The sequence below is a fragment of the Pleurocapsa sp. PCC 7319 genome, assembly GCF_000332195.1.
Taxonomy (GTDB): Bacteria; Cyanobacteriota; Cyanobacteriia; order Cyanobacteriales; family Xenococcaceae; genus Waterburya.
The window spans coordinates 2163911-2221581 of the sequence record NZ_KB235922.1 but is presented as its reverse complement, the minus strand read 5'-3'; the positions used below and the strand labels follow the sequence as shown (position 1 = coordinate 2221581).

Below are 57671 nucleotides of genomic sequence, written 5' to 3'. Positions count from 1 at the left end.
AATTTTAGTAATTATACCGGCTCTTGGAGTCACCATGAAGGTACATTAGAGCAAGTGTATTATATCTGGAAAGAAAAAATACAACTTTCCGAGCCTAACTATAATCCTACTGCTGATGAAATACTAGATGCGATTAATGAATAATAGACTAAGCTTTGACGCATTCAAACTGCATCCCCAGATTTTGGGAAAGGGAATAGGGAATAGGCAACAGAATATATGCAACCTAGGTGAGTCTAAGCTTACTGACACACATGAATTATGGAACATTAATTTACTTGGTCTCTGACAAAAAACTATATTTTTACAGATAATTTAAATTTCACAGATAAAATTTAAAATTTACTTGGTAAGCTTGATAAAATAAACTCTATCTACAAAGCGATCGCATTTAATATATGATTATTCTCCCTGGTGCAACTGTTAAAGTTACAAATTCTGATGACATTTACTACAACTTTCAAGGTTTAGTACAACGTATAGATGATGGTAGAGTTGCCGTATTATTTGAAGGGGGTAACTGGGATAAACTAGTCACTTTTAATTTATCTGAACTTGAAGCTGTAGATTTAACCAAGAAGAAAAAGTAGCAGTTTTGGCTCAAAGAAAAGTCTTTATAAATATGGCGTGACTCTGCTATCAAGATCATAATCATATTTGATTACTTGCTTAAATATAATCACTACTAACTGCTAATTAGGAGTTGACAATATCAACTCCTAACCAAAGATAGAAATTATTAGCGAATTAGTAAATTCTGGTTTTTCCTGTCGCACCCTTCATCCGTATAGAATATGCGTCTTCCTCTTCCTCAGTTGACAGTTGACAGTCGTAACCCCAAGCATATCGGGGAGGTAATCGAAACTTCCACCACCGAGTTTTTGGCTCAGTGCCTAGAACCAGAAGACTTAAAATTTCCCGTGATGCCACCTTTCGGTAGTTGGATTAAATCCTTTGATGAAGAATCAGGTAATAAAATTCTGGCGATCGTCACTTATGTTACGACTAGTCCGATTGATTCAGTTCATCGTGCTAGGGCTTTAGGCTTATCTCTAGAAGAATTACGAGAGCAACAGCCTCAAATATTTGCGATGCTCAAAACTGAATTTAAAGCAGCAATTGTTGGTTTTGAAATGCCCAGTGATGAAAATGGAAATAGCGCTAATTTAGGTCGAGTGTATCAATATCTACCTCCTCGCCCTCCCCAAATTCATCAATCTGTTTATCATTGCGATGCGGAAGAAGTGATTCGCTTTACTGAAAATTTAGACTTTCTCAGAACTCTTTTACAAGTCAAAGACATTCCCGTAGAGTCTTTAGTTGCTGCTGCTGTGCGAGATGTTTATCGTCTGCGACAGGCTAATCGAGATTGGCTAGTTAATGTCGGTCGAACTCTTAGTACTCTTTTAAAGGATGATTACGATCGCCTACGTTATATTCTCAGTCAAATTCACTGGTAACAATAAACATAGATATTCTTCTATTCATAAAGTATAAAATTGATGGCTGCTAGATTAAATTTTACCGAGGAGTGCTGAATCAACCGAAGGTTCAGTAATTAGTAATCAGTAATTAGTAATCATCAGACTATCTGTAAAAGCTATCAAAGTTATCAAAGCTGTCATAAAATTGTAATCTTCCTGGCCCTAGATACATGCCACGAGATTTCTTGCCTGTAGGAAACGCTGTTACGCCAAATAGGTATACTCCAGCCCAATCAGGATTTCTTTTGGGCTTTAAGCCAATGGTTATTCGGTTGCCAGGAGGAATTGGTTGGTCAAATATAACGGTAATTTCTCCTGTGGTTTCATCATGAAAAGTAGCAATATCGAGTTCCTCTTGTTTCTGATGACGATCTCCCAGATAGGATTGAGTTTTATCTAGTCTGAATTTAATCTTATCCCCACCCGTTCGCTGTTTAAACACCACTTTTTGTAAGGATTCACCGACATCATTTGGTAATTCTAAGTCAAAATAATAAATTGCTTGTCTTACCCTAATTCCATTGAAGGTAGTACTGCTCTTTACTAATAAGACAGCTGATTCAAACGCCACTGTACCATCGGGAGCTTGCACGGCATAAGATTGAATACAAATTGAACCAATGATAGTAATTAAAGCGGTAAACCAAGCCAAATTCAATTGAGGGCGACCCAGATTAACTGTAATTATTTTGGAGAGAATTTTGCTTATGGATATCTTAGAAGAAAGGGAATGCTTATACATAACTTAACTAACTCTTTAAAACTAAAGTGGGAACTGTTTTCGATAAAGGTGTTAGTATAATGCTGGAGAATAAAGATATAAAGATAGAATTTATTTTCAGTATTACAGGGTTTAGCCACAAAGTATTGATTTAGCTTTTTTCTAATAATATCGTCTCTCTCAACGCAATACTTATCAAGGAGACAATCGATTTATGTCAATTTATGTAGGCAACTTATCCTACGATGTCAATCAAGAAGACTTAAATGAAGTCTTTGCCGAATATGGCACTGTCAAACGAGTTCATATCCCTACCGATCGTGAAACGGGACGTGTTCGTGGTTTTGCATTTGTAGAAATGGAATCGGAAACAGAAGAAGATACCGCTATTCAAGCCTTAGATGGAGCTGAATGGATGGATCGGAGCATGAAAGTCAATAAAGCTAGACCCAGGGAAAACAGAAATTCTTTTGGTGGTGGTCGTCGAAATAATCGCTTCTAAGCTTCAAACTTTAATTTAATGACGCTTCTGGGAATCAAAGGGATTAATTCCATAGGCATTTCCCTAGAAGCGTTTTGTTGTTTCAATGGAGATCGATTGACAGATGGCGAAACGTCGCAACGCTAAAAAAGAAAAAGCAGCTCGGAACAAAATTAATGCTCGAAAATTCCGCAAACCATCATCACGTTATTCCAAAAGAGGTAAAAGATGGTCTAACTACAATAACAACAATAATGAGAGTGGAGATAATAAGCCTGCTGAAACTAAGTCTAATCAATCTACATCGTCTGAATCTACTTCTACTGCTGACAAAATAGATCATCAGGATTGAAACTACGGATTAAAGTTAAATACGCTGGGTTAAAAATGTAAAATATCTATAGTTTTGGTGATTTGTAAAACCCAGCATTTAAGTATAGATTTAAAGATATCAACGATGACTAAAGCTTTGATAAAATTCTCTTCCGAAGACTGTGGTGTATGCCATAAAATGTCTTTTTACGATGCCAAAGTTGCCAAGGAACTAGATTTGGAATTTATCGATGTCAAGATGCAAGATACTGCTACTTATCGCAAGTATCGCCAGATTTTGATGGCACAATATCCCGATAAAAAGGATATGGGATGGCCTACCTATCTTGTTTGTGAATCACCTGAAGGAGATTTTCAAATTGTCGGTGAAGTTAAGGGTGGTCATCCTAAAGGAGAATTTCGTAGCCGTTTACAAGCTATTTTGCAAGGATAAAAGAATAAAGTAGCAACAATTGAGAGTGATCTTAGCCTTTATTCTTTAAAATTCCTCATCCTTCATCGTTTATCTATTCTCCTTTTTAATATGAGTCAATCAATTATTGAACTAGTCGATAATCTCCCAACCGACAACATCACTGTCAAAGTCCTGAGAACAATTAGCACCTTTGTTCCTGGTAAATGGGAAAATTTAGTCGGATTTGACCAGACAATTACAGCTATTACTGGAGTAACTAGTCCTCAAGAAATAGCCAAAATTCGCGATCGCGCCCTAGCTTTGTATGAAGAAAAGAAAAGAGGCTATCAAACTGCTATCTGGCTATATCGTACTGTAGACAATACCGATAAAGCGATCGCGGCAGCCGCGATTGCCGATAAACTGGGGGATACTTTTCGTTTTATTCCCTTACTGGACAAAATAACCCCCAAAGCCGATTCAATTCAAAGTGTCGATCTCAGAATCAAATTAGTAGCTGAATTAATTGTTTTTAGTAAGCTTAATGGTTTGACTCTTAACCCGGTTCAGTTTGCAACTGCCCTGAAAGATAACTATCAAAACGAAGCTTTCTTACGTATGGTTGCCTTAGTATGTATTGATGGCATTCTACCACTAGGGGTTAACTTTGTTGATCGCATTAAAAACGACTTGGAACAAAGAGATAATCTTCAAAGTAATCCTGCTTATGATGCAGTAGGAGATTTAATTCCTGGAGAAAACAAACAAGACTTTATTGATCGCAGCTTTAATGCTGCCGGAGATTGGATGGATAATCTTAGCCAAAAACTGGGGATGACTCCCGAAACTTTATCTCAAAAACTAGGGGGATTTATCGAACTGGCTGATGGTAAATTAGACTATCTAGCAGCATTTTTAGATGGTTCGACTAATTTCTTTGAACATACGGGAATTCAAACCGTTGCTCGTAGGTTAATCATCCAAGCAGCTAAAGAAGTTTAATTGGGATTTTGTTGTTTAACTTTTATTTAGATCGAGTCAAATAACTATACATTTTTTAAATTACATTAAGCTAAAAAAAATATGGCTGATATTGTTGATATTGCAGTAGAGACAGAAGGCTTCAGCACATTAGTAACTGCGGTTAAAGCGGCTAACCTAGTAGAAACTTTGAAAACTCCAGGTCCATTTACTGTTTTTGCCCCTAATGATGCTGCATTTGCCAAACTTCCTCCAGGGACGATTCAAACATTAGTACAGAACCCTCCACAATTAGCCCGAATTCTTACTTATCACGTCGTAGCAGGTAAATTAACTAAAGCTGATTTAAACAAGGTTGATTCAGTTCCTTCAGTGGAAGGTTCACCTATACCCATTGATTGTTCTAGCAATTTTGAAGTTAAAAATGCCACAGTAATTCAAGCAGATATTGAAGCTGATAATGGAATCATTCACGTTATTGATAATGTTATTTTGATGGGATAGAGCAAATTTTTGATTAACTTATTTACTCATAACTTTTAGCAATCATCAATTATTAAAATGTTAGGACATTAAAATTGATTGATTCGGAAGTGATGAGTAATGAGTAAAAATTTTTTGATTGATACTTTTAGAAAAATGTCCTAACTTTAGTGCGTAATGCTAAACTAACGTGAGTTCGGAATTCGGAATTCGGAATTCGGAGTTCAAAGTTACAATTCTTCCCACGAAATCATAGGGAATACAAGCATCTCTCAAGTGATGAATTATGGAATTTATCGTTTCATCAAACTGACGTTAAACTAAGCAAGTGAGTTATTTTCTGAGTTTAATAGTTGGTTTTTTCCATTTATAAGATTGGACTACATCGTCTAAAGGCGTACCGGTAATCGAGTTTGTATAATTGCTCATGGTTTTGATTGCTATTCCTAAAATCACTTCTAGAGCTTGTTGAGCTGTATATCCTGCTTGATAGAAAGTATCTAAATCTGATTGAACTACTTTACCTTTAGAACTAATTAGGGATTGTGTGAAACGTCTTAATTCTTCATGACGAGTATTAGATAATTTAGCACCAGTTCGGAGAGCTTCAATATCCTCTTGGGCCATTCTGGCTTGTTTAGAAAGTAGTGTATGCCAGGGAACACAGTAATCACATTCGTTTTCAAAATTAGCAGTCTGATAAACTATTTGACGCTCAACTGGAGATAAGGATGTATTCTGAAATAAACTCCAGCAAGTAGCATAGGATTCTAATAAAGTTGGTGCTAAAGCCATTGTTTTTTCTAAGTTAGGAATCATCTTAAATTCCTCTTTAATTTTGGCTAATATGGGGCGTGCTGTTTCAGGTGCTGTAGTTTCATCAAAAAGGGGAAACATAGTGAATGCTTGTCCAAACTAGTTAATCAACGATTAATCATGGTAGTGATTTGTTTGAGCATCGTCTAGTAAGTACTTTTGGGTAAGGTAGATACTTATTGGTTGTAATTTATGGCTACAGTAGAAGAAATTAATTATCGAGATGACGCGGCGCGGACTAGCCAAGCCCCTCGTACCAGTTTTAACTCTATGATTGCAGACTGTTTGGGTTGTAAATGGACAGTATTATTGATGGAACATATTATCCAAGGAATTAATCGTCCTGGAAAACTGGTAAAAGTAACAGATGGATTAACTACTAAAGTACTTAATCAATGTCTGAATCGAATGATAGACTACGGTATTTTAGAAAAAAAATCTTTTGCAGAGATTCCACCTAAAGTTGAGTATTATTTAACCCCTTTTGGCTCGGAGTTATTTCAATTACTCCGAGAAATAAAATTGTTACAAATTAAATATTTTGGTGATTAGATAAAGCACAATTATTTAACTGATGTTACGCACTAATTAATCTGTTGAGGCGGGGAAAAGGTTAAGGGTTAAAGGGAACATTGTTCTGTTTTATCGATTATTAAAATCATTGATTTCTCGTTGTACTGTCTAACGTCAGTTATTTAAGAAGTTATGATCCTTGATATCAAGATTTGTCGCTTTATCAATTATTAAACAAAGAGCGTTAGTGATGTAAAGTTATAGAAAATCAAATTACTTAATATTGCTTAATCATGACTTACTCTGCGACCACAAATCAATCAATACTGGATGCATTGCAACGTTTGATTGAAGTAGTTGCTCAATTGCGATCGCCTGAGGGGGGATGTCCTTGGGATTTGGCACAGACCCCAGAAACTTTGATCCCCTATGTAATTGAAGAAGCCTATGAAGTAGTAAATGCGATCCAAAGTGGCGATCAACAAGCGATCGCCGAGGAGTTAGGTGATTTGTTGTTACAGGTAGTATTGCAGACTCAGATCGCCAGTGAAGCTGAAGATTTTACTTTAGAGGAGGTTGCTGCTGGTATTACCGAAAAACTGATTCGTCGTCATCCTCACGTTTTTGGCAATCTAGAAGTTAACAGTGCAGCAGAAGTTAAGCAAAATTGGGAACAAATTAAGGCGGTTGAAAAAGGTGAAACTCCAGAACAGGCTCAGTTACTCAGTCGTAAACTCAAGCGTTATGCTCGCAGCTTACCACCTTTAATGGCAGGGATGAAAATCTCGAAAAAAGCAGCCGCAGCAGGTTTTGAATGGGAAAATGCGGCAGGAGTCTGGGAGAAGTTTGAGGAAGAGCTGGCAGAATTTAAAGCAGCTCTCAAAACAGAGGATAAAGCTCATCAGCAAGCGGAATTGGGTGATTTATTATTTACCATTATCAATATTGCTCGTTGGTACGATTTAGATCCCTTTGATGGCTTACAGGGAACTAACAGTCGCTTTATTAAACGCCTTTCCATGATGGAAAAGTTCGCCTCGCGTCCCCTAACAGATTACGATCTCAATGAGTTGGAGTCTCTGTGGCAGAAGGCTAAAACACAATTAAAAAGCGAGAAGTAACAAGTTTAATAAGAAGAAATGAGGACATACGATTGGATTGTAATTGGCGCGGGTATAACAGGTGCCTGTCTTGCTTACGAGCTTGGCAAACAAGGTTTTAAGGTCTTGTTGCTAGAGAAGGATACTAGTCCCGATAATGCTACTGTTTATAGTTATGGTGGCTTGGCTTATTGGTCGGGGACAGATGAATTAACTCGTACTTTAGGTCAAGAGGGAATTGAGCTACATCGAAATCTAAGTGAGGAGTTGGAGGGAGAAACTGAATTTAGAGAAGTTGATTTAGTTTTAACTATCAATCGCCAAGACGATCCCGAAATGGTCAGTCAAAATTATAATCATTTTGCCATCACTCCAGAGTTGTTAAGTGTCAATGATGCCTGTGCCTTAGAACCGTTACTCAATCCCAATGCGATCGCCGGAGTACTGAAATTACCTCACGGTCATATCCATCCTCAAAAAACTACTAATGCTTATCTCCAGGCTTTTGAGCGTAAAGGAGGCACCATAATTTGTGAACAGGTAACAGATTTTTTACGTCAGGGAGATGATGTAATTGGAGTGAAAACTGAACATAATCAATATCACAGTATTAATACAATAGTCTGTGCTGGAGGGCTATCGCGATCGCTGCTGCAACAAGCCGGTATCAACGTCAGCAACTTTTTTACTCATTCTCAATTAATTGTTACTCCTCCTTTAGATTTGGAATTGGGCACTATAGTAATGCCAGCAGTACAGCAAAGATTTATGCTGGAAGCTAAAGCCAAAGAATTAGAGGGAACATCTGCTTGGAATCCGCCTTATGATGAACCTACAAGAATAATCCTCGACCCTGGCGCAGTACAATTTAGGGACGGTAGTTTGTGTCTCGGTCAAATTAGTGCGATCGCACCTAACCCAGAAGCCAAACTAAATCCTTTTGCGGCCGAAGCCCAAATTCGCCAACAAGTAAGCAATATTTTACCCCTGTTGGAAGATGTACCTGGTACTTGCCATAGCTGTCTCGTGGCTTTTAACAATCAAGCGATCGCTCTGCTCGGCAATCTGGCAAATATTAAAGGAGTTTACTTATTTTCCGGCTTTACCAGTACCTTAGTGTTTGCTCCTGTGTTAGCCAGACGTTTTGCTGATTGGCTTGTAGGCAAAGAAGACAAGATAATTGAACAATTACAGTCAGTAATTAAAAATTAATTTTCTTATAAATACTTTTCAGTCTATTCGTCGATCACTTGTATCCTAAAAAAAGTGACTAATATGTGCCAAATATGTGACTAATGATCTATGATGTATAGTCAACATAACTTGTTTGCCCGCCTCATTACAAGGTGGGTTTTTATTTAAGTTTTATTAGACTTAGGGAGGTAGTTTTTACAATCCAATATAAATTATATTAACCTTTCAATATGAATTGTAAAAATAGAGTTTAACAGAGTTATGATTTAATAATCAACAAACAAAACAGAAGACAGTGCAAGTATAAATTACTAAGACAATATTAAAGATTAATTTAGATACAATTGCATAAAAAAACTGACCTAACGTAATTAATAAATGTAAGAAACACACATGATTCTTGGGTACTCAAGTTGAAAGATATCATTCTGATCCAAAATGAAGGTGATTCTGGGAAATGTTCGACAAGTATCGTCTCTAGTTAAAAATCAACAGTATGACAATATTTGATAACTTTTGAGGGAATAGGTATTTATTTTCTCAAAAGTTGTTAGTTAGTTTTCAATCGTGATTTAATTTTGTTTAATTGTACATAGTTATTCACTGGCGATCGCGGCGCTGGTATTTCTAAATTTGGCCAATTATCCAAATCACTACAAGCGCAGTCTAGAGGTTGAGTACCAATTTCAATCATCGGCACCGGCATGGCACATCTAGCACATTCATCAATATCCCAAGCAGGAGAAAGTAACTCTTCAATAGTCTCTCTACTTCCTTCGAGATAGCAATCCTTGCCACTAATGCTCATAATCTTCTGCCAGCACGCTTCGAATTCTGATGAAAAGCGATCTCTATCGATAACTGGCTGAGGTGATAATTCAACTTCCCCATTACGCCACATCAGCTTTTTGCCTAACTGAAACCAGTAAGCCAAATAAGTCCTAACTTGTGTTGCTGATGCCATAAAATTTAGTCTCCATTGTTTAAAATGTCTAAAACGTAGGTTACTAAAGAAAAGACCTTAAATTAAAAGTTAAGATATTTAATCAAATAAGCTCGTTATTGTCATAATGCTTGTCTGATTGATATACAAATAAAGGCAAGCATTTTCCGAAATATTTTAATCTTTATACTTACGATCTTAGCTGCCAATCGAGCTAAGAGAAGGATCTGTAATCTAGATTTCATAATTACTTAAGGGTTCACCCAAAAGGCTCAAATTGAGAATATGCCCACCCACCACTAGATAAGCAGTTGTATCGGCAAGGTTGCTAATTTTCCTGGATAAAAACCCCAAGCGATCGCGAAAAAGCCGCCCCATTGGATAAGCAGGTACCACTCCCCATCCTGTCTCTTCAGATACCAAGATAACTGTAGCTTTAGTCATTTTGAGGCTCTCCAAAAGGCGATCGCTCATAATTTTCCAGTCTAATGACTCTAAAATTAAAAAATTTGCCACCCAAGTGCCCAAAGAATCAATTAATAAACATTCTGAACTTAAAGCTCGATCAATAGCTGAGGATAACTGGTTAGATACTTCTAAAGTTTGCCAACTTCTTGGTCTTCTTCGCTGGTGTTGCCTAATTTTAGTTTGCCATTCTCGATCATTAGCATCCACTTTGGCAGTAGCAACATAAATCACTGTTTTATTGGTTTTTGCTGCTAGCACTTCGGCGAATTCACTTTTTCCTGAACTAGACGCACCAGTAACTAAAGTGATTTTTTTACTATTTAACATCTGACTCACTAAAGTTCATCAACTCATTCTGGATAAAACTGAAAAATAAATAATGACATTACAAGCATATTAAAAGCAGAAAAATTGTGGATGACTGTCAACTTAATAAAATTACAAAAAAATAATCAAGGCGAAGTCAAAATCTGAATAGCATTTATGAAGAACCAAAGTCAAGATTATTAATTGGTCATCTTCATTAAATTATTATTTAAAATAACTCTCGTGTTGGACTTTTAGGGAAAGTAAAAAAAAAGATAATCTCAAAATTAAGAAAGAAATTGTGACCTTGGACTAAAATAATTTAAAATAAATAAGGTAACATTCTTAAAAAAAACTAATTATCAAAAAAAAATTGTGACAACCGAGAGAATTAACGGTATATTTCTTATAATGTCAAATAAGTCTAAATAATTCTATTTTTTATTTGACAGAAATCGGAGGAAAATTTCAATCAATATGAGTGAAACTGCTACAGCCCCATTAACAGGAAAAGCTTTACTTCAAAAAGTAAAAGAGCTATCTCATTTACCCAGACGTGAAACAGCAAAAAAGTGTGGCTATTATACTACCACTAAAGACAAGCAAACACGCGTAAACCTAACTGATTTTTATGATGCAGTGCTTGCTGCTAAGGGAGTTCCCCTTGATCCCGAAGGAACAAAAGATGGTCGTGGACGTGAACCTACTTATCGAGTAAGTGTTCATAAAAATGGTCAAATTGTCATTGGTTCTACCTATACCCAAGCTATGGGATTGAAGGAAGGAGACAAATTTGAAATAAAATTAGGTTATAAACATATTCACCTCAAACAAATTGATGGTGATGAAAATGGTGCAGCAGAAAATTAGTTATTTAAAAAATAAATTTTCTGATTTAAATCGTCTTTGATAACGAGGGCGATATGCTGTTATCCACAAATACTCAAGATGTTCGATACATCCTGGTTTAAAGTATTAACCTTTTTTGGAGTATGGGCTGCTATCTGGTTGCCAATTGCGTTTACTGTATCTCGATTAATCGGCTGGCAACCAAATCAAATCTTAACACCAAAGCAAAAGTTAATTTTCTTAGCATCTCTATACGTTCTAACTCCGCTAATTATGGAGTGGAAAATTAAAGTAGAAAATTTATCTTTAGCCGAACTTGGTTTAAGACTACAGCCCAGTATTCTGCTTTCGATATTAATAGGGCTATTTGTTAGTCTAGTTAGTCTAACGCTTATTTTTACCCTAGAATCTATCTTTAAATCGGTAAGTTGGTATTGGCAAAATGGCAAAAATTTATTGCCTTTGCTTTTTCCTATTTTGTGCTTGAGTTTACTAATTAGTCTCATCGAAGAATTAATATTTCGTGGTTATACATTCAATACATTGCTAATTGATTATCCTTACTGGTTTGCTGCTGCTATTTCTAGTATTATTTTTGCTTTCTTACACTTAATTTGGGAGAGAAAAGAAACACTTCCCCAAATTCCTGGGTTATGGCTGATGGGAATAGTATTAATCGGAGCTAGACTAGTAGATGAAGGTAGTCTGGGTTTAGCTATAGGACTTCATGCAGGATGGATCTGGGGTTTGACTTGCATCGACTCGGCACAGTTAGTTACCTATACACAAAAAGACAATTGGTTCACTGGAATAAATCAACAACCTCTAGCAGGAATAGCTGGTATTTTGTGTTTAATTTTAACGGCTGTTACTCTATGGTTGCTCGGCAATGCAACACATATAGCGGATCTTAGATACTAGCTTGTTATGGTTCGGAATTAGGAGTTAAAAACTATATAAGTAGGTGGGTGTAATTAAATATAAAATGCCTACGGCAAGAGAATAGGAAAAAGGGAACAGGGAACAGGGAACAGGGAACAGGGAACAGGGAACAGCTTAATAGTATGGTTTTATAAATTATTCTGCCTACCTACTTAATATCAACTCAGTTTTTAATTAAGACATGATGATCTGTAAAGGCAAACAGCAGTTTGCCCTTGAGAAAGATAATGCTATTGATTTAATTAATTTAATAATGATGTTGAATCAGCTAGTTGTGGTAAGACAATGGGACAAGGTTCGTCTATTCCTTTAGGTGATTTGCCTTTAAGAACTTTGTTAACATCTCCATGAGTAATCAGAGATTCTTTCCCTAGTAAACCGTAATAAAGCATATAAAAAGCTAATTTTTTAGTTTCTCTAAATACTTGCTTCCGAGCATCTGGGTATTTCCACCACTGTTGAGCTGCTATCTCAGGTGAACTAGGAGTCGAATAGGCAGCAATTTTCATGTCGTTCCCCAATACTTGTTGAAAACTCCATATTCCTCTTCGCAAATGATAGCGATCTGAAACTAAGACGATTTTTTCAACAGGACGTTCAACTTCTTTAAGTTTGCGTTGAAATGCCTGTGCTTCATTAAAGGTACTTCTAACTAACTCACCACAGTACAAACTATCATTGGGGATATCATACTTAGAAAATATACTTCGATATGATTCGAGATCAGATAAGGTTTCATCAACTCCTGCTGCATAGTAAATAGCGTTAACATTACCTGTTTCAAATAGTTTGATTAAAGTTTCCAAACGTTCTTCACTTCCTGACAACAAGACAGACATATCCCCTGTGGGATTACTCTCTCCCGCTGCCAGCCAATTACCATAACTAATAGCGAGGGGTTTCCAGGAAACACTAGCAAGAGAAAGTAAGCCAACCAGAGAAAAAATCGGTATTTTATATTTCTGGGGTATTTTGGTAAAAAAGTTTTTCATCGGACAATTTTTAGACAGTGTGGGCTGCTGAAAATTTTTACAGCTTAAAAATGTACTTAAGTTATAAAAATGCTCAATTTACCAATACTATAAATGGAATCGGTTATGTGATTAATTAAATTTATAAAATTTTTCCGAGCGTTGAACTACGGACAATAAGTCAGCACAGTCATAGGTTTCTTTAAAAAATTGGTCACATTACAACTACGTAATTATTAAATATTTGGCTCAAGCCAATTGCTTAAACTAAAATTTCTGCTAACTGCTGTGAGAGCTTGATGATTCTGCCACAACTTTCAGCGTGCCAGACTTTTAGTTTATTGTTGATGTTGCCTGCTACAAGTGGACCCATTAAATAGAAATTCTCATTAGCCTCAAAATTTTCATTCATTTCAAAACCACACTTAGAATTATTGGGAATGCAAATTTTTTGTTGAACTAAATTCTTGATTAAGGGGGAAGATGATCTGGTTAAATCTTGAAAGCCGGCACAATTGATCACCACAGCAATTGGACTAGTATACTTTTGTTTGGATTCACCATTGGAAATTGTAAATTCAAAACCTGTTCCCCCTGATGCCAAAGAAATAGTCCTGACAAACTTACCTTTGAGAAATTCTAATTTACCCTCAAAGATTAGTTTTTCAACTACGTCTAGATAATCGGAGCCAGCACGTCTTTGATATTTACCGATTTCAACTCCATATTTAGTCACAAACAGTTTTTGTTCGGCAAAACTAAGTTTATTCAGAGCATCAATTACACTTTTGGAGATAATCGTGTAAGTACTATTGACGGTTTCATTGTTTTCTAGAGCAAAATTTACATCTTGTTTAACTGCTTCTAATATCTGTTCCGCTGTAAAATTCTGACCTTTTACTAAGGATGTTAAGTGATAGGGAATAAATGTTGTCGAAACAGGCTTGTTGTCAATGCGATGGGGGAACTGAGCATTGGGGGAGAGCACTATAAATTTGCTAATTAAGTCTTGTGCTTCAGGAACATCATTAAGGCTATAAAGGGTTTCTAGAGCACTAGCATTAGAACCGATGATCAATACTCGATTGTCGCGATTATCATCAGATTGTTTCAAATACTTAAAAATACGCTCAACATTATCATCTTGAGAAGACTCATACATATTTGCTACAAAGCAAAAATTATTGTTGGTACGGTTAGATTGTTCTGAAACATCAAATTGATCGAGAAAACCAATTTTATTGGGTGGACTCCCAATAGCCAAGATCACTTTTTGCCCTAGGATATGGGATTCATCTTTTACTTGATCGGAATATTCAATTTGATAGATATCATCTAATTTTTGGATATTAGTTACATCTGCAGCAAAAAGATTGCATTGAAGATATGCTTCTTCTTGAGCTTCTTCAAGCAGTTTTTCAACACGGTCTTTTATGTATAAGCCAAAAATATATCTTGGTATAAACAATTCATCCCAATCACCTTGAAGCATTGACTTTTCATAAGATAGCAACCATTCTCTAGAAAGTATTCCAGGTCTCTGTTCTAAAGTGTGAAATATCAAAGTATAGTTTGCAGCTAACCAACTGATAAACACTTCGCGCTCGGGTTGTGGCAAAAACTCTTTCAGAGCAGTAATGATTAAAGATTGTCTGCCAGATCTACTACCATAGGGAATTCCACTCCAAAATTCACCATATTTATCTAGTACTGCGATCTTGATTGTCTTTGCAGGCAGGTGGCTTTTTAATCGCTCAATATAGTTTATTATAGTATAGGAACAGGCTATACCCGAGCCAACAACGATAATATCGTAAACTTTTGGCTTGGAACTAGAAAGCTTATTCTGTTTCTTGAACACAGTATTATTTCCCAAGTAACTCTAATATAGAAATTAGTTCATAAATGGGATTAAATAAAGCGTTTAAGAAAAATATTTAAAATCAACAGTAGTGACTAAAATTAGTTTTAAATTGGCGATCGCTATATAACAATTTGAATCTGTTCACTCCCTTGCTCCAAAAACTTTAAAATTATTAAAAAAATGCGAGTTTAATATACCTTTAACTTAAACTGCTAATATTTTTATTTGTTATTGTTCAGTTGGTTATATGTACTTGTACGGAGCAGGTGGTCATTCCAAGGTTATTACAGATATTCTCAATAGCCTCGGTGTCGAAGTGAAAGGGGTATTTGACGATAAACCCTCTGGAGCTAAGCTGAAGACGATGGAAATTGATTCAGGTATTCGAGTTCAGGGAGAAAGTTTTCCTAAGTTGGATGCGCCATTAATCATAAGTGTGGGAGACAATTTACGACGAGCGGAATTGGATGCAATGCTCCGAAGTAATGCGGAATATGGCCAAGCAATTCATGGCACAGCGATCATTTCCGCCAAAGCTTCTATTGGTGTGGGCACAGTGATCTTACAAGGAGCGATTGTACAATCTGCAGCGAAAGTTGGCCGACACGTTTTAATTAATACAGCGGCAAGTATTGACCATGATAATGAGATTGGGGATTACGCTCATATTTCTCCCCACGCTACTTTATGTGGTCATGTAAAAATAGGAGAAGGAACTCATATTGGTGCTGGTGCGGTGGTTATACCTTCAATACGTATTGGCAAGTGGTGTACTATTGGTGCGGGGACGGTAGTAATTCGAGATATTCCTGATTACGCGACTGCGGTGGGTAATCCAGCCAGGATTATCAAGTTTAAAAAACCACCTTTTTAAAAGTCTTGGCTCTAAGCTCTAAGCTTTAAGCTTTAGAGTTTACCTAAGTAAATAGCTTATAGTTGTGAAACTGATTCTTGAACCCATTGCAAATGTTGAGGTAATAGCTTAGCTAGATCATAGTGTTCTAAAATAGTTTCTCTGGCTTTAGTGCGAATTGCTGCCATTTTCTCAGGGTTGTCTAGAGCTTCAATTACGCGATCGCCAATTTGTTGAGGAGAAAAGAAATCGACTAATAAACCATTAATTCCATCTGTAATTACCTCGGTAACGGGAGCCGTATCAGAAGCAACGATTAAACAGCCTGTAGATAAAGCTTCCAGCATTGACCAAGAAAGCACAAAAGGACGAGTAAGGTAGATGTGAACCGAAGAAGCCTGCAATACTTGAAGATATTCACTATAAGGCAGTAAATCAGTAAAATGAACCCGATTTAGGTCTAAAGGAAACTTCTCCAGCATAGCTTCTTTGTAAGTTTTCCCGTCGGGGAGATTCTTGCCATAGGCGACACGATTTTTGCCCACAATCACAAAGTGACATTCAGGTCTTTTCTGTTGCAGGAGGGAAATCGTCTCTATTAGTTGGGGAAAACCGCGATAGGGTTCCATCCCTCTGGCGACGTAAGTGATAATTTCTGGAACATGAGACAGATCGAGGTTAATCCGGGGGAGAAATAACTTAGCATCTGGTAGTGGTTGAAAATAATTAGTATCTATGCCATCGTGGTGGACTTTAATTTTGCTGTGGAATTCCTGGGGAAATTGCGATCGCTGCCAGTTGGTGGGAGATAGTCCGCGATCGCAAGTAGCTAAATCTAGTAAAATTGGTGCATTTTTGATTCTAATTCTGGCTTCATCATCAGCAGTTATCGGATCGCTGGGGTCAAAGCTAGCATCTGAGCCATAAGCCTTATAAAACCATTCAAAATAACATAGCAAAGTGGCTTTTGGAAAAATATCTTTCATGAACAAAGTTGGACCCCAACCAGAATGACCATAAACTAAGTCAGGATAAAAACCTTGGTCTTTTAATTGCTGGGCGACGCGATACACCGCTTGAGCTTCTAAAACTGCATTTTCTAATGGTCTAACGTAATGGTGAGTTTCGGGACGAGCGGGACGAGATTTTTCATAAATCACTTTTTTAACCCCTGCGATCTGACCTTCGTGACGATTGGTAGCATAAACAACTGTATTTTGCGGATCTTGTCCTAATACTGTGGCTAAATGGCGGAATTGAGCAGGAAAATTAGGGTGTAAAAATAAAATTTTCATACTTTGATACGCGGTAAAATTACTAGCTAATTTATTCGACCTAATTTTAGCTTTTGACGAGTAAACAATAGTAATAATGGTAAGTTAATAAATAACCTTAAGCTTTACTGACTATGACTTCCTGGCGCGATCGCATTTCCAAGTTTAGTGGCAAAACCCGCTTTGTAGTTTCTCGTATTTTTATTCATCTGGCAGGCGAAGAAATTGCTCCTATGTTAGGAGTGCTTAACCGTGTGGCAAGAGAAGCAATCGAAGCCGAGGGAGATCTAGAAGTCTTGGGGGAAGGATTAGTTGCTGTCTGTCAAAATCTCTTACAGATGAGTAATTACTGGCAATCGGCTGCTAATGAAGGAGATGTCTTGTGGGACGAAGGAGAAGCAGGAGACTACGTCAATGAATTATTTACCGACTCCGCCCAAAGATATCTCAGTGAAATTGATCCCACTCAAGATATTGACGATGACCAGCCTTTATCTTTACCGATAACTAGCAACTTGGTGATCATTTTAACCGTTGCTTTCGAGGGCGAATCCCCCGATCTGGAGAATAATTTAGCAGATATAGAAGCTTTAGAATATGGACTCAAAGCCCTGATCAATCTTCACTATCAAGAACAGCTAAGAGCAATTCAAATTCATTTTTCGCCTGCTAAGTTAGGAGATGAACTTGACAGTGAACAATTATTACTTAACTTTCCGGAGTTGATTCCACTTTAAAAAATGGCATTACTAATAGGGAATCTTTTAAAGGGAACAGGGAATAGGGAATAGTGACAAGAATGGTGCGAGGATTTAAACCTCTCCCAAACTCCTTCCGTCTTGAAAGACAGGGCTTCAGACCAAGGGAACAGCGCGTGGGCTACGCTGAGTCGCACGTAGCTAGTAGAACCACGTAAGACGGGAACAGAAAAGCACTGTTGCCCGTTACCTATTCCCTATTCCCTCCAAGGCAACAGCCTTGGTGAAATTTAAGGAACAGATGATTTTAAAATTTACGAAATGTTATTTTAGATAATGCTTTTGGGAACCTTATAAGTATTAATTCTCCAATATTTTTGCTTTGATGATTCCCAACATTGATGAATAAGTTGCAACCCAAAAAGCATTTCTTAATAATTGAAGAGCAGAATGAACAACGTACCATTAACCTGGAATCAAAAACTTGTTCCATTGGTCGTGCTGCTCATAATCAAATCGTATTGAATTCATCTCAAATTTCCCGTTATCATGCAACCCTACTGAGGATTACAATACCTGGAACTGAAAGTCATCAGTTCCGTCTGATTGATGGAGATCTCAATGGTCGGCGTAGCAGAAATGGCATCAAAGTGAACGGCAATGTTTGTTTTTCTTTTGATTTACAACATGGAGATGTAATCACATTCTGTGAAGATATTATCGCCACATATCATGCAATAGCCGAACCATCAGCAACCAATCCATTACAGCCTTCACTCTTTTTGGAAGATGAGCAAGACTTGATGATCCCTTCTGGTTTTTTTGGTGATCTAGACAATTCTCGTCGAACTGATTACCGTAAGACCTTAACCAGTAATCCTGATCAAGCTGAAGAACGAACAACTTTATCTAAGCAAAAGGAAGAACAACAAGCATCAATTCAACATTCATTAGAACGGTTAGCTTCTTTTCCCGAACTATTTTCCGATCCGATTGTAGAAATCGATCTTAAAGGGAATATTACCTATCTAAATCCAGCTGCTATCAAAAGTTTTCCTAGTCTTAAGCAAGATAAATTGCAACATCCTATTTTAAGGGGAATAATTCCTTTAGTTAAAGCTAAAGAACAAACTGCACTGGTACGCGAAGTTGCCATAGAAGAAAAAATTTTTGAACAGTCCATCCATCTAATTTCTACCAGTAAATTAGTTAGATGCTATATCTCAGATATTACCAAACGTAAACGAGCGGAAATATTACTCAAAAAAGCACACCAAGAGTTAGAAGATCGAGTTGAAAGGCGCACCATAGAATTAGCTGAGAGTAACGAAACCTTAAAAGCTGAAATTGCAGAACGGGAGCGCGTAGAACAAGAAATTCGTCTATTGCAAACTATTACTCAAGCCATTACTGAAGCATTTAATTTCGATGGTGCGATCGCCATTACTTTACGTAAGGTTTGTGAAACTGTGGGCTGGAGTTATGGCGAAGCTTGGCTTCCTAATGAGGTAGATAATATTCTCACTCTAAGTCCGTCTTGTTACAGTAATACAGGAAAACTAAAATCTTTTCGCGAAGCTAGCTTAGAATTCAATTTTGCTAGTGGTGTTGGTATAGCTGGAAGAGTATGGTCTAAAAAGAACTTCGAGTGGATTGAAGACGTTACTCAACAGACTGAAGCATCTGTTGTTAGAGGCAAAATTGCTCAAGAATCAGGATTACAAACTGCTTTAGGAGTGCCAATTATTGCCGATGAAAAAGTAATTGCTGTATTTGTCTTTTTTGATTTTTCGACTCGTACAGAAAATAAGGGAACAGTAGAATTAGTCAGCTCAGTTGCTTCTCAGTTAGGTCTGATTATGGAGCGCAAAAGAGCTGAAGATGCTTTACGCTCAAGCATGGCAACTAATCGAGCAATTCTTAATGCGATTCCCGATTTAATCTTTCGTATTAGTAGAGAAGGTGTTTTTGTTAATTACAAAGCTGCTACGGCTGAAAATTTGCTTACCCCTAAGAAACAATTTCTGGGCAAACACATTAAGGAAGTATTTCCCGAAGAAATAGCATTGCCAACCTTAAACTGTATTGAACGGGCTTTTATTACTGGAGAGTTGCAGATTTTAGAATGTCAACTTCCCACTGAGGATAAAATTCACAGTTATGAAGTTCGGATTGCCATCAGTGAGGTTAATGAAGTAATGGCTATTATTCGCGATATTACGGAACGCAAACAAGCAGAAGAGGATATCCGGAGAACTTTAGTCCAAGAGAAAAAACTCAACGAACTTAAAAGCCGATTTGTGACTATGGCTTCCCATGAATTTCGGACTCCTCTAGCTTCGATCCTATCTTCTGCCGAGCTATTAGAACATTACAGTCATAAATGGAGCGAAGCCAAAAAACTGAATCACTTACAGCGTATTCAAGCTTCAGTCAAACACATGACGGAGTTATTAAATGATGTTCTCCTACTTGGTAAATCCGATGCCGGCAAGTTAGAGTTAAACCCGTCTCTAATTAATCTCCCTCAATTCTGTCAAGATATAGTCGAAGAAATACAGCTTACTACACAGACTCATCAAATTCTTTTTCAAAGTAAGTCTAGTTTAGAGGCTGAAAATAGTTGTAATCAGCAATCAGATTTTAGTGAGAATGATATTGTCAAGGTCTATATGGACGAAAAAATGTTGAGGCATATTTTAACTAATCTGCTGTCAAATGGAATTAAATATTCTCCAGATAGTGATCGAGTCATTTTTAATTTGAGTTGCCAATCGAAACAAGCCATTTTCCAAATTCAGGATTTTGGCATTGGAATTCCTCCCGCAGATCAAGATCAATTGTTTGATTTTTTTCATCGAGCTAATAACGTAGGTACAATTCCAGGTACTGGTTTAGGATTGCCCATTGTCAAAAGATCCGTAGATTTACATCAAGGAACAGTTACCATGAACAGCGAAGAGGGAGTTGGTTCAACTTTTACTGTTACTTTGCCTTATCTAGTTGTCGAATAAAGGTTATAAATTAAGCAAGACCTTAAGAGGTCGATTTTATATTAATTGACAAATTAATTATTAATTTCTCTTATTCAAAGTAAACACTATGACTAAAATTTTAGTAATTGAAGACGAATTATTTGTTCGAGAGAATATTGTCGAACTTCTAGAAGCCGAAGATTTTGCAGTTTTTAGCACTGAAAATGGCATTTTAGGTATCTTATGGGCTCAAGAAAATATACCCGATCTCGTTATTTGTGATGTCATGATGCCCGAAATGAACGGATATGAAGTACTATCCGAAATGCGAGAATTGCCCATGACTTCTCTAACTCCTTTTATTTTTCTGACAGCTATGTCTGACAAAGGAGATATTAGACAAGGCATGGAATTAGGGGCAGATGATTATCTGACTAAGCCATTTACCAGAGAAGAGTTATTGGGTGCAATTCATACTCGTTTAGCAAAACAGGAAAAATTAAGACAACAATATGATCGAGAACACCAAAGGGCTGAGATCCTAGAACAAAGGGTTAAAGAACTAGAACAATTGCAAATTAAAGAGGAGATATCCCATGAATATCACGAAGCTTTGCTAAAGATTAATACAGCAGTTAATTTAATTAAAAAAATTCAACCAGGACAAAAACGCGATCGCAATCTCAGAATTATTCAAGAAACTTGCGCTAAAGAAATTAGTTTACTTAAGCAAATCCCTAATTTAGACTCTGAAAACCCTGCACTTTCCTTGATTTTGCAAAATTAATTGTTTGGTTTTGATTACATGATTAGTATAGAATTTTAGAATTTTAAGACGTTGGGAAGCTAATATCTTAAAAAGAAGTATCACTAATGTATTCATCAAGTGGCAATCAAAACCAGGTCAATTAAATTTAATTATCGATATTTTGGTTTATTCATAATTAGCATTCTGTTGTTTGTTGTTATTGAACCAGCATTAGCTCAAGAAACAATAGCCGTCAATCTAGAGTTTCTAGATACACTCTGGTTGGTTATTGCTGGCAGCTTAGTATTTTTTATGAACGCTGGCTTTGCCATGTTAGAGGCAGGTTCGTGTCAAACTAGAAACTCAACCAATATATTGGCTAAGAACTTGATTGTTTTTTGTATTACAATTTTGGCTTTTTGGTTACTTGGTTTTGGTTTAATGTTTGGTAATGGCAATGCTTGGTTAGGGAAAACAGGCTTTTTCTTTCTGGCTTTTGAACCACCATTTAGTGATAGCAACAGTTTTGCTAGCCTGCAAACACTCTATCCACTACAGCCTATGGTGGTAGCATTTTTCTTTCAGCTAGTTTTTGCAGGAACTGCTGCCACTATTGTTTCCGGTGCCACAGCAGAAAGAGTCAAGTTTTGGGCTTTTTTCTGGTTTAGCTTTTGTTTAGTGGCGATCGCTTATCCTCTAACTGGTCGTTGGGTATGGAATCCTAATGGCTGGTTGGCAGTTAACTTTAATTTTCTTGATTTTGCTGGTTCAACAGTGGTGCATTCTGTTGGCGGGATGGCCGGTTTGGTCGGAGCAATTTTAATTGGACCTCGCAGAGGTTGGCAAGGTTATAATCCCGATGAAGTCCCAGGAAATAAATTTACTAGTCATCCTCAAACATTCAGTTACTATAGTTTGTCTCTGTCAACCTTAGGTTGTCTAATTCTTTGGTTAGGTTGGTTGGGGTTTAATGGCGGTGCAACTCGTTCTATTACCGATCTTCCCCATATCATAACCACCACTATGATGGCGGGTGCATCAGGAGGGATTTTTGTATTGTTTTTAAGAGGTTTACGTCGTCAAAAGGCAACATTATCTTTAGTAATTAATGGTATTTTGGGAGGGTTAGTAGGTATTACAGCTTCTTCTGCTTACGTTAGTTTAGGGGTTGCTCTCTTTATTGGGATGGTTAGCAGTTTGTGGATTATATTAATTGAGCAACTGCTAGATGTTTTGAAGATCGATGACCCCGTTGGCGCAATTCCCGTCCACTTGGGTTGTGGTATCTGGGGTACTATAGCTGCAGGTTTATTTGCCAACCAGTTACCACCTTATATTAATGATCCTGTAATCCGAATTGAGCAGATAGTCAGTCAACTTGTGGGCATTTTATCAGTTAATCTAACTATTCTAATTTTGAGTTTAATCTTTTGGTTGGGGATTGGTTTGGCAATTTATGGAATTGAATCTCTCAATCGCAACTTAAGATCTTCTCTTGGTTATAAACCAGCTTTTAAATATGAAACTTTCTCGCAGACTGACTACTCAGAAAATAAATTACAAAAATATGATTTTTCTCGAAACAAAAAAAACTTATATTACTATCTACGTTGTGGGAGAAAAGCATTAAGAGTATCTCTTCAAGAAGAAATTCAAGGCAGTGATGGAACTTTTTTGTAAACGAGCCTCACTCGTAGCCATAAGCTATAGGCCATAAGCTTTTTTAAATTTCTTTGACCCGAACTGAGGTCAAATAGGAAAACGTTTCATCATGATGCTAGCTTCCCTAGCTTTATCAGAAAAAGTGGCAGAAATATTAGGAATTTGGGGTATCTGGGATAAGACATCAACGGTACGCCGTAACATTCTCACAACATCTCCTTCTGCCAAGCTTACACTTTCACATAAGTCATTCCATTCCATTCCTAAGGCCCATTGTTCACACAAACCGACCAGCTCATATTCTCGCCATACGGGCAAACCAACTCCATGTCGGCGTTGTACTTGGAAGAGGCGAGTTCGTATTTCTCGCAAAGCTGAATTTGAGGTGTCAATTTCTGAGGTATCATCAGTTTCTCGCTTCTTAACACCTAAAGCTTCTAACACTTCTCTAGGAGGAGGAAAGTCACACCAGACATCGGCTCGGGGAGTTTCCGTGATTAAAGCACAGACTGTAGCTGCTAAATGATGAGGTTCAAGATGCTCCAGCTCACCAGAAACAAATACTAAAGCTAACCAGAGTTCATTATCACCTCGAATAGTTGCTGCTGCTTGACCTAAAAAAGTTGGGGTAAATTCGTCTAAAGCTGCAAATTCTTGCAGAACTTTGATCAAATTAAGAAATTCTTCCCAATAGTAAGATTGATTAGATTTTTGCTTTTGATACTTAATTTGGGTTTTATGGAGTTTTTCTCGTAGTTGCAGTCGTTTATTGTGTTTTTTCAATAAACGATGGGGTTGAGGGACTTTTTGTACGGGGTGTTGCTCAATTTGTTGCTGGACAGTGTCTAATCTTTTTTGCTGTTCTAGTACTTCAGGGACTGGAGCTGTTGGGATTAAATAATTAGCAATTTGTTTAACCGCGATCGCTGTATACTCATCTCCTTTACGCCACTTGCCTAGTTGAAGATTATCCAAAGCTGGTATGGGTATTTTGGCGATTTCTGTCTCAGTAAAAGTTCCCTCGTTAATTGCAGTGACATCAGCATTAGCTGCGATATACCAATAATTATCTGACCCCAAGCACAGTAAATTTGACGCTTTACCAGAACCAGGAATCTTGTCGATCAACACTGCTGCCAGAGGGGAGTTTACTCTGATATGTTTTCCTTTTAAACCAATAATTCTGCCTGGTTCTAATTGGGCAATTAACGGCTTGATTTCGTTTTTGCGAGTTGCTTCAGCCTGTTGTTGTAAAATTTCTAACAGTCGTTTTTCTTCCCTGGCTCGCTCTTTTAGTTTCTGATAACTGGCTAATTGTCCAGGGGCAATGGAGGCGAGAGCGATGTCTAGCTTAGCTAACTCTGTCGTGATTTCAGCGATCGCTACTTGCTCTGGAGCTAGCTTTTTCTGAGACAGGTATTCGGCAAAACTTCTCTCTAAAAGTTCTTTAACTTCAGCCAAAGTATGCTTTTGCAGTAAGTTAAGTACCATGCCATAGGAAGGTGTAAACCAACTTCTAAGAGGTTCAGATTGGGAGGTAGCTAAAAAAGCCGCTTCTTTTGCACCCTCAAAAGGAGTTTGTAAAGTTACTACATGACCAACTTTATCTTTGCCTCGTCTTCCCGCTCTACCTGAGATCTGCAAAAATTCCGAAGGACTAAGCATACTATGTCCTCCGTCAGTGCGTTTAGACAGAGCAGACATCACCGTAGTACGGGCAGGCATATTAATTCCTGCGGCTAAGGTTGCAGTGGCGAACACAATCTTAACCAGCCCCAATTCAAATAACCTTTCGACCAACTCTTTCCAAGCTGGTAATAGTCCTGCGTGGTGAGAAGCAATGCCGCGCATCAAAGGTTCAATCTGATCAATTCTGGCGATCTGGGAACTTTCACATAGAAATTGCCATAGTTGATATTTCTGATTGGGATTGGCTCCCAGATATTGAGCTAAATTAAACTCCGCATTGTCATTAGCCGCTAGATATGCGCGTAATAAGTCGACTAACTCGGCATCAGATTCGGCAAAATATTTTAACAAAGCTGTTTGCAACTCAATATTTTCCGCCAAAAAGAAATAAAGTAGAATGTTCTCAATTTGCTGCCCTTCTTCGGTAGTTAATAGATTCAAGACATCTAAATGATCTACTGCCTGATCGCAACCTCGGCGACTAAAAATAATGTAAATCGCAGGGAGCATATCTTTGGCTTGAAGTTGCTGTACCACTTGATAAATTTTGGGGCAATCTTTCAGCTTCAGCCTTTTCGATTTCTGACCTTTTCGAGGAGCAGACGCTTTGAGCTGGGGATTGATCTGAGTCCCATTTTGATTTAATAATCGATGAATACCACGGCGATCGCAAAAATAATATCTTAAGGGAACAGGACGAAAATCTGAATTAATCAGCTCACATTCGTAAGTATCTTCATGGTCTAAATGAGAATTTCGGACTTTAACAATCCAGTCGGTTAGTTCTTGAGGATTACCGATTGTAGCAGACAGAGCTACTAGCTGAATCTGAGGGGGACAATAAATAATCGACTCTTCCCACACCGTACCCCGAAAACGGTCACTGATGTAATGGCACTCATCCAACACAACCGCTTCCACGTCTTCTAGAGTAGTACCAAGCTGACCAATAGGTGTTTCATAGAGCATATTGCGGAAAATTTCTGTAGTCATTACTACTACCGCCGCGTTGGGGTTGATGATGATATCTCCAGTCAACAATCCAATTCTCTTGGGATCGTCGGCACCAAATTGCTCCTGAAAATCGCGAAATTTTTGATTGGAAAGAGCTTTGAGGGGTGTAGTGTAAAAAACTCGTTTACCATGTTCTAATGCTCTGTGGATAGCATACTCACCAATTAATGTCTTACCCGAACCCGTAGGAGCGCAGATGACTACTGATTTTCCTGCTGCCAAAGCTGCGATCGCATCTTTTTGGAATTTATCGAGTTCAAAGGGAAATAATTCTGGCAAATTTAACTTAGAAGTGGGAGCGATTAGATTCACAGGCGGTTCTATTGAATCGGACTATAGATCACAATTTTTAACCTTGATGATTTATATCTAGATTGTGACATTTCTATATTGTGACATCTTTGCCAATTTTATGGCTTCTACAAGAGTTATTCTCCTAGTATCAGCTTATCAACGATAAGTAGGTAGGCAGAATAATTTATAAAACCGTACTATTAAGCTGTTTCTCTATTCCCTGTTCTCTGTTCCCTTCTTACGAAGTTTGCTTATGCTTGCGGTATCCCTTTGGGACAAGCGGGGTTCCCCCGCCACCGCAACTTCGCGCTGTTCCCTATTCTCCTGCCGTAGGCATTTTATATTTAATTACACCCACCTACTTACTTCAAGAATTACCAATATTTATAGGCAGACGGATGGTAAAACAAGTTCTGCCTGGTTCTGATAGTAGTGAAATTGAACCACGATGACGATTTTCCACAATGCGTCTCACGCTATCTAAGCCTAAGCCCGATCCTTTACCTATTGATTTGGTAGTAAAAAACGGTTCAAAAATACGGGATTGAATTTCTGGAGGAATACCTATTCCAGAGTCAACAATTTTTACTTCAATGAAGTCAACTAAAACAGTGGTAATAATCTCAATTATCCCTTTACCCTCAATTGCATCAATTCCATTATCAATGAGATTGGTCCAAACTTGATTGAGCTCACTACCGTAGGCTTGTATTTTGGGCAGTGAGCGATCATAGATACGTTTTATTTCTACTCCTTGCTTTAGTTTGTGGGATAACAGTTGAATGGTATCTTCTAAACCTTGATGAACATCAATTAGCTGTTTAGCACCTCGATCTAAGTAAGAATAAGAGCGCATTGACTGAACCAATTCCGAAACTCTTTCTGCACCTCGCAACCCAGACTGAATCATCGTCATGACCTCAAAAGACAAGGCCAGCCAACGTAATCCCATATCCTTAAATTCCGTAGTTTCGTTGCGCCAGCGTGCAGTTAGCTCCTCCAATATTTGTATTTGGATATTTCCTGCTGCTAAAGGTTCAGCTAGCTTCCAAGCATCTTCAATTCCATAGTCTTCTAGCCAATCTAAAATTTCGTCTTCCAGATCCATCATCTGCAAAGGTTGAGAGGGACTATTAACAATAAAATCATAGCCATCATCCCTGGCTTTGAGCCATTTAGCTGTGTGTTCTGCTTCTACATTGCGCTGACCATAAACTAAATTCATGCGTTGTAGTTCCAACAGGGCAGGGGTAATGTCTTTGAGGGCGCGAACCACCGCTGCGGAGGGATTATTAAGTTCATGAGCCAAGCCTGCGGCTAGAGTTCCTAATGCAGCCATCTTCTCGCGGTTTTGAATAAATGACTGCAATCCTTGTACTCGGCGCTGCACAGTTTTGAAGACAGTTCTTTCAAAGTCACGACATTGATGTACCAGTTGTAGAAAGTCCTCGGCAGTAATTTCGTAAGCGAGACAGTCTGTTAAAGCTATTAGCGTTACTGGGACTGTATCATCTGTCATAATTTGGATTTCACCAAAAAATGAAGGGGCTTGATGTTGCCCAATTGACATTTGTACCCCCTCACTTAAACGATTGATGCTAATAGTACCTGAAGTTAAAACAAAAAAACCCCGATGAGGATCTCCCTCTCTAACTAAAATTTCTCCTCTGACCAATTTGGTTTCTGTAGCGCGATCGCAAACCCACTCTAGGCGATCGCTTTCTAAATGTTGAAACAATTCTAAGCACAGAAGTTCTTGGGCACACAGCATAGTTAATAATCTTTGACTAAATGCAGATTAGAACGATTCATCCATTTGATTTTAAAGCACCATTGAGATAAATTTTCGCGGTAAGGGTTGAAATTGCGGAGACTATTAGCTGTAACCTGAGACTAGTTATTAATTGGTTAGGGACAAAACAGAGTATCTCTAGTATCTCTTCCTGTGGTGGGATTGGTACCACTAGCAACTTTACATAGCTGTTTTTCTGTTATCGGACTCATTAAAACTCCAGTAAAGTCAGCTCCGGTAATAGTCGCCTCCTGTAACATGGCATTAGTCAAGTATGCTCCTGACAAAATTGCATTGGTCAGATTAGATCGAGTTAGACGAGCAGATTCCAAACTAGCGTTGCTTAAATCCGCTCCCTCCAAATTAGCCCTGGATAAATTAGCCCCAAAAAGACGGACCCCCGATAAATTAGAAAAGCTAAAATCGCTGCCTCTCAAATTTGTGTGGTCAAAGCTGGCATCAGTTAAATCTTGATGGGAAAAATCTGTATCGGTTAACACCTGTTTATTGTAGTCCGCACTCCAAGCAGGTGAGACATACAGAGATACTGCCAAAATCAGAGCAACAGTAAAAGTTGCACCGCAAGCCACAATAGCCAATAGTGACTGCCAAATAGTTTTGAAATTCATTTTTCTTAGCTAAATTTTGTTAGTTAAAACAATATTATGAGGAAAATTAGGTCTAAATGGAATCGTCGTTAAGTAAATATATCTTTTCAAGTATCGGTTAGTGGTTAATAATTAACCGTTCAACAACTCTTCACCTAAAAACTCTCTAATTTCCTTATCTCGCAATAAGCAGCTATTTTTGACTACTTCGCAATTTTGGGATTCATTAGACTCTGATAATACCGCTGCCATCAAGGACTTACTTTGAGATTCAGAGTGTCTAAGTTGCTTGACCTCTTGCTCCAAAGATTCAATACGATCAACTAAAGTACGGATAACTGCTGCTTCAGAGTCAGGTAAATTACCATGTTCTAAAGGTTCTACCTTAACTCCTGAGCGGTAAACCACTCTCCCAGGAATACCTACTACAGTGCAATTGGAAGGTACATCTCTTAAGACTACTGAGCCAGCACCAATGCGAACATTATTACCAATTTGAATATTACCTAAAACCTTGGCACCACCACCAATAACCACATTTTCTCCTAAAGTAGGGTGGCGTTTACCTGTTTCTTTGCCTGTACCTCCTAAAGTAACTCCTTGATAAATCAAAGAATAATCGCCAATGATTGCTGTCTCTCCGATGACAACTCCCATACCATGATCGATAAATACTCCTTGTCCAATCTGTGCCCCTGGATGAATCTCAATACCTGTAAAGAAGCGAGCAAGATGAGAAATCAATCGCGGAAAGAATGGAATCCCAACTTTATACAGCCAATGAGCGAAGCGATGACAAAAAAGAGCCTGTAAGCCAGGATAACAGACTAAAACCTCTAGCCAATTGCGGGCGGCTGGGTCGCGTTCAAAGATGATGCGAAAGTCAGCAATTAGAGAGGAAAGCATTAGGTATTATCCTTTGTTAATTAATTTTTTGACAGTGACAAAACTATTTTATCGTCTTCGAGTCATTTCTATACTCTATAATTTGGCGTAAAAACCTAACTTACTACTTTTTTAATGGGAAAAGGATTGCCTTAATTAAAAATGACGTAAAAGAGACTAAGGCTGATCTAAGAAAAATTAAACAAAAGACCATAACTTAATTATCCTCAGGGTTAGCTATTAGCCAATCTTTTTTTATATTTAGAGGACTTTCTTTAAATCCTCTATGGAGGTATTTAGTTAGTATTTCTGCTTCAATACCTGGCAGGACAAAACTTGCGGTTATTTGTCGATAGCTACCATCGTCTAAATAATAAAATTTAATCTCTAGATCTTGCCACAGCCAAACTTCTTTAATTTTTAGATACCTGTATTTAGTTAGATCGTTAATACTCCCGCTAGTAAAATTTACCTCTACCGCTAAATCTGGATGTTCTTTATCAACTTCAAACGCATAACCTGTATCTGGTTCTTTTCCTACTTGCTCTCCTTCTTTAAGCCTGGTGCTCCCAAAAGGGAAATAGAGAAGATCTATTTTTTCACAATAAGCCTCAATCAAAATACCAATTAATTCAGCGATTCTCTCATGGTTTCTCCCTGGCGACATAATTGTTATTTGATTGTCAAAATAAGAAATTAAATATTGACTATATTCAGGAGATTCTAGTTTTTCATAGTCTGACCAACTCGCACCAGACAAATGTAACACTTGGTCTTCTTGAGCAAATTTGGCTAAATCTAATGGTAATTTTTCGTTAATCAGCATGGCTATGTTACGGCTCTTCAAAGAAGCGATCGCACTTCTATAGCGTTTCTCGTATTAATGAGATACACCTTGGTGGAGTCAGGGAATAGGAAATAGGGAATAGGGAATAGGGAATAGGGGTTTTCAGGTTTTTGACTAAGTTTATATTTGTACCTCACTTATTTGAGAAACGCTATATTTTTAGTTTAATTGGCAACACCTCAAATTCTTGAAGATCGTACATACTTTTCTTAACTTCAGGTTAGTAGGTTGGTAGAAAATTCAAGTGACTCTATAAAGTTTTTAATACCTCAGAATCTTGGATTAACCATTTTTCCCCTTGACGTACTAATTGATAACGTACCAATAAGTTATCGTTATAGGATTGAGTCTGATCCAATTGTCCCGATTGATAATGTTTAGCAACCTCTTGTACTTCTGCTTCTACAGTTGCTTGATTAGGATCATTCTGACTAATAGTTGCTGAGCGCATCTTGAGCTTGTGTTCGTATTCGCGATAAAAATCGCCCTGCTTATATGCTACAGCACGATTACGCCAAGTACCTAATAGTGGTTCTGCCAGAATATTATTGAGCTTTTCAATCTGATATTCCTTACCAAAGGCAGCAGACTTACTCGTTAACCATTGTTGAATTACCTGTTGGGATTGTTGGTCAAAAGTTAATTTCGGTTTAGTGGGAACGGGTTTTACTGAAACTGAAGATAACTCTACAGCCGGTTGACCAATCGCGATCGCTAACTGTGCTTTATTAGCGGTTCTGGGTTCAGGATTGAGAAATAGCCTCATCGCCATAAATCCAGTTGTGCCCACACCTAAAACCAAGCCAATAATAAATAACCAGCCTTTTACTAGAGTAGCTTTAGACCGTTTTTTACGCCGACGAGAAATTTGCCGTTGCTTGACTTTTTGACTCTGATATTGCTGAATTACCGAACTGGGAACAGCTCTCCTAGTTGCTCGTGGCTGCAAAGGCAAAGAAGGAGATTGAGGCGGCAGGTTAGGAGAAGACCTTTTCTGGGTAGAACGGTTTTGGGTCAACGCTTGGCGAGACTTGGGCTTAGTCTGACGAGAAAAATTATTGTCGTTATAACTGCGCTTTGCGGTGGTAGTTTTTTGACTGTTTCCGCCTACTCCTACCCCAACTAGCTCTCTTTCAGGTTGGGCAGCGTGCTCAGATGTGTTAGCTTTAGCTGAAAATACTTTTTCGGTCGAAAATAGATTTCGCCAACGGGAGAAAATTCCTGTTGCATTAGTTGCAGATTGCTTACTTTTACTAATGGGAGCTTGGCGCTTATCAGAGACAACAGCAGGAGTTGCAGGAATTAATTCTTCTAAATAAGCTTGAACTTCACGATCCGCAAAATATTCTTTAAGAGTAATTATAGAGGCACTTAAATCAGGGAATTGAGCCACAACATCTTCTTGCAGCCATTGTTCACTGTAAAAACAAAGAGAGGGTAACAGATCGTTATTGTTTAAATAATTTTGCTTAAATAACTCTAACTTAGTTGGGTCTTGAATATCTTGTAATTTTCTGATGGCTTTGTCTGTATGACCTAAAAGCAAAGCACATACAGATTGTTCCCAGGCAACATCTTGACGTTCACTCAATAGATTTAGCATTCGTTGAGCACGCAGGATTAATTCTGGTTGTTTAAGGCTAAATCCTCGTCCCAAGAGAGCGTAGACCGCTAGATAGTTGGCGATCGCGGAATTACTTTGAGCTTCGGCTTCAAATAACTGTTGTTGTTCTGCAGAAGTCAAATAGGTTCTAAGCTGCTGAATAAAACATAAGAACTGATCGAAACTTAAACCTGAGCGATCTTCTCCTTTCCCTTCTATTCCCTGGCGTTGTTGGAGCATCTCTCTGAGGAGCTTAAATGCTCGTACTCTTTCCGGAGAATCGGCTGGATTCTGGGAAATTAATTCTAAAACTCGATATGGTCTCAGTTTATATAAATCTAGCTCTAATTCTTCTTGTACCTGAGAAAATAAATTTTCTTTAATTAATAAATCTAACCCCATTTGGTCGGCTAAAGCTGCATTTTCATATTCTCGTCGATGCCACTGCTCCCGACCTAACTCCAGATAAGCTAATGCCATAGAAAGAATCATATTTTTTCTAGTAGCAATCTTGATGGCTTTTTCCTGCCGTCGAAGATGTTCATTAAACTCTCGGCTATTTAATGACTCAATTCCTAGCTTAAGTAGCAATTCGTATTCTCCTAATTCATGAAGAATCAATAATGCTCCCACTAACTGTGATGCAGGAATTTCAATGCTGGGATTAACTGTCGAGGGTTCGCTCGGTTTTGGATTGTCGGCAACTGCTGGATCTGCCGTTTCTACTTGCTCTGCTATCTCTAATGTTTCTAAAGGTTGCAAATTAACCAGAAATTGCGCATCGTATGCTGCTCTCTGTTCTGAATGTGTGAGAATTTGATAAGCCTGTTGAATCAACTCCTGGCGAGCCAAAATTGCTTGCTCATTATATTCACGGCGAGGCTTTTGTAGCAAGCGATCACTATAAGCCTGTTCTAATTGTTCGGCACTAGCTTGAATTGGTACACTCAGAATTCGGTAATAGTCGAGGGGTATACGCACGATAATAAGTTCCTCTGGACGGCTTTAACGTCCTGGTAATTGACTAGTAAGTGATAAGTGAGAAATTAAATTATGGATCTAAATTCTGTATGTGGAAACTTTTTGATGACACCTGAATGATATACGTCTTAAGTAATTAAACGGATTTCAAAGACTTGAAATTACATTTTTGCCAGCATTCTAACGTGGTTTTAGCAAACTACAGAAAATATTTAGAATTATTGAGCAAAAAAACAAAGAAATGTAAATTTTGTTAAAAATTATGAATTTATCACAGCCCAAAATTATAGTTATCGATGACGATCCTACTGGTTCACAGACGGTACACAGTTGTTTACTACTGATGCATTGGGATGTAGAGACTCTCAAACAAGGCTTAGAAGATGATGTACCTATTATGTTTATCTTAAGCAATACTAGGGCGATGAGTCCTGAGCAAGCAGCAGACTGCACCAAAGAAGTTTGTCAGAATCTGAAAATCGCGATCGCAGAATTGAAGATCGAAGAATTTTTGGTAGTAAGTCGTTCTGACTCTACGTTAAGAGGACACTATCCTATTGAAACGGACGTAATAGCTCATGAATTAGGTGGTTTTGATGCTCATTTTCTGACCCCTGCTTTTTTTGAAGGGGGAAGAATTACTGTTGACAGTACCCATTATCTATTAATCGACGGAGTTAAAACTCCTGTGTCGGAAACTGAATTTGCTCAGGATTCAGTATTTGGCTATAGCTATAGTTATCTACCTAATTATGTGGCGGAAAAAACCCAAGGGAAAATTTCAGCTGAGGAAGTAATTAAATTCTCTCTAGCAGATATCAGGAGTGGTCAAATTCGTCAACGCCTGTTACAACTTACAGGTAATCAATGTGTTGTTGTCGATGGAGAAACCCAAGCTGATTATGATTTATTAGCTCAATCAATCTTACAAACATCAGCAGAGGGTAAACGCTTTTTATTTCGTTCTGCTGCCAGTTTATTAACCTCTTTGGCGCAGTTAGGAGAACAGCCCGTACCACCAACAAAAATGGCAGACTATAAACCCACTGACAAAACTGGTGTAATCTTGGTGGGGTCTCATGTTCAAAAAACTACTCAACAGTTAAATCAACTGTTAACAGAAGATGGAATTGTGGGTATTGAAGTAGATGTAGCGCGTTTACGCCCTGATCCCGAAGAGCGGACTGCTATTTTACGAGAAACTCTCGAGTCGGTGAAGCGAGTATTTACCCAGGGGCAAACTCCAGTAGTTTATACCAGTCGCGAGGAGTTGAGTTTCCCTGATATTCAACAACGCTTGCAGTTTGGTATATTAGTCTCTGCTCTATTGATGGATGTAGTCAAAGGTCTGCCACCAGAAATTGGTTTTTTAATTAGTAAAGGAGGTATTACTTCTAACGATGTACTCAGTATCGGGCTAAACTTAAGAGCAGCCAGACTAGTGGGACAGATTTTACCAGGCTGTTCGGTGATTCGTACAGAGCCAACCCATCCTCAATTTCCTAACTTACCGGTAGTTTTGTTTCCTGGTAACGTGGGAAATCAAGATAGTCTAGTTGCTGCTTGGCATCGCTTAAGGAACTCCTAAGCTTTGATCGATAGGAATTTACGCTAGTATGTGAAGCGAGAAAACATACCTAACCAGAAAGTGGGTATTAAGGATGATCAGGATAGTTGCATGACTTTTGAGCCTACTATCTCCCTAGATAAAATGGACGATTTAATTGATCCGTCTCCCTTAGTAAATCGTTATTCCCAAATCTGCCTCAAAAATGATGGCGATCGACTTTTGTTGGTTCTGCCCACTCAGGCGGAAATTAATTCTGATTTACCGTGGTCAGAAACGTGGCAAGAACTAAAACATCTCTTACAGACCAAAGAGCAGTCTTGGCAAGTAGGAACAAAAGTGTGTTTGATTGCTAAGGATCGGCTGCTGGACGCTAGACAATTACAAACCATTGATGAAACTCTCAATGACGTAAAACTCTGTCTCGAGACAGTTAATACTAATCGGCGACAAACAGCAGTGGCCGCAGCTACTAGTGGCTATTCTGTGCAGCAAACTCCTCTTAGCCAACCTTTAGGAGATGACCTGGAAGAACTTACTACTGAGCCTTCTATTTTAGCAGAGCCATTGTACATCCAAAGTACGGTACGCTCTGGTATAGAAATACGCCATCCAGGGACAATTGTCATTTGCGGCGATTTAAATCCCGGAGGAAAAGCGATCGCCGCCGGGGACATTTTAGTCTGGGGACGTTTAAGAGGTATTGCTCATGCAGGAGCCCAGGGTAATCGTCAATCTAGAATTGCAGCATTACAAATGGAGTTTACTCAACTGCGTATTGCCGATGTTGTAGCGAGACCACCTAAATTGAGACCAAGTAGTTTTTCACCAGAGTTAGCTTTCATGACTACCGAAGGAATTCGTTTGGCAAATACCCTGGATTTTGCTAAAACTTATGTTTTTTCGGCGTCAAAGAAGGCATGGGTCGATAACAATCAAGCAAAATAGATACAGCAACCAACTAAATTGTAAGCAAACAGTATGAGTCGTATAATTGTTGTTACTTCTGGCAAAGGAGGAGTGGGTAAAACCACCACCACATCAAACTTAGGAGCGGCATTAGCCCAGCAAAATCGCTCTGTAGCCCTCATTGATGCTGACTTTGGACTAAGAAACTTGGATTTGTTGCTAGGACTAGAAGAGCGAGTAGTCTATACTGCTATAGACGTACTTGCTGGAGAATGTCGGCTAGCTCAAGCCTTGGTAAAAGATAAACGTCTTAAAGGTTTAGTTTTACTACCTGCGGCACAAAACCGAAATAAAGAATCAGTTCAGCCAGAACAAATGAAGAAAATAGCTACTGCCTTAGCTAAAGGCTATGACTATATTCTCATTGATTGCCCCGCAGGTATAGAATTAGGTTTTCGTAATGCCATTGCCGCCGCTCAAGAAGCCTTGATTGTGACTACTCCTGAAGTTGCTGCGGTACGAGATGCAGATCGCGTGATCGGACTTTTGGAAGCAGAAGGAGTTAACAAAATTGGTCTAATTATCAATCGGGTTAAGCCCTTGATGGTTGAAGAAAATAAGATGATGGGGGTCGAGGATGTTTTAGAATTATTGGGCGTGCCTTTGATTGGCGTTATTCCTGATGATGAAAAAGTAATTGAGGCTACCAACCGAGGCGAACCTCTAGTGTTGGCAGAATATAATTCTGTTCCGGCTATGGCATATGTTAATATAGCTCGGCGTTTAGAAGGAGAAAAAGTGCCATACCTCGATTTAATGGCAAATCAAGGTAATTTTTTGTTTCGTCTGCGTCGGATGTTTGGTGGCTAATTGGCACAATTAATTTTGGTTGAGACAACACTAATCTTAAATCCTCTTTGTAAACAACACTTATAGATTATGTTCGTGTTATCCAATGCAGACAATCTTAAACATGATTAAAAGGTTTCTGGAAATGCTTTTTCCCTGGAATAAAAATGCTAATAGCCGAGATCGCGCTAAAAGTCGTCTAAAACTGATTATTGCTCATGATCGAGCTATGATCAACCCAGATATGTTGACAGCAATGCGCGAAGAGATTTTGGATGTGGTTGCTCGCTATGTTGAAGTGGATCGAGACGAAATGGAATTTTCTCTTTCTAACGATCATCGTATGACAGCTCTAACCGCTAATTTACCAATTCGCCAAATCAAAAGATTAGGTGTTGAACTTCAAGAAAGATTACCAGAAAATACTTCGATCGATATACAAGATATACAAGATCTAGAGGTACTGGAAGTTGAGCAGAGCGGTAATGAAGCGAAATCTCAATCAGAATAAATATCAATAAAAGCTGTTGTACTAGGCTATCCGCTGGCGTACATACTCCTGTTTTATGGACTAGATTCTTGCGTCTGCGGAATATTCTGGTGAAAAATTTTCTACCAATAAAACTATTGATTTCTAAATATAGCAATACGAACTTTTATTAGGACACTCATTACTCGTTACTCGTTACTCGTTACTCACCCTTCGGGAGGTGCCCTAAAGGACTTCCTTCGGTCGCGCATTCCCTTGCCCAGATAACGCTCCTGGGTAAACGCCTTACGTCGCCCTAAAGGATACCGCTCCGCATAACGCGGGGTCGCACCTTTACTTACGAGCAATCAAATAAACTTGTCCTAACGTAACTTTGTACGGCTATATCTACTCAGAAAACTGTAATCACGAAATTACAGCAATACATTCGATTTCTACCAAAACGTCTTTGGGTAAGCGAGAAACCTCTACGCAAGCACGAGCGGGAGCTGTATCTTCAGCAAAATATTGAGCATAAACCTGATTCATAGAGGCAAAATTGGCTAAATCAGAGAGAAAAACACTAGTTTTGACGACATTATCCCAATTAGTTCCTGCCTCTGTCAGTATTGCTTCAATGTTAGTCATTACCTGCTTAGTTTGAGCAGTGATATCGCTCTCACCGACAATATTACCCGACTGGGGATCGAGGGGAATTTGTCCGGCAATAAAAAGCATCTCACCACTAGTAGCGATCGCTTGATTATAAGGACCGACGGGAGCAGGAGCCAGCTTCGTACGAATAACTTTTTTAGACATAGGGACTAATAATCAATCCTAAAATCAGTAACAGTGAACTAGAAAGATATAAATTAACGGCAATAAACTTGCTGTTGCTTACTTTTTGGGGGGAGTCATGATTTCGCAAAACATGACTAACGAGCTGATAGGCAAAAGGTAAGCTGCCAAAAATAATTAAGCTCAAAGAAGGCAAAACACTTAAAACAACCAAAATTACCGCCAAGAAATAAATACTAGCGGTTAACCAGGTCAATATCTGGGCACCCTTACTTGTTCCCAAGCGCACGATTGGCGATCGCTTACCAGCAGCCAAATCATCTTCTACCTGATGAAAATGGGAACAAAACAGAATAATTGAGGTGCTGATCCCAATGATGCTGGAGATAGCTAAACTAGCACCTGAAAATGACTGAGTTTGAGAATAGTAAGCAGCTGAAACTGCACCAGGACCAAAAGTAACAAAACAAATTATCTCTCCTAAACCCAAGTAGCCCAAACGAAAAGGGGGACCTTGGTAAGTATATCCCAGTAGACAGCAGAGCAATACAAGCCCTAACACAGTCCAATCTTTTTGCCACCAACACAAAGCAAAAATTCCTGCCAGACCAAGACCAAGACAGCAATTAGCAATCCAGAAAACTAAAAATTTGTTACCTGTCAAATTAACGACTGAATGATCTTTGTGAATATCAATACCGGTCTCGGAGTCGAAGACATCGTTGCTTAGATTTAACCAGGCAATAATCAAAATTGCCGACCCTAAGAAAGTAAAAAATATCTGGGAATCAAAAAGACCAGTTTGAGCAAAAGCAATTGCTGTACCCACTGCAATTGGTATGACCGCCACACTGTAAATTGGTGGTTTGATAGCTGCTAGCCACAGTTGAGGATTTATTCTGCTGATTTGCTTGGTTGTCATTGAGATTGTACAAGCGGGAGGTAACAACGGTCGTTTCACCAATTGATACGACCTTTAGTACCCTATCAGGTATGACCCTCAAGTGTTGATGATGTTTCACGAAAATTCACTTTAGACAGTAATTTTCTGGAGACACAAGATGATAAAAATTCTTAATCTCAGTTAATTCTCAGTTAAGTTAGTGTTAGGACTATTGCAGTAGGTAGCCTATAATGTATATCATAAATTTACTTTTTTTTATTAGTTATTCGCTAATAAACATCTGATTTAGATTTTTTTTATAATCTTCGTGCCGAAACTTTATTGGGAATGACACAATCTAAAAGCTCTATGTCCTTTGCAACTCAATCTAGTAATTTAGTTTTAGATAATAATACAGAATTAGATAGTTTTTGGCACAATAATCAGTTTGATTTTACCGTAACAAAAGATACAAAAATTATTAGTTTTGCTTGTCAAATTCCGACTGTAGATCCCCTGGCTTGTTTACAACAATTCGGCCATACTAATACACTTTATTTTTATTGGGAAAATCGTAGTAAGCAAGAATCTGTTACGGCTTGGGGAGTTACTAGAAGTAATTATACTAAATCTAACTCCAGGTTTAGTCTGGCTCAAGATTTTGTAAAAAATTGTTTTCAACAAACTATTAGAGAAGGAGATGATACTCTAGCAATTGGTAAACCAGGGGTATTTTGTAGCTTTACTTTTTTTGCTGATCCTCAAAAAACTGAACCCTTTAAGTCGGGAACTTTATTTTTACCACGTTTTCAAATAGTAAAAAAGAATAAAAACTGCTGTTTAATTGTCAACTTTCCCTTGAAAAAAGAACAAGAAAAGGAAGTAATTGTCAAGCAAATTAAACAAAAAGTAAATAACATTAACTGGTCAGCTTTAGGAAGTCTAAATACTAATGAAGAAGATAGCTTATTACCTATAGATAGGGCTCAATCCCAAGACACAAAGTATTTTAGATCCGTTGTCACATCTGCTCTTGATGCTATTGCCATTGACGAGATGAGCAAAATTGTCATTGCCCACACTACCGACATTCAGTCTGCTGCTTCATTTAAAGTTATCAAATCCCTCAACAATTTGCGTGAGCTTCATCCAGACTGTTATATTTTTGCTACTAGTAATGGTGAGGGACAACACTTCATTGGGGCAAGTCCTGAACGTTTAATCAGTGTACAAAATCAGCAGCTAGTGACCGATGCTTTAGCTGGCTCGGCACCCCGAGGGACAAATAATAATGAAGATTTGCACCTAGCTAATATGCTGCTCAAGAATAGAAAAGAGAAGCGAGAACATAAAGCTGTTAGCGATTTTATCATGCAGCGTCTGCGGAGTGTTGGTTTAAAACCTCATCAGCTTCCCCTGCAACTACTAAAGCTGTCTAATATTCAACATTTATGGACACCGATTTATGCACATTTACCAGCAGACATAGAACCATTAGAAATTGTCGCTCTATTACATCCAACTCCTGCGGTAGCTGGTGTGTCCACCGAAATTGCTTGTGAAAAAATTCGTCATTATGAAAAATTTGATCGCTCTTTATATGCTGCGCCCTTAGGTTGGGTAGATTATGAAGGGAATTGTGAATTTATCGTTGGCATTCGATCCGCATTGATTGATGGCGATCACGCTAGGCTATATGCTGGAGCAGGAATAGTTTCTGGTTCTAACCCCACTAAGGAATTTGCTGAGGTGCAATTAAAATTACAGTCTCTCTTGAAGGCTCTGGTTTAACTGCTAGATGATCGATTTTCGTAATGTCAATACACTGTGGGCATCGATTTTAGTCGAGACACTATACCGTTGTGGTTTGACTATGGCAGTAATTTGCCCTGGTTCCCGTTCTAGCCCTTTAACAGTTACCTTTGCCAATCATCCTCACATTGAAACGATTCCTATTTTAGATGAACGTTCAGCCGCCTTTTTCGCTTTGGGCAGAGCTAAAAAAACGGGATTACCGACAACCTTAGTTTGTACTTCCGGTACTGCTGGCGCAAATTTTTATCCCGCAGTAATTGAAGCCAAAGAAAGCTGTATCCCCCTAATCATTTTCACTGCCGATCGCCCTCCAGAATTACGAAACTGCCATGCAGGACAGACTATTGACCAAGTAAAGCTCTATGGTAATTTACCTAACTGGCAATGTGAACTGGCTCTTCCAGAAGCCGGGCTGGAAATGCTACGCTATCTACGTCAAAATATGGTTCAAGCTTGGACACAGTCGCTGTTTCCTGTTCCAGGCATTGTCCATATCAATGTGCCATTTCGGGAGCCTTTAGCACCTACTTTACAACCCGAACTAGCAGAGTTAGCAACTAAGTTTGATGTTCAAGATTTTTTTAACGCTGTTGCTTCCTCGCCACCTATTAAACCCCCTTACTTTTCTTTGCCCCTTGCTACTTGGCAGAATCAGCGAGGTATTATTATTGCAGGCTTAGCCCAACCCCAAAATCCCCAGAACTATTGTCAGGCGATCGCCAGTTTAGCCAAATTACTATCATTTCCTGTATTAGCCGAAGCATTATCCCCGGTCAGAAACTATGCTCCGTTGAACCCCTATTTAATTTCTACCTATGATGCAATTCTGCGCCAAGATAATCTAGCCAAACAGTTGCTTCCCGAAATAGTGATTCAAATCGGAGAACTTCCTACTAGCAAACAGCTAAGAAACTGGCTCCACAATATTAATGTTCAGCGTTGGATTATTGATTCCAGAGTAGAAAACTTCGATCCGCTCCACGGAAAAACAATTCATATTAATAGCTCAGTTGAACAGCTTGCCCAAAACATAGATTCTAATCAAGAAAAATTTAATCAAGAAAAAATTCAACCATCGAGTTATTGTCAACAATGGTGTCAACTAGAAGCCGAAACCAGAAAAAAATTAGATAGTACTTTAGAATCAATCGCAGAAATATATGAGGGCAAAGCATCTTGGTTATTATCTCGAAGCTTACCCACTGCTACGCCAATTTATATTGCCAATAGTATGTCCGTTCGCAATGCCGAATATTTTTGGCAACCGAGTAACAGCAAAGTTACTCCTTACTTTAGTCGTGGGGCAAATGGTATTGACGGCACACTTTCAACTGCTTTAGGCATAGCTTACGGTGATGCTGGAGTTTTGCTAACAGGAGATTTGGCACTACTACACGATACCAATGGCTTTCTAATTCACCAAAAGTTTCAGGGTCACTTAACTATTATCCTCATAAATAACAACGGTGGCGGTATTTTTGAAATGTTGCCCATTGCTAATTTTGCTTCAGAATTTGAAGAATATTTTGCTACTCCTCAGTCCGTTAACTTTGCCCAACTTTGTGCTACCTATAATGTTGAACATCGACTGATTCAAAACTGGCAAGAGTTTGAACAGCTACTTAATAATCTACCAACAACAGGAATCAGAGTATTAGAGTTGATTTGCGATCGCCAGAAAGATGCAGCTTGGTTAAAAAGCAACTTAGCTCAATTTAGTTAACCAAATAGATTGAAACAGAAATTATTCTTCTGCATTTGTTTCTTCATCTTCGTCTAGAATATCTTCTAGTTCATCTGTCCCCTTATCATCATGAAACCGATCTGGTTGATGAGGCATAAATCGACCAGTACTTTTAATCCATCTAAAAAGAGATTCATTTTCTCTGGGGGAAATAATCGATGCAGGTTCGCCTATCGGTTCTTGTTGAAGTGCAGGATTTTTGTATTTTTTATTCATGTTTGTAGTTACTTCAAGTCTCATGTAATAAATTGCTTTTTAATAAAAGGTGAAGTCATTGCCGTTAAAAGACCGCCATAATCTAGGTTGAAATTTACTCCTACTCCGACTTTTAAATCAGAATTTTTGCAGTCGAGAACCACATGATCGCTACTAGCTCCTAATATTTCCAGATCTTGATTCGGACTTAAACCAGATATCAGAGTATCCTGCTTTCCTAAAGCAATAATTGCTCTTCTGTGCCTACCGCGATCGCGGAAAATGGGAATATTACCGAAAGCATCCTGACAAATTTCTCCAAAGGGCAGAGAAGGCTTTACTTTTGATTCGATAACTTCGGCAATCAATTTAAAAGCATTGGTATGTAATTCTGGAATAGTTTGACCGTTGACAGTTTCACAGCCTAAAAGAATTGATTCTCCCAAACGCAGATTATTAATTCGTCCAACTTCCTTTGTAGATTGGTACCATTTATAGTTAGCCGAGTTCCCCCCAGAAATTAGGGACAAGTTAATTTGAAATTTCTTTTCGATCGCGTCGGTTAATTCCGACAATTGCAGCATTTTTTGATTGTCAGGCTTAATACCCCCATAACAAGCCAAATTACAACCGAGTCCGATAATTTTGAGATGAGGTAAGTTAAGAACTTTTTTAATGAAGAGGAAAATATCATGGGGCAGTATCCCCTCTCGCAAGTCACCCATTTCCACCATTAAAATTATCTGATGAATTTTATTTTGCGAAGATGCATAATAGTTAAGCTTTTCAAGGGTATCAATTTCTGTATTGAGGCTAATATCTACATTTTCAACAATCGATTCTGCTTGACTTGGGGCAGTGCGGAGTAATACAAACTGAGTTGATACTCTCGCATTGATCATCCTTTGAATATTTTCCAAACGAGAGTCGGCAATAAACTTGACTCCTCCTCGAATCATTGCTTCGGCAATTAAAGGTTCTCCCAAGACTGCTTTAGAGACTCCCATTATGGAAATACCCTGTTCTCCGTAAAGTTCGCACAACATCCGAGTATTATGCTGTATTTGAGATAGGATAATTTCTATTCTAGGCATAAACGCTTTCATAGGTTTATGGCAATGTTTAGCATCTACCCTGTCCTTAATAAAGGAGGTATCTGAGAATTTCGTTGGTTTTGCTGAACGAGAGAAGGGAAAAGACTATATAAAGCACGTATCAGTTTTGTACAACCATAAGTCAAAACATCTGTAGTTGGTAACAAAAGACGGTCTTCATAGCTTTTAATCGTTCTCTGAACTTCTGTCTCGGTTAAATTTTCATGGCTTAAAGCGATCGCAATTACCTGAGTTTGGGCAATTGCTTTAATTAGAAGAATTTCACTGACAATACTGGGCATTGGTAAGAGAGGAAAATCGCAGCGAAATTTCCTGCTAGGAGGATGTTGTAGAATAATTCCATCAGGCATACATCCTTTTAAAATGCCTACAGAACTCATAAAAGCGGGATGAGAGACGGAACTTTGCCCCTCTACCAAAATAATGTCGGGACTTTCTTGTTGAAAGGCTTGAACAACGGCATTTTCTATTTCTCCAATCACAAATTGAGAGACCAGGGCATCGATGGATACACCATAGGTTGCCCCTTGCATTAAGCCTGTTTGTCCTGTTGCCACCAACACTGATTTAATACCCGAATTGTTTAAAGCTTTATTTAATTCCACTGCGGTAGTCATTTTGCCACAGGCGCAATCTGTGCCTAAAATGGCAACTACAGGAATATTAACTTTAGCAATTTCTCCCGTGAAGACATGGAGGTCTTTTAATTTTGGCGGTTTTCTGATGTCTTTAATTTCAATCCCCCACCTAGCAGCCATTTCGATGAATTCAGGATCTTCAGAAAAGAACTCATGAAGACCATTAATGATATCCATTCCATTAGTCATTGCTTCCAAGATTAAGGATCTTTCGGCAATAGATATGGAAGCGTCTAAAGGAGCTTTGCCATAAATATAGCAATCGGGAATGTCTGGTAACTGATCTAAAGCTGACTGTAAGTTAGCAAAGATGGGAATATAGTTTTTCTGATTATCTAATTCTTCTCCTGCATCTTTGCCTGCTAAGGAACTATCAATAACGCCCAAAATATTATAAGTTTCCGAGTGTCGAACTAAACCTGCTGCGGTTTTACCGTCCATTAAGCCAAATTGATTTTCACAGTAAACTAAAGCTGTTTTTTTTGCGATCGGCATTAAGATTATTTTCCTTGATGAAATTAATTGAAAACTTGGGATCAATCAGCAATATTGACTTTTATGGAGCTTCAAATCATGATTTCCATAGATAAACTCTTCTCAAGTTATTTCTCTCTAGATTAGTCTCTGTAACGCTTAAGTCTGAATTACTCATTTCTACATTTATTTAGGTACGCTTGAAGCATTCCCGCATCAGCCAGACTTGATTCGTTCAATTTAGCTTGACCCAGATGAGATTTGGTTAGGTTTGTACCTCGTAAGTTTGCTCCAATCAGGTGCGCTCCAGATAAATTGACATCAAACTTCTCCTTGATTAAAGGGTGTAGAGATTTATATTCGGAGAGAAGTTTACAAATTTAGTCAAGGTTCCGAAAATATTTCTTAACAGTTCTATTCTAACTCGGAACTCTATACAAATACGATCGAGATACAACTCTTATTAATGTATCGATCTTAACTAAAGTTAGGTTGTCAATCAGTTTATTTTTTGATCAACAATTCTCAACCTTGTAGTAGACACTCGATAATTTATACTTTTTTGAAAGTCAATAAATTTTGAGATCAATCCGAATAGTTCAATTACGCTATGCCGACAACTGCTTCTAGTAATAAATCTCCCCTCTCTGCTACCATAATTGCCAAACATAAGGCAGGAGAAAGCTTAGTCAATGCTGACTTTAGTAATCAAGATCTTTATGCGATCGCACTGAATCAAGCCAACTTAGAGCAGATTAACTTTTCCCAGAGCATTTTAACCAACGCGGATCTGATTGAAGTAAATCTCAAGGGAGCCAATCTCCGTAATGCTGACTTACGAGGGGCAAATTTAACTGGAGCAAACTTAACTGGAGCAGATTTAACTGGAGCCTATCTCAGTCGTGCTGATCTACGTCAGGCAAACTTAAGCGACGCAATTTTGGAAGATACTCAGTTTCAAGTAACTATATATGATAACGATACAATCTTTCCTGAAGATTTTAACTATAAAAGCTCTGGTGCAGTAGGACCTGGTGCTAATCTTAACGGAGCTTTTCTCAATACTGCCAACCTGCGGGGAGTAAATCTGACAGGAGCGAGAATGATGGGAGCTTATCTTAGTGGAGCAGATTGTACAGGTGCAATTTTAGATAATGTTTCCTTCAGTGGTGCAAACTTGCAGAAAGCGATTATGACTGGGGCGAGTTTACGTGATGCTCGTTTGGGTAATACTGAATTGAAAGGAGTTGATTTTAGGGCAGCAGATTTAACAGGAGCAAATCTAGATAATATTCAAAATATTGCAGGGGCGGACTTTAGCATGGTTAGAGGTTTAAGCGAGCAAGCGCGCTCGGCTATTCTGGGTTTTCCGGCACCAGATTTAACGACTTGGAATGCCTATACACGTTGTAATACCAAAGATAGTTTGGAAAGAACAGAATAATATAAATATCTACAGCTCAAACGAAATCAGAACAGCTTAAGATATTAAACAGATTGTAAAAAAATATTAAGCATCCATTTTAATGAGTTTATCTTACGTCATAGGAATTTTGGTGTTCCTACTAATAATAGGTATTGCAGTTTATCTTTTGACTGCTCGTAGTTATCAATCTGCTGATTCTGTAGCCAATTCCTACGATCAGTGGACTGAAGACGGTATTTTAGAATTTTACTGGGGTGAACATATTCATTTAGGTCATTATGGCTCACCATCAAAATCAAAAGAATTTATTGCTGCTAAGTATGACTTTGTCGATGAAATGGTGAGTTGGGGTGGTTTAGATAAATTACCCTCTGGAACTACTTTATTAGATGTTGGCTGTGGCATTGGCGGCAGCAGTCGTATTTTAGCTAAGGATTATGGCTTTGATGTTACTGGTGTTACTATTAGTCCTCAACAGGTGGCCCGCGCTCAAGAACTAACCCCTCCAGATGTTAATGCTAAGTTTCAAGTAGATGATGCAATGGCACTTTCTTTTCCTGATGCTAGTTTTGATGTGGTTTGGTCTGTTGAGGCTGGTCCTCATATGCCTGACAAAGCAGTTTTTGCCAGAGAATTACTTCGTGTTCTTAAGCCTGGGGGAATTTTGGTAGTAGCTGATTGGAACCAGCGAGACGATCGCCAAAAACCTTTAAATTTCTGGGAAAAACCTGTCATGAGACAGCTATTAGATCAATGGTCTCATCCTGAATTTTCTAGTATCGAAGGATTTTCCGAACGATTGGTAGAAACAGGTTTAGTAGCAGGAGAAGTCATTACCGCAGACTGGACTCAAGAAACTCTTCCTTCTTGGTTCGATTCTATTTGGCAGGGAATAGTTAAACCCAAAGGATTAGTCATGTTTGGTTTTTCTGGCTTTATCAAGTCTTTACGAGAAGTACCCACCATACTTTTGATGCGCCTTGCATTTGGAGCTGGTCTTTGTCGGTTTGGTATGTTTCGAGCTATTCGGGCTGATGTTGCTTCAGAGTCCCAAGTTACTCAGGACGAAGTTGCCCAATTAAGATAGATGATTATTCGTGAAGCCAGATTAAATGATTCAGCCGCGATCGCTAAAGTTCATGTCGATACTTGGAAAACAACATATCGTGGCATAGTACCAGAAGACTATATTGCGAAATTATCATACAAAAGGCGAAAGAGTAACTGGGATAATCAACTTAGTATCGGTACTGAAGCCGAGTCAGACTATTTTATTTATGTGGCTGAAAATTTTATTGGAGAGATTGTTGGTTTTGTTGATGGGGGTTTGGAGAGAAGCAGCGACTCTAGATATAAATGCGAAATATACGCCATCTATATTTTGGAAGCTTATCAAAGAAAAGGTATCGGACGTAGTCTTGTTCAACTAATTGCATCTAGATTATCTCAATTAGGTTTAACTTCAATGTTGGTCTGGGTTTTAGCTGATAATCCTGCAAGCCAATTTTATCAAGCTCTTGGCGGCCAAAAAATTTATCAAAAGCTGATTAAAATTGAAGGTATCGAGCTAGAAGAAGTAGCATATGGATGGAATGATACTAGAGTTCTTACTGCCAAATGATAAAAGAACTCAGCAAAAAGGGAGGTAATTCCAGCAAACTAATTAATTTTCAAAGCCGAGGTGATAATTTCCGGCGTAACCCGATCGGTAATTATTACTTCGCCAATACTAGTAGGAAGAATAAAACGTACTTTCCCTGCTTTAACCTTCTTATCACTTTTAATAGTTTCTAAAATATCCTCTACTGTCAACTCAGAAGGAATTTCGGTTGGCAAACCCGTTTTAACAATTAAGTTATCTTGCCGTTGAGTCTGTTCTTTGGTCCATAAACCCATCTCCACCGCAATTTTTCCTGCTGCCACCATACCGATCGCCACAGCCTCACCGTGAACAAACTGTTTATAGTGAGTTAAACTCTCAACGGCATGACCAATAGTATGTCCGTAATTAAGAATTGCTCGTAATCCTGCTTCTTTTTCATCTTGGCTAACGACATCAGCTTTTGCCTGACAGGAACGAGTAATAATAGTTTCTAGCAACTCCTCGCTGACATAATCTAAACTATCCAGGCGATCGCTAGCTTCTAATTTAGTAAATAAATCTTGATCCCAAATAACACCATACTTAATCACTTCTGCCATACCTGCCCTAAATTCTCTGGAAGGCAAGGTTTTTAACAGGGTCGGATCGATCGCCACTAATTTAGGCTGATAAAATGCTCCAATCAAGTTTTTACCTTGGGGATGGTTAACTCCGGTTTTGCCGCCTACCGAAGCATCGACGATGGCGAGTAGAGAAGTGGGCACCTGCACAAAATTCACTCCCCGTAACCAAGTAGCAGCAGCAAATCCTGTCATATCGCCGATTACCCCACCCCCTAAAGCGACTAAGGTGGAAGAACGCTCTAAATGATTGGCTAAAGCTGTATCGTATACTTGCTGAATAGACTGGAGATTTTTGAATTCTTCCCCTGCTGGTATTAAATGAGTAGATGTTTCAAATCCCGAAGATTCTAATGATTTAACGCAGGTCTCGCCATAGTGTTCAAATATCTCTGGGTTCGAAATGACCAGTACTTTGTTACCGATAGCTAACTTTTGCATTTTGTTGCCTAACTGAGCTAGGCTGCTAGGAGCGATCGCAATTTCGTAAGAGTCTTGAGGAAGATTTACAGTGATCTTAGGCATATCGGCTAAAGCTATTTTTTAGAGATTTTATTGTAAATTTTTTTCGGCTTAAGTTACTTAAAGATTTAACTGTTTGGCTACTATTTACTATCACAACCCAAAGTTAAAAACTAAGAACTAAAAACTAAGAACTAGGAACTAAATTAGCTTAAGCTTAATTACATAGTAAACTTGGCAAAATTTATTATTTATCTGTGAACGGTAACTCTAATTTGATTTCGTCCCCTGCAAGCCGAATGTTCAAACGCTTGGCTTTTAATGGTTGGACTATTCTAGTTATGGCGATCGCCTTAGTGATTGCCATGCCTATATTTTTTGTTTTTAGTAGTATTTTTACTAAATCTACTGCTATCTGGAAACATTTAGCGGCAACAGTTTTACAAGATTACATCCTTAACTCCCTAATGTTGATGCTCTTGGTAGGTATAGGAGTATGTCTCATTGGAGTAGGAACAGCCTGGTTGGTAACGATGTGTCGTTTTTGGGGCAGCAGATGGCTGGAGTGGTTGCTATTACTGCCATTAGCAGCTCCTGCATATCTATTAGCTTATGACTATACCAAAATGCTAGATTACTTTGGACCAGTTCAGACTTGGTTACGTGGTCTGTTTGGCTGGACTAGTGTTAATGACTATTGGTTTCCTGAAATTCGCTCACTGTGGGGAGCAGCGGTCATGTTGCTCTTAGTTTTATATCCCTATGTATATTTATTAGCGCGGGTAGCATTTCTAGAACAGTCAGTATGTACCCTAGAAGCTAGTCGCTCTTTAGGATGTAATCCTTGGCGTAGTTTTTTTACGATTGCTATTCCCTTAGCTAGACCTTCGATTGCAGCGGGCTTAGCTCTAGCATTAATGGAAACTCTCAATGACTTAGGTACTGTAGAATACTTTGGAGTTAATACCTTTACCACTGGAATCTATCGTACCTGGTTGGGAATGGGAGAGAGAGCCGCCGCAGCTCAATTAGCCGCTTTTCTGATGATTTTTATTTTACTGTTAATTGTCTTAGAAAGGCGATCTCGAAGTGCCGCCCAGTACTATGAAAGTTCTAACTCCCTCAGAAGATTAACCCCATATCAACTAAACTTTTGGCGCGGTGCATTAGCTGGGTTTTGCTGTTTACTGCCTGTCATCTTTGGATTTATCATTCCTGCTATTTATCTAGTACATTTAACGTTAAAAAATATCGACTCGGCTTTCAATGACAAATTCTGGGATTTAGCTCAACATAGTTTTATTCTCGCTATCATGACAGCGATCGCCGCTATGCTCATTTCTTTATTGATGGCTTATGGTCAAAGACTGGAACCAAACTGGTTTATGAAAACGGCAGTTAGGATTGCCGCGATGGGTTATGCCATTCCTGGTTCAGTAATCGCTGTAGGAGTACTAATTCCTGTAGCCGGATTAGATAATATAATTGACGGTTGGATGCGTTCTACATTTAATATATCCACTGGTTTATTGCTGTCAGGAACAATCGCCTCATTAATTTTTGCCTATTTAGTACGTTTTCTGGCGGTTGCCTTTGGCTCGGTAGAATCAAGCTTAAACAAAATTTCTCCTAGTTTAGATGATGCTTCCCGCAGTTTAGGATACGGTTCTACTAGTACCCTCTGGAAAATCCATACCCCTTTATTATCTGGTGGACTATTGACCTCGGCAATGCTAGTTTTTGTCGATGTGATGAAAGAATTACCTGCTACTCTAGTAATTCGTCCCTTTAATTTTGACACCTTGGGAATTAGGGTTTATCAATATGCTTCTGATGAAAGACTGGCAGAGGCTGCTTTACCTGCTTTAGCAATTGTCTTAGTGGGAATAATCCCCGTAATTCTCTTGAGTTGGCGTATTACCCACTCACGGTAATTAGTTTTTACTTTTCAGGAGGAACTATCAATTTTAGCTGCTGTATTAAAATCGGTATATCATTTTGAATGACATCCCAAACAATATTGAGATTAATATCATCGTATTCATGAACTAATCGATTTCTCATTCCGTTAATCTCTTGCCATGAAATATAGGATAAAGATCTTTGAGTCATTTCGGAAACTCTTCTTGCTGCTTCAGCAATCACTAATAATCGTCTAATCACTGAATCTTGAAGTTGAATATTATCAATCAACTCCTCTTTTGAGCATTGAGCAGTGTACTGTATTACAAGTTCTGCGGATTGCAACATATCAAGCAGAAATTGAAGATCCCGTTGCATAAATTACCTGAATAGAAGATAAGATTGCTTGACGACGCAAATAGTTACGACTGGTTTCGATGCCTTGGCGAGTAATTAGATCGACTTCTCTTTTAAAAATAGTCTTTAACTCTTCTTCCATTTGCTCTAGATTCCAGAAGGTAGGATGAGCGTTAGCATCAAATTGAACCATTACATCAATGTCGCTATCAGGACGGAAATCATCTCGCAACACAGAGCCAAACAAAGCAAATTCAGTAACTTGCCAATCTTTGCAAAATTTTTTGATCTTCTCTATAGAAATTTCTATATTTTTAACTTTCATCGTATTCTTTGTTAACTGTATCGAATTCGGCGATCGCTACAATCAAGCTAAAACTTATCACAATTTGGGAATAGTTGCCGAAAAATCAGGAGAATTAGCAAAAGCAAAAACTCAGTTGATGCAAGCTTTAGGGATTTTTTTAAAGTTTAATGATCAGCATTATTTAGGTGTTATCTTGGGCAATCTTGCTCGCATCTATAAAGCTAGCCAAGATGAGAGTATTTTGACAGAAGTAGCATTTATTTTGGGTACAACTGTGAAGAAAGTGAGGGAAAGGTTTGAGGATGGTGAAACAAAAAAAATCTAACTTGACAATAGAGTTAATTCTTTCATTTAGGCGATCGCTGCCATGATAATTTCTTTATTGATGGCTTATGGGCAGAGATTAGAACCTAACTGGTTCATGAGAACGGCTGTTAGAATTGCTGCGATGTACCCACTCACGGTAATTAACCTCAGTTTGGATCAAGGCAATTTAGGAGCGAGGTTAGCTCTAAGCTATAAGCTTAGAGCTTAAAACAAAAACATGTGAACAAAGCTAATTAGCATAAAGCGTACTAACGATATTGAACGGTTTGTTGTAATCGGTAGAGAGTAGCGTAATTTTTACCTCGGCTTATTAATTGCTGATGAGTGCCTCGTTCTATAATTTTGCCACCTTCAAGATAAAAGATAGTTATATATACGGTTGGATTTACTAATAAAGTTGTGATTATAATTGGGTATTTTGTAAGAAAAATATGATTATTCTGTTAACTTAAGTATTTTTCTTAATTCATCAGATAAATGTAACAGATTATGTCATGTTTATCTCCCAGTTAGTATATTTATGGTTGCTTCTAATCAGATTATTTCTGACTTGAATTTTCTTGTTATATCTTTGTTTGAAGTTAATACTTGTCTCTATTTTATAGGCTTTATTTTTAAACAAAGCATAGATTTTTTTGACGGCTATCATGCAAACCTAATCTTTGTTTCTGGTTTATCTCGAAGAGAAAAATCATCTATCTTTGCTCGGAAAATCAAAACTTATATGAGTTTGCTCAACTGCAAAAAATCTCTAAGATCAATCAGATCGACAACTAAACTATTTGTTTTCGCTTATTACTCTACAGAAAAGTTTATTCCTAGGGTTTTTTGCTATGGCTAATTATTAATAATTACTTAAGTAAACTTTAGAGCTGAGAGCTAATAGCTGAAAGCTGAGAGCTTTTCAAGGTAAAACCATGAGATGTAACAAATATGCAAAAGCAGATTTTATCTTATTTGAAATGTTATGTTTTTACGTCCTCTCTGGCATAAGTCTTTGAGATACGTAACTAATAACTAAAAATTCCCAAACATTTAATTTTAAAGTACTTAGGAGTGAAAAGAATATGGCTGATTTTAATGTAAATAGTTTTGACGAATTAAAGCAGGCGATTACCGATTCTAAAGGTAATAATGCAGCCGATACCATTAATATAAACAGTGATATTACTATCACTGAGCTATTGCCCTTAATTGAGGAAGATACAGGTCTAACCATCAATGGTAACGATAATACCATCGATGGTGGAGGGAATTTTCGGCACTTCTTTGTTAAAAGCGGTACTGTAGTCTTCGACAACCTAACTTTTGCTAATGGTTTAGCTAAAGGGGGAGATGGAGCAGGTGGTGGTGCGGGTATGGGCGGCTCGCTATTTATTTATGGAGGGGATGTAACTGTTAGCGACAGTACTTTTTCAGGCAATACTGCACAAGGTGGCAATCCCACGAATGGCTCTGTCGGTGGGAATGCTGGCTTTGTTACTCCCGATCCAAGTAATAACGGCGTCGACGGCGGCGACGGCGTCGACGGCGGCGACGGCGGCTACGGCGGCAACGGCGGCAACGGCGGCGGCGGCGGCAACGGCGGCAACGGCGGCAACGGCGGCAACGGCGGCTTCGGCGGCAACGGCGGCAACGGCGGCAACGCCGGCTACAACAACGGCAACTACGGCAACGGCGGCAACGGCGGCAACGGCGGCTTCGGCGGCGGCGGCGGCGGCGGCGGCGGCTACGGCAACGGCGGCGACGGCGGCGACGGCGGCTTCGGCGGCGGCGGCGGCAACGGCGGCGGCGGCGGCGACGGCGACAGCGGCTACGGCGGCGGCACCGCCGACGGCTTCGGCAACGGCGGCGCTGGTATGGGGGGGGCTATCTTTGCTTTTAGTGGTAAGTTAACAGTTCAAAATAGTACATTTAGTAGTAATGTGGCAGATGATGCCACGAATGATGATACATCTAATGGTCTTGGTGGTGCGATTTTCTCACTCAAGGATGATGCTGCTAATGATATTGATGGACAAAGCTTTGCTCTTCCTGAGGTAACTCTTGATACGGTCACATTTACAAGTAATTCTGCCGAAGATAATGCAGATACTAACCCATCACCCGACGACATTAGTTCTGGAGAAGATCTCGACACCGAAGATCTCTTCGGGAATACTATCACCCGCACCACGACTCCAAACCCAACCGTTGAATTCTCTGCTCCTACATATACAGTAGATGAAGGGGTTGGTATCAGCCAAGTTGTGACCCTAACCCGTGCAGCAAGTACCGTTGCCACAGATGTGCGTGTCGAGATTAATCCTAATACCACAGCTACTGACATCGTTGATTTTGATGGTGTTAATTTTCCCTCTGTTATAACCTTTGCTGCCAATGAAACCTCTAAAATAGTTGAAATTCCCATTATCGATGACACAGAAGTTGAGGGTGACGAAACCATTATTTTTGATGTGTCCGACGTAGACGTAAATGGGAACATCATCGGTATAAATGCCACCACAATCCTGACTATCACCGACAACGATACTGCTCCTACTACTGGTGGCGGCACTGGCGGTGGCTCTGGCAGTGGCTCTGGCGGTGGCTCTGGCAGTGGCTCTGGCGGTGGTACTCCTACTCCTACTACTGACGGTGGCTCTGGCGGTGGCTCTGGCAGTGGCTCTGGCGGTGGTACTCCTACTCCTACTACTGACGGTGGCTCTGGCAGTGGCTCTGGCGGTGGTACTCCTACTCCTACTACTGACGGTGGCTCTGGCGGTGGCTCTGGCAGTGGCTCTGGCGGTGGTACTCCTACTCCTACTACTGACGGTGGCTCTGGCGGTACTCCCACTACTGGTGGCAGTCTTGCGCCAGTTTCTAGTGGCGGTTCTAGTGGCGGTTCTAGTGGCGGTTCTAGTGGCGGTTCTACTAGCAATCCGAATAGATTTGAAGTTAACAACCTGGGTACCGATAGTTCTATCAGGTTCTCAATCACTCAAGACAGTGAGACTAGCCTCGGTGAAATTGACATTTTTAGCATCGACTCTAGCGGCAACCGTACTCAAGTTGGTAGCTTCTCACTGCTACAAGGGGAAGACTTGCCTTCTTCTTATAATCCATCTTTTACTGTTGATCATTCTTTACTATCGGACAACTCTACTCTCGAACTCGAACTCGTAGAAAACGGCGTTACTAGAGTAGCCACTATTTCCAGTGGTCCTAATGGAGAAATTGAGTTCGATTTTGATGGTGATACCGATTTATTAGCTTCAGTGGTTGATATTACCCCAACTACTAACGTGATGAGAGCCGATGGTGCAGATGATGCGGCAGCAATTGATCTGACTGGGGAATTTGGTCCACGGGATATGACTTTTAGCGTGTTCCGTGAGGCAGATTTTAACAATATAGTGGGCTTTTATACTACTGACGATGCTACTGGTGCCATTACAGATATTTCTGGTACTACTCTAAACCCTGGAGATGCAGGATATAAAGAAGCAGCACTAGCCAGACAATTAGATCTCACTTTATCGGGTGAAAATGGTCAAGAGAGAAACTTCACTGGCACCATTGAAGGTGGTGAATACCTTGGTATCTTTTTAGTCGTAGATGGAACTAACCCCGATACCAACGAAGTATTCTTCTCCAATGCTGGAGCCAACAGCGATGGTTTAGACCATACCAAGCTTTTGGGTGACAACACCTTCGGCTTTGAAGACCAGGTTGGTCTTGGCGATGCCGATTTCGATGATGTAATTGTTTCGTTTGACTTTGTGTAAATAATTTTAGCTATATTTTTTTCCTCGTCCTCTTGGGCGGGGATTTTTTTTTAGTTATTAGTTATCAAGAAAGCTGTAAGCTTTAAGCCTTAAGCTTTAAGCTCTAAAGTTCACTTACGTTGATAGCTTAGAGCTTGTAGCTATTGGGTTTAATATCCCATCGTCTTCTTGATGCAGTCGCTCGCGGTACGGGAACCAACAAGAACGCGCTGCATCGCAATACGTTGTCTACAATCAGTTGGGGTCTAAAACTCCATTTGATTGAAGCTTAGAGCTTAGAGCTTAGAGCTTAGAGCTAAAAATCCAGTAAAACCACGGTTATATTTCCCCTTATTATCGTGCTAATAAATAACAGTAATCAGTTAATATTGACAATTTCCCTTAAATCTCAACCACCAACCCAACAAAAAAAGCTGATAGCTGATAGCTGATAGCTGATAGCTAAAAGAAAAAAATGCCCCAACCCAACCATCCAGTATCTCAACTCAACAAAAAAATTATCTACGTTACCGGCTTACCCCGTTCTGGATCGACTCTTCTCTGCCAACTATTAGATCATCATGAAGAGGTATACAGTAACGGTCATAGTTCGCCTCTCTGTCCCACATTGATGAGTCTACGTTACAATCTCAGCGATGCTGACTTTCTCCGCGCCCAATTAGATGTAGACTTCGACCTTACCTATCAGCGACTAATGAACGCCTTTCGGGGTTTTATTAATGGCTGGTTTGCCGAAACAGAAAAAGCTTGGGTGGTCAACAAAAACCGAGGTTGGGTTCACCACATTGAAACTGTCAACCTGCTAGACCCCAACTTTCGTATGTTGGTTTGTGTGAGGGAATTGGGTCAGATTTATGGTTCGGTAGAAGCCCAACACCAGAAAACCTTATTGCTGGATTTTCCCGACCATCTAGCCAATCTATCCCGTTATGATCGCGCAGATAAACTCTTTGGTAGCCAGGGAGTAATTGGCGCACCTTTGCATTCTATCGAAGCAGTGCAAGACCTAGATGTTCAGTTACAGCAGCGGCTTTACTACGTTGTATTTGAACACCTCATGCAAGAACCTACCAAGGTGATGCAGGGCATTTATGACTGGTTGGGTTTGCCCTCAGCGGAGTTCGATCCACAAAATTTGACAGTTAAGCCCCACGAAAGTGATAGTTATTATCGCTTCAAGTATCGCCACCAAACGCGATCGCAAATCGAGCCACCATCGATTCATGGGATACCAACAAGGATTCAGCAGCAAATTCAGCAACAATTTGCTTGGTTCTACCAGACTTTTTATCCAGGGATGGTCAAGCGGGATATTCCCCCTGAGGCAGAAACGAAGATTTCTCGAATTGCTTGAGGTATAGCAATACGAACTTTTATTAGGACACTCATTACTCGTTACTCATTATCTCGTAGCGAAGCCATGCCGAAGGCTTATCCCGCTCGACGGGACTCATTACTTACGAGCAATCAAATAAACTTGTCCTAACGTAACTTTGTACGGCTATACTCCTAGTAACCTAATTTATTTTCAAAGCTGCGGTGATAATTTCTGGCGTAACCTGATCGGTGATCATGACTTCGCCAATGCTATTAGGAAGAATAAATCGCACTTTTCCCGCTTTAACCTTTTTATCACTTTTAATTGTTTCTAAAATATCTTCTATTGTTAACTCAGAGGGAATTTCGGTTGGTAAACCAGTTTTAACAATCAAAGCATCTTGCCTTTGAGCCTGTTCTTTTGTCCATAGACCCATTTCTACCGCAATTTTTCCTGCTGCCACCATACCGATCGCCACAGCCTCACCGTGAACAAACTGTTTATAGTGAGTTAAACTCTCAACGGCATGACCGATAGTATGTCCGTAATTAAGAATTGCTCGTAATCCTGCTTCTTTTTCATCTTGGCTAACGACATCAGCTTTTGCCTGACAGGAACGAGTAATAATAGTTTCTAGTAACTCCTCGCTGACATAATCTAAACTATCCAGGCGATCGCTAGCTTCTAATTTAGTAAATAAATCTTGATCCCAAATAACACCATACTTAATCACTTCTGCCATACCTGCCCTAAATTCTCTGGAAGGCAAGGTTTTTAACAGGGTCGGATCGATCGCCACTAATTTAGGCTGATAAAATGCTCCAATCAAGTTTTTACCTTGGGGATGGTTAACTCCGGTTTTGCCGCCTACCGAAGCATCGACGATGGCGAGTAGAGAAGTAGGCACTTGCACAAAATTCACTCCCCGTAACCAAGTAGCAGCAGCAAATCCTGTCATATCACCGATTACCCCACCACCTAAGGCTACTAAGGTAGAAGAACGCTCAATATGGTTAGCTAAAGCTGTATCGTAGACTTGCTGGATAGACTGAAGATGTTTGAATGATTCTCCTGCGGAAATTAAGTGAGTACAGGTTTCAAAGCCAGATGCTTCTAGAGATTTTACGCAAATTTCGCCATAGTGCTTAAATATCTCAGGGTTAGAAATAACTAATACTTTGTTACCGATAGCTAACTTTTGCATTTTGTTGCCTAACTGAGCTAGGCTGCTAGGAGCGATCGCAATTTCGTAAGAGTCTTGAGGAAGATTTACAGTGATCTTAGGCATATCGGCTAAAGCTATTTTTTAGAGATTTTATTGTAAATTTTTTTCGGCTTAAGTTACTTAAAGATTTAACTG

Annotated in this window: 56 protein-coding genes, 1 pseudogene and 1 CRISPR repeat array (1 of these 58 cut by a window edge); of the genes and pseudogenes, 33 read left to right on the top strand and 24 right to left on the bottom strand. The window is 39.0% G+C overall.

Going from position 1 to position 57671, the window contains the following annotated elements; translation table 11 throughout:
• The 3 genes from PLEUR7319_RS0113920 to PLEUR7319_RS0113905 form a co-directional block, all read left to right on the top strand.
• Positions 1 to 144, top strand: partial view of a hypothetical protein gene (locus PLEUR7319_RS0113920; protein ID WP_019505848.1) — the 3' end only. 546 nt of this gene lie to the left of the window's left edge; 144 of the gene's 690 nt are visible here — the last part of the coding sequence; its start codon lies off the left edge, out of view; its stop codon occupies positions 142 to 144.
• Between the two features lie 254 nt (positions 145 to 398).
• Positions 399 to 590 (top strand): NAD(P)H dehydrogenase subunit NdhS, encoded by a 192-nt coding sequence (locus PLEUR7319_RS0113910; RefSeq protein WP_019505846.1) that lies wholly within the window; start codon positions 399 to 401, stop codon positions 588 to 590.
• Between the two features lie 204 nt (positions 591 to 794).
• Entirely contained in the window at positions 795 to 1460 is a 666-nt protein-coding gene (locus tag PLEUR7319_RS0113905; protein ID WP_019505845.1) for an HAS-barrel domain-containing protein, read from the top strand.
• A 127-nt stretch (positions 1461 to 1587) separates the two neighbouring features.
• Here the strand turns inward: PLEUR7319_RS0113905 and PLEUR7319_RS0113900 are convergent, their stop codons facing one another.
• Positions 1588 to 2226 carry a DUF2808 domain-containing protein gene (locus PLEUR7319_RS0113900; RefSeq protein ID WP_019505844.1) on the bottom strand — a complete coding sequence of 213 codons (639 nt, stop codon included), beginning with the start codon at positions 2224 to 2226 and terminating at the stop codon, positions 1588 to 1590.
• 193 nt (positions 2227 to 2419) lie between these two features.
• Here PLEUR7319_RS0113900 and PLEUR7319_RS0113895 point away from each other — a divergent pair, with 193 nt between their 5' ends.
• The 5 genes from PLEUR7319_RS0113895 to PLEUR7319_RS0113875 all read left to right on the top strand — a co-directional run bounded on the left by PLEUR7319_RS0113895 (position 2420) and on the right by PLEUR7319_RS0113875 (position 4898).
• Positions 2420 to 2707, top strand: a complete 288-nt coding sequence (locus PLEUR7319_RS0113895; RefSeq protein WP_019505843.1) for an RNA-binding protein — start codon at positions 2420 to 2422, stop codon at positions 2705 to 2707.
• A gap of 103 nt (positions 2708 to 2810) precedes the next feature.
• Complete coding sequence (locus tag PLEUR7319_RS0113890; RefSeq protein ID WP_019505842.1) at positions 2811 to 3038, top strand: hypothetical protein; 228 nt, start codon at positions 2811 to 2813, stop codon at positions 3036 to 3038.
• A gap of 105 nt (positions 3039 to 3143) precedes the next feature.
• Positions 3144 to 3452: a hypothetical protein gene (locus PLEUR7319_RS0113885; protein WP_019505841.1), complete on the top strand. Its 309-nt coding sequence runs from the start codon at positions 3144 to 3146 to the stop codon at positions 3450 to 3452.
• Positions 3453 to 3542: 90 nt separating this feature from the next.
• A complete protein-coding gene (locus PLEUR7319_RS0113880; protein ID WP_019505840.1) occupies positions 3543 to 4415 on the top strand; it encodes a hypothetical protein in 873 nt (290 codons plus the stop codon).
• Positions 4416 to 4496: 81 nt separating this feature from the next.
• The gene (locus tag PLEUR7319_RS0113875; RefSeq protein WP_019505839.1) at positions 4497 to 4898 is read left to right on the top strand and encodes a fasciclin domain-containing protein; all 402 of its coding nucleotides are present in this window, start codon (positions 4497 to 4499) and stop codon (positions 4896 to 4898) included.
• Between the two features lie 312 nt (positions 4899 to 5210).
• Here the strand turns inward: PLEUR7319_RS0113875 and PLEUR7319_RS0113870 are convergent, their stop codons facing one another.
• Complete coding sequence (locus PLEUR7319_RS0113870) at positions 5211 to 5774, bottom strand: carboxymuconolactone decarboxylase family protein (RefSeq protein WP_019505838.1); 564 nt, start codon at positions 5772 to 5774, stop codon at positions 5211 to 5213.
• Positions 5775 to 5885: 111 nt separating this feature from the next.
• Between PLEUR7319_RS0113870 and PLEUR7319_RS35300 the strand changes: the two genes are divergently transcribed.
• The 3 genes from PLEUR7319_RS35300 to PLEUR7319_RS0113855 all read left to right on the top strand — a co-directional run bounded on the left by PLEUR7319_RS35300 (position 5886) and on the right by PLEUR7319_RS0113855 (position 8518).
• A complete protein-coding gene (locus tag PLEUR7319_RS35300; RefSeq protein WP_019505837.1) occupies positions 5886 to 6245 on the top strand; it encodes a helix-turn-helix domain-containing protein in 360 nt (119 codons plus the stop codon).
• A gap of 254 nt (positions 6246 to 6499) precedes the next feature.
• Positions 6500 to 7327: a nucleoside triphosphate pyrophosphohydrolase gene (gene mazG, locus PLEUR7319_RS0113860; RefSeq protein WP_019505836.1), complete on the top strand. Its 828-nt coding sequence runs from the start codon at positions 6500 to 6502 to the stop codon at positions 7325 to 7327.
• Positions 7328 to 7345: 18 nt separating this feature from the next.
• Positions 7346 to 8518, top strand: coding sequence for an FAD-binding oxidoreductase (locus PLEUR7319_RS0113855; RefSeq protein WP_019505835.1), 1173 nt, complete (start codon positions 7346 to 7348; stop codon positions 8516 to 8518).
• Positions 8519 to 9050: 532 nt separating this feature from the next.
• Here PLEUR7319_RS0113855 and PLEUR7319_RS0113850 read toward each other — a convergent pair.
• On the bottom strand, positions 9051 to 9464 hold the full coding sequence (locus PLEUR7319_RS0113850) for a hypothetical protein (protein ID WP_019505834.1): 414 nt from the start codon (positions 9462 to 9464) through the stop codon (positions 9051 to 9053).
• Between the two features lie 213 nt (positions 9465 to 9677).
• The gene (gene cobU / locus PLEUR7319_RS0113845; RefSeq protein WP_019505833.1) at positions 9678 to 10238 is read right to left on the bottom strand and encodes a bifunctional adenosylcobinamide kinase/adenosylcobinamide-phosphate guanylyltransferase; all 561 of its coding nucleotides are present in this window, start codon (positions 10236 to 10238) and stop codon (positions 9678 to 9680) included.
• A gap of 456 nt (positions 10239 to 10694) precedes the next feature.
• Here cobU and PLEUR7319_RS0113840 point away from each other — a divergent pair, with 456 nt between their 5' ends.
• Together PLEUR7319_RS0113840 and PLEUR7319_RS35295 are read left to right on the top strand one after the other, a co-directional pair.
• Complete coding sequence (locus tag PLEUR7319_RS0113840; RefSeq protein ID WP_019505832.1) at positions 10695 to 11087, top strand: AbrB family transcriptional regulator; 393 nt, start codon at positions 10695 to 10697, stop codon at positions 11085 to 11087.
• Positions 11088 to 11165: 78 nt separating this feature from the next.
• Positions 11166 to 11987, top strand: a complete 822-nt coding sequence (locus tag PLEUR7319_RS35295) for a CPBP family intramembrane glutamic endopeptidase (protein WP_019505831.1) — start codon at positions 11166 to 11168, stop codon at positions 11985 to 11987.
• A 263-nt stretch (positions 11988 to 12250) separates the two neighbouring features.
• Here the strand turns inward: PLEUR7319_RS35295 and PLEUR7319_RS0113830 are convergent, their stop codons facing one another.
• The gene (locus PLEUR7319_RS0113830; RefSeq protein WP_019505830.1) at positions 12251 to 13000 is read right to left on the bottom strand and encodes a YdcF family protein; all 750 of its coding nucleotides are present in this window, start codon (positions 12998 to 13000) and stop codon (positions 12251 to 12253) included.
• A 241-nt stretch (positions 13001 to 13241) separates the two neighbouring features.
• Entirely contained in the window at positions 13242 to 14840 is a 1599-nt protein-coding gene (locus tag PLEUR7319_RS0113825) for an FAD/NAD(P)-binding protein (protein WP_019505829.1), read from the bottom strand.
• Positions 14841 to 15090: 250 nt separating this feature from the next.
• Here PLEUR7319_RS0113825 and PLEUR7319_RS0113820 point away from each other — a divergent pair, with 250 nt between their 5' ends.
• Complete coding sequence (locus tag PLEUR7319_RS0113820) at positions 15091 to 15717, top strand: acetyltransferase (protein WP_019505828.1); 627 nt, start codon at positions 15091 to 15093, stop codon at positions 15715 to 15717.
• 56 nt (positions 15718 to 15773) lie between these two features.
• On the opposite strand, the gene PLEUR7319_RS0113815 is transcribed toward PLEUR7319_RS0113820, so the two are convergent.
• Complete coding sequence (locus PLEUR7319_RS0113815; RefSeq protein WP_019505827.1) at positions 15774 to 16991, bottom strand: glycosyltransferase family 4 protein; 1218 nt, start codon at positions 16989 to 16991, stop codon at positions 15774 to 15776.
• Between the two features lie 113 nt (positions 16992 to 17104).
• Between PLEUR7319_RS0113815 and PLEUR7319_RS0113810 the strand changes: the two genes are divergently transcribed.
• The 4 genes from PLEUR7319_RS0113810 to PLEUR7319_RS0113795 all read left to right on the top strand — a co-directional run bounded on the left by PLEUR7319_RS0113810 (position 17105) and on the right by PLEUR7319_RS0113795 (position 23071).
• Positions 17105 to 17707, top strand: coding sequence for a DUF1517 domain-containing protein (locus PLEUR7319_RS0113810; RefSeq protein WP_019505826.1), 603 nt, complete (start codon positions 17105 to 17107; stop codon positions 17705 to 17707).
• Between the two features lie 362 nt (positions 17708 to 18069).
• Positions 18070 to 20682 carry an ATP-binding protein gene (locus PLEUR7319_RS0113805; RefSeq protein WP_019505825.1) on the top strand — a complete coding sequence of 871 codons (2613 nt, stop codon included), beginning with the start codon at positions 18070 to 18072 and terminating at the stop codon, positions 20680 to 20682.
• Between the two features lie 88 nt (positions 20683 to 20770).
• Positions 20771 to 21430 (top strand): response regulator transcription factor, encoded by a 660-nt coding sequence (locus PLEUR7319_RS35290; protein WP_019505824.1) that lies wholly within the window; start codon positions 20771 to 20773, stop codon positions 21428 to 21430.
• 99 nt (positions 21431 to 21529) lie between these two features.
• Positions 21530 to 23071 (top strand): ammonium transporter, encoded by a 1542-nt coding sequence (locus PLEUR7319_RS0113795; RefSeq protein WP_019505823.1) that lies wholly within the window; start codon positions 21530 to 21532, stop codon positions 23069 to 23071.
• Positions 23072 to 23140: 69 nt separating this feature from the next.
• Here PLEUR7319_RS0113795 and PLEUR7319_RS0113790 read toward each other — a convergent pair whose 3' ends face one another.
• The 6 genes from PLEUR7319_RS0113790 to PLEUR7319_RS0113765 all read right to left on the bottom strand — a co-directional run bounded on the left by PLEUR7319_RS0113790 (position 23141) and on the right by PLEUR7319_RS0113765 (position 32766).
• Positions 23141 to 26068, bottom strand: coding sequence for an RNA helicase (locus PLEUR7319_RS0113790; protein WP_019505822.1), 2928 nt, complete (start codon positions 26066 to 26068; stop codon positions 23141 to 23143).
• 349 nt (positions 26069 to 26417) lie between these two features.
• Entirely contained in the window at positions 26418 to 27821 is a 1404-nt protein-coding gene (locus tag PLEUR7319_RS0113785; protein ID WP_019505821.1) for a sensor histidine kinase, read from the bottom strand.
• Positions 27822 to 27958: 137 nt separating this feature from the next.
• Positions 27959 to 28471 carry a pentapeptide repeat-containing protein gene (locus PLEUR7319_RS0113780; protein ID WP_019505820.1) on the bottom strand — a complete coding sequence of 171 codons (513 nt, stop codon included), beginning with the start codon at positions 28469 to 28471 and terminating at the stop codon, positions 27959 to 27961.
• Positions 28472 to 28582: 111 nt separating this feature from the next.
• Positions 28583 to 29356: a serine O-acetyltransferase gene (gene cysE, locus PLEUR7319_RS0113775; RefSeq protein ID WP_019505819.1), complete on the bottom strand. Its 774-nt coding sequence runs from the start codon at positions 29354 to 29356 to the stop codon at positions 28583 to 28585.
• Positions 29357 to 29552: 196 nt separating this feature from the next.
• The gene (locus PLEUR7319_RS0113770; RefSeq protein ID WP_019505818.1) at positions 29553 to 30161 is read right to left on the bottom strand and encodes a Uma2 family endonuclease; all 609 of its coding nucleotides are present in this window, start codon (positions 30159 to 30161) and stop codon (positions 29553 to 29555) included.
• A gap of 271 nt (positions 30162 to 30432) precedes the next feature.
• Positions 30433 to 32766 (bottom strand): IMS domain-containing protein, encoded by a 2334-nt coding sequence (locus tag PLEUR7319_RS0113765; RefSeq protein WP_019505817.1) that lies wholly within the window; start codon positions 32764 to 32766, stop codon positions 30433 to 30435.
• 262 nt (positions 32767 to 33028) lie between these two features.
• Here PLEUR7319_RS0113765 and PLEUR7319_RS0113760 point away from each other — a divergent pair, with 262 nt between their 5' ends.
• From PLEUR7319_RS0113760 to minE, 4 genes are all read left to right on the top strand, one after another.
• The gene (locus PLEUR7319_RS0113760) at positions 33029 to 34354 is read left to right on the top strand and encodes a four-carbon acid sugar kinase family protein (RefSeq protein WP_019505816.1); all 1326 of its coding nucleotides are present in this window, start codon (positions 33029 to 33031) and stop codon (positions 34352 to 34354) included.
• 90 nt (positions 34355 to 34444) lie between these two features.
• A complete protein-coding gene (gene minC / locus PLEUR7319_RS0113755; protein ID WP_019505815.1) occupies positions 34445 to 35281 on the top strand; it encodes a septum site-determining protein MinC in 837 nt (278 codons plus the stop codon).
• A 33-nt stretch (positions 35282 to 35314) separates the two neighbouring features.
• Positions 35315 to 36112 carry a septum site-determining protein MinD gene (gene minD, locus PLEUR7319_RS0113750; protein ID WP_019505814.1) on the top strand — a complete coding sequence of 266 codons (798 nt, stop codon included), beginning with the start codon at positions 35315 to 35317 and terminating at the stop codon, positions 36110 to 36112.
• 103 nt (positions 36113 to 36215) lie between these two features.
• The gene (gene minE / locus PLEUR7319_RS35285; RefSeq protein WP_083892561.1) at positions 36216 to 36602 is read left to right on the top strand and encodes a cell division topological specificity factor MinE; all 387 of its coding nucleotides are present in this window, start codon (positions 36216 to 36218) and stop codon (positions 36600 to 36602) included.
• 384 nt (positions 36603 to 36986) lie between these two features.
• On the opposite strand, the gene PLEUR7319_RS0113740 is transcribed toward minE, so the two are convergent.
• Both PLEUR7319_RS0113740 and menA read right to left on the bottom strand, forming a co-directional pair.
• Positions 36987 to 37379 (bottom strand): RidA family protein, encoded by a 393-nt coding sequence (locus tag PLEUR7319_RS0113740; protein ID WP_019505812.1) that lies wholly within the window; start codon positions 37377 to 37379, stop codon positions 36987 to 36989.
• Positions 37372 to 38280 (bottom strand): 2-carboxy-1,4-naphthoquinone phytyltransferase, encoded by a 909-nt coding sequence (menA, locus tag PLEUR7319_RS0113735; protein ID WP_019505811.1) that lies wholly within the window; start codon positions 38278 to 38280, stop codon positions 37372 to 37374. The genes PLEUR7319_RS0113740 and menA overlap by 8 nt, the downstream gene beginning before the upstream one ends.
• 330 nt (positions 38281 to 38610) lie before the next feature.
• On the opposite strand from menA, the gene PLEUR7319_RS0113730 reads away from it, so the two are divergent.
• Together PLEUR7319_RS0113730 and menD are read left to right on the top strand one after the other, a co-directional pair.
• Positions 38611 to 40032 (top strand): isochorismate synthase MenF, encoded by a 1422-nt coding sequence (locus tag PLEUR7319_RS0113730; protein ID WP_019505810.1) that lies wholly within the window; start codon positions 38611 to 38613, stop codon positions 40030 to 40032.
• A gap of 7 nt (positions 40033 to 40039) precedes the next feature.
• A complete protein-coding gene (menD, locus tag PLEUR7319_RS0113725) occupies positions 40040 to 41779 on the top strand; it encodes a 2-succinyl-5-enolpyruvyl-6-hydroxy-3-cyclohexene-1-carboxylic-acid synthase (protein WP_019505809.1) in 1740 nt (579 codons plus the stop codon).
• 21 nt (positions 41780 to 41800) lie between these two features.
• Here the strand turns inward: menD and PLEUR7319_RS0113720 are convergent, their stop codons facing one another.
• From PLEUR7319_RS0113720 to PLEUR7319_RS42680, 4 genes are all read right to left on the bottom strand, one after another.
• Positions 41801 to 42016, bottom strand: a complete 216-nt coding sequence (locus tag PLEUR7319_RS0113720) for a DUF3134 family protein (RefSeq protein WP_144054303.1) — start codon at positions 42014 to 42016, stop codon at positions 41801 to 41803.
• Positions 42017 to 42036: 20 nt separating this feature from the next.
• Positions 42037 to 43101, bottom strand: coding sequence for an alanine/ornithine racemase family PLP-dependent enzyme (locus PLEUR7319_RS0113715; protein ID WP_026102508.1), 1065 nt, complete (start codon positions 43099 to 43101; stop codon positions 42037 to 42039).
• A 23-nt stretch (positions 43102 to 43124) separates the two neighbouring features.
• Entirely contained in the window at positions 43125 to 44243 is a 1119-nt protein-coding gene (locus tag PLEUR7319_RS0113710) for a DUF1611 domain-containing protein (RefSeq protein ID WP_019505806.1), read from the bottom strand.
• Between the two features lie 149 nt (positions 44244 to 44392).
• Positions 44393 to 44518: a pentapeptide repeat-containing protein gene (locus PLEUR7319_RS42680; protein ID WP_237743668.1), complete on the bottom strand. Its 126-nt coding sequence runs from the start codon at positions 44516 to 44518 to the stop codon at positions 44393 to 44395.
• A gap of 314 nt (positions 44519 to 44832) precedes the next feature.
• Between PLEUR7319_RS42680 and PLEUR7319_RS0113705 the strand changes: the two genes are divergently transcribed.
• The 3 genes from PLEUR7319_RS0113705 to PLEUR7319_RS0113695 all read left to right on the top strand — a co-directional run bounded on the left by PLEUR7319_RS0113705 (position 44833) and on the right by PLEUR7319_RS0113695 (position 47269).
• A complete protein-coding gene (locus PLEUR7319_RS0113705) occupies positions 44833 to 45666 on the top strand; it encodes a pentapeptide repeat-containing protein (RefSeq protein WP_019505805.1) in 834 nt (277 codons plus the stop codon).
• An 82-nt stretch (positions 45667 to 45748) separates the two neighbouring features.
• Positions 45749 to 46735 (top strand): methyltransferase domain-containing protein, encoded by a 987-nt coding sequence (locus PLEUR7319_RS0113700; RefSeq protein ID WP_019505804.1) that lies wholly within the window; start codon positions 45749 to 45751, stop codon positions 46733 to 46735.
• On the top strand, positions 46736 to 47269 hold the full coding sequence (locus PLEUR7319_RS0113695; RefSeq protein WP_019505803.1) for a GNAT family N-acetyltransferase: 534 nt from the start codon (positions 46736 to 46738) through the stop codon (positions 47267 to 47269).
• A gap of 38 nt (positions 47270 to 47307) precedes the next feature.
• On the opposite strand, the gene aroB (PLEUR7319_RS0113690) is transcribed toward PLEUR7319_RS0113695, so the two are convergent.
• Entirely contained in the window at positions 47308 to 48396 is a 1089-nt protein-coding gene (aroB, locus tag PLEUR7319_RS0113690) for a 3-dehydroquinate synthase (RefSeq protein ID WP_019505802.1), read from the bottom strand.
• Positions 48397 to 48632: 236 nt separating this feature from the next.
• Between aroB (PLEUR7319_RS0113690) and PLEUR7319_RS0113685 the strand changes: the two genes are divergently transcribed.
• Positions 48633 to 50267 carry an iron ABC transporter permease gene (locus tag PLEUR7319_RS0113685; RefSeq protein WP_019505801.1) on the top strand — a complete coding sequence of 545 codons (1635 nt, stop codon included), beginning with the start codon at positions 48633 to 48635 and terminating at the stop codon, positions 50265 to 50267.
• Between the two features lie 7 nt (positions 50268 to 50274).
• Here the strand turns inward: PLEUR7319_RS0113685 and PLEUR7319_RS0113680 are convergent, their stop codons facing one another.
• Together PLEUR7319_RS0113680 and PLEUR7319_RS0113675 are read right to left on the bottom strand one after the other, a co-directional pair.
• Positions 50275 to 50613 carry a DUF86 domain-containing protein gene (locus PLEUR7319_RS0113680; RefSeq protein WP_019505800.1) on the bottom strand — a complete coding sequence of 113 codons (339 nt, stop codon included), beginning with the start codon at positions 50611 to 50613 and terminating at the stop codon, positions 50275 to 50277.
• On the bottom strand, positions 50585 to 50917 hold the full coding sequence (locus PLEUR7319_RS0113675) for a nucleotidyltransferase family protein (protein ID WP_019505799.1): 333 nt from the start codon (positions 50915 to 50917) through the stop codon (positions 50585 to 50587). The genes PLEUR7319_RS0113680 and PLEUR7319_RS0113675 overlap by 29 nt, the downstream gene beginning before the upstream one ends.
• A 64-nt stretch (positions 50918 to 50981) precedes the next feature.
• Between PLEUR7319_RS0113675 and PLEUR7319_RS0113670 the strand changes: the two genes are divergently transcribed.
• Together PLEUR7319_RS0113670 and PLEUR7319_RS41295 are read left to right on the top strand one after the other, a co-directional pair.
• Positions 50982 to 51224 (top strand): hypothetical protein, encoded by a 243-nt coding sequence (locus tag PLEUR7319_RS0113670; RefSeq protein ID WP_144054302.1) that lies wholly within the window; start codon positions 50982 to 50984, stop codon positions 51222 to 51224.
• A gap of 1451 nt (positions 51225 to 52675) precedes the next feature.
• Positions 52676 to 53122: a hypothetical protein gene (locus tag PLEUR7319_RS41295; RefSeq protein WP_158441838.1), complete on the top strand. Its 447-nt coding sequence runs from the start codon at positions 52676 to 52678 to the stop codon at positions 53120 to 53122.
• 4 nt (positions 53123 to 53126) lie between these two features.
• Here PLEUR7319_RS41295 and PLEUR7319_RS42675 read toward each other — a convergent pair whose 3' ends face one another.
• On the bottom strand, positions 53127 to 53366 hold the full coding sequence (locus PLEUR7319_RS42675) for a hypothetical protein (RefSeq protein ID WP_237743575.1): 240 nt from the start codon (positions 53364 to 53366) through the stop codon (positions 53127 to 53129).
• Here PLEUR7319_RS42675 and PLEUR7319_RS43505 point away from each other — a divergent pair.
• The 3 genes and pseudogenes from PLEUR7319_RS43505 to PLEUR7319_RS0113650 form a co-directional block, all read left to right on the top strand.
• A pseudogene (locus tag PLEUR7319_RS43505) lies at positions 53341 to 53745 on the top strand (Calx-beta domain-containing protein); the annotation flags it as partial. The gene PLEUR7319_RS42675 and the pseudogene PLEUR7319_RS43505 overlap by 26 nt on opposite strands.
• A gap of 65 nt (positions 53746 to 53810) precedes the next feature.
• A CRISPR array of direct repeats spans positions 53811 to 54070; the repeat unit is 32 nt; unit sequence CGGTGGCTCTGGCAGTGGCTCTGGCGGTGGTA.
• A gap of 239 nt (positions 54071 to 54309) precedes the next feature.
• Entirely contained in the window at positions 54310 to 54993 is a 684-nt protein-coding gene (locus PLEUR7319_RS40040) for a DUF4114 domain-containing protein (protein ID WP_144054301.1), read from the top strand.
• Between the two features lie 454 nt (positions 54994 to 55447).
• On the top strand, positions 55448 to 56347 hold the full coding sequence (locus PLEUR7319_RS0113650) for a sulfotransferase (protein WP_019505794.1): 900 nt from the start codon (positions 55448 to 55450) through the stop codon (positions 56345 to 56347).
• Between the two features lie 163 nt (positions 56348 to 56510).
• Here PLEUR7319_RS0113650 and aroB (PLEUR7319_RS0113645) read toward each other — a convergent pair whose 3' ends face one another.
• Positions 56511 to 57599: a 3-dehydroquinate synthase gene (aroB, locus tag PLEUR7319_RS0113645; protein ID WP_019505793.1), complete on the bottom strand. Its 1089-nt coding sequence runs from the start codon at positions 57597 to 57599 to the stop codon at positions 56511 to 56513.
• Between the last annotated feature and the right edge of the window lie 72 nt (positions 57600 to 57671).

Coding starts and splice junctions, on each gene's coding strand:
- PLEUR7319_RS0113910 (WP_019505846.1), top strand. CDS start 399: ATGATTATTCTCCCTGGTGCAACTGTTAAAGTTACAAATTCTGATGAC.
- PLEUR7319_RS0113905 (WP_019505845.1), top strand. CDS start 795: ATGCGTCTTCCTCTTCCTCAGTTGACAGTTGACAGTCGTAACCCCAAG.
- PLEUR7319_RS0113900 (WP_019505844.1), bottom strand. CDS start 2,226: ATGTATAAGCATTCCCTTTCTTCTAAGATATCCATAAGCAAAATTCTC.
- PLEUR7319_RS0113895 (WP_019505843.1), top strand. CDS start 2,420: ATGTCAATTTATGTAGGCAACTTATCCTACGATGTCAATCAAGAAGAC.
- PLEUR7319_RS0113890 (WP_019505842.1), top strand. CDS start 2,811: ATGGCGAAACGTCGCAACGCTAAAAAAGAAAAAGCAGCTCGGAACAAA.
- PLEUR7319_RS0113885 (WP_019505841.1), top strand. CDS start 3,144: ATGACTAAAGCTTTGATAAAATTCTCTTCCGAAGACTGTGGTGTATGC.
- PLEUR7319_RS0113880 (WP_019505840.1), top strand. CDS start 3,543: ATGAGTCAATCAATTATTGAACTAGTCGATAATCTCCCAACCGACAAC.
- PLEUR7319_RS0113875 (WP_019505839.1), top strand. CDS start 4,497: ATGGCTGATATTGTTGATATTGCAGTAGAGACAGAAGGCTTCAGCACA.
- PLEUR7319_RS0113870 (WP_019505838.1), bottom strand. CDS start 5,774: ATGTTTCCCCTTTTTGATGAAACTACAGCACCTGAAACAGCACGCCCC.
- PLEUR7319_RS35300 (WP_019505837.1), top strand. CDS start 5,886: ATGGCTACAGTAGAAGAAATTAATTATCGAGATGACGCGGCGCGGACT.
- mazG (WP_019505836.1), top strand. CDS start 6,500: ATGACTTACTCTGCGACCACAAATCAATCAATACTGGATGCATTGCAA.
- PLEUR7319_RS0113855 (WP_019505835.1), top strand. CDS start 7,346: ATGAGGACATACGATTGGATTGTAATTGGCGCGGGTATAACAGGTGCC.
- PLEUR7319_RS0113850 (WP_019505834.1), bottom strand. CDS start 9,464: ATGGCATCAGCAACACAAGTTAGGACTTATTTGGCTTACTGGTTTCAG.
- cobU (WP_019505833.1), bottom strand. CDS start 10,238: ATGTTAAATAGTAAAAAAATCACTTTAGTTACTGGTGCGTCTAGTTCA.
- PLEUR7319_RS0113840 (WP_019505832.1), top strand. CDS start 10,695: ATGAGTGAAACTGCTACAGCCCCATTAACAGGAAAAGCTTTACTTCAA.
- PLEUR7319_RS35295 (WP_019505831.1), top strand. CDS start 11,166: ATGTTCGATACATCCTGGTTTAAAGTATTAACCTTTTTTGGAGTATGG.
- PLEUR7319_RS0113830 (WP_019505830.1), bottom strand. CDS start 13,000: ATGAAAAACTTTTTTACCAAAATACCCCAGAAATATAAAATACCGATT.
- PLEUR7319_RS0113820 (WP_019505828.1), top strand. CDS start 15,091: ATGTACTTGTACGGAGCAGGTGGTCATTCCAAGGTTATTACAGATATT.
- PLEUR7319_RS0113815 (WP_019505827.1), bottom strand. CDS start 16,991: ATGAAAATTTTATTTTTACACCCTAATTTTCCTGCTCAATTCCGCCAT.
- PLEUR7319_RS0113810 (WP_019505826.1), top strand. CDS start 17,105: ATGACTTCCTGGCGCGATCGCATTTCCAAGTTTAGTGGCAAAACCCGC.
- PLEUR7319_RS0113805 (WP_019505825.1), top strand. CDS start 18,070: ATGAATAAGTTGCAACCCAAAAAGCATTTCTTAATAATTGAAGAGCAG.
- PLEUR7319_RS35290 (WP_019505824.1), top strand. CDS start 20,771: ATGACTAAAATTTTAGTAATTGAAGACGAATTATTTGTTCGAGAGAAT.
- PLEUR7319_RS0113785 (WP_019505821.1), bottom strand. CDS start 27,821: ATGCTGTGTGCCCAAGAACTTCTGTGCTTAGAATTGTTTCAACATTTA.
- PLEUR7319_RS0113780 (WP_019505820.1), bottom strand. CDS start 28,471: ATGAATTTCAAAACTATTTGGCAGTCACTATTGGCTATTGTGGCTTGC.
- cysE (WP_019505819.1), bottom strand. CDS start 29,356: ATGCTTTCCTCTCTAATTGCTGACTTTCGCATCATCTTTGAACGCGAC.
- PLEUR7319_RS0113770 (WP_019505818.1), bottom strand. CDS start 30,161: ATGCTGATTAACGAAAAATTACCATTAGATTTAGCCAAATTTGCTCAA.
- PLEUR7319_RS0113760 (WP_019505816.1), top strand. CDS start 33,029: ATGAATTTATCACAGCCCAAAATTATAGTTATCGATGACGATCCTACT.
- minC (WP_019505815.1), top strand. CDS start 34,445: ATGACTTTTGAGCCTACTATCTCCCTAGATAAAATGGACGATTTAATT.
- minD (WP_019505814.1), top strand. CDS start 35,315: ATGAGTCGTATAATTGTTGTTACTTCTGGCAAAGGAGGAGTGGGTAAA.
- minE (WP_083892561.1), top strand. CDS start 36,216: ATGATTAAAAGGTTTCTGGAAATGCTTTTTCCCTGGAATAAAAATGCT.
- PLEUR7319_RS0113740 (WP_019505812.1), bottom strand. CDS start 37,379: ATGTCTAAAAAAGTTATTCGTACGAAGCTGGCTCCTGCTCCCGTCGGT.
- menA (WP_019505811.1), bottom strand. CDS start 38,280: ATGACAACCAAGCAAATCAGCAGAATAAATCCTCAACTGTGGCTAGCA.
- PLEUR7319_RS0113730 (WP_019505810.1), top strand. CDS start 38,611: ATGTCCTTTGCAACTCAATCTAGTAATTTAGTTTTAGATAATAATACA.
- menD (WP_019505809.1), top strand. CDS start 40,040: ATGATCGATTTTCGTAATGTCAATACACTGTGGGCATCGATTTTAGTC.
- PLEUR7319_RS0113720 (WP_144054303.1), bottom strand. CDS start 42,016: ATGAATAAAAAATACAAAAATCCTGCACTTCAACAAGAACCGATAGGC.
- PLEUR7319_RS0113715 (WP_026102508.1), bottom strand. CDS start 43,101: ATGAAAGCGTTTATGCCTAGAATAGAAATTATCCTATCTCAAATACAG.
- PLEUR7319_RS0113710 (WP_019505806.1), bottom strand. CDS start 44,243: ATGCCGATCGCAAAAAAAACAGCTTTAGTTTACTGTGAAAATCAATTT.
- PLEUR7319_RS0113705 (WP_019505805.1), top strand. CDS start 44,833: ATGCCGACAACTGCTTCTAGTAATAAATCTCCCCTCTCTGCTACCATA.
- PLEUR7319_RS0113700 (WP_019505804.1), top strand. CDS start 45,749: ATGAGTTTATCTTACGTCATAGGAATTTTGGTGTTCCTACTAATAATA.
- PLEUR7319_RS0113695 (WP_019505803.1), top strand. CDS start 46,736: ATGATTATTCGTGAAGCCAGATTAAATGATTCAGCCGCGATCGCTAAA.
- aroB (WP_019505802.1), bottom strand. CDS start 48,396: ATGCCTAAGATCACTGTAAATCTTCCTCAAGACTCTTACGAAATTGCG.
- PLEUR7319_RS0113685 (WP_019505801.1), top strand. CDS start 48,633: ATGTTCAAACGCTTGGCTTTTAATGGTTGGACTATTCTAGTTATGGCG.
- PLEUR7319_RS0113680 (WP_019505800.1), bottom strand. CDS start 50,613: ATGCAACGGGATCTTCAATTTCTGCTTGATATGTTGCAATCCGCAGAA.
- PLEUR7319_RS0113675 (WP_019505799.1), bottom strand. CDS start 50,917: ATGAAAGTTAAAAATATAGAAATTTCTATAGAGAAGATCAAAAAATTT.
- PLEUR7319_RS41295 (WP_158441838.1), top strand. CDS start 52,676: ATGGCTCTGTCGGTGGGAATGCTGGCTTTGTTACTCCCGATCCAAGTA.
- PLEUR7319_RS0113650 (WP_019505794.1), top strand. CDS start 55,448: ATGCCCCAACCCAACCATCCAGTATCTCAACTCAACAAAAAAATTATC.
- aroB (WP_019505793.1), bottom strand. CDS start 57,599: ATGCCTAAGATCACTGTAAATCTTCCTCAAGACTCTTACGAAATTGCG.